At 68.2% G+C, this 56,750-nt stretch carries 52 protein-coding genes and 1 tRNA gene (2 of these 53 running past the window's edge); 15 read left to right on the top strand and 38 right to left on the bottom strand.

Annotated elements, in window-relative coordinates; translation table 11 throughout:
• Together AC3WJT_RS08840 and AC3WJT_RS08835 are read left to right on the top strand one after the other, a co-directional pair.
• Positions 1-125 carry the final stretch of a DUF938 domain-containing protein gene (locus AC3WJT_RS08840; protein ID WP_492342740.1) on the top strand. It extends 472 nt beyond the left edge of the window, so 125 of the gene's 597 nt are visible here — the last part of the coding sequence; its start codon lies beyond the left edge, outside the window; its stop codon occupies positions 123-125.
• Between the two features lie 153 nt (positions 126-278).
• Positions 279-713: an acyl-CoA thioesterase gene (locus AC3WJT_RS08835; protein WP_492342739.1), complete on the top strand. Its 435-nt coding sequence runs from the start codon at positions 279-281 to the stop codon at positions 711-713.
• An 88-nt stretch (positions 714-801) separates the two neighbouring features.
• Here the strand turns inward: AC3WJT_RS08835 and AC3WJT_RS08830 are convergent, their stop codons facing one another.
• Positions 802-1,242: an SRPBCC family protein gene (locus AC3WJT_RS08830; protein ID WP_492342738.1), complete on the bottom strand. Its 441-nt coding sequence runs from the start codon at positions 1,240-1,242 to the stop codon at positions 802-804.
• Between the two features lie 62 nt (positions 1,243-1,304).
• Between AC3WJT_RS08830 and AC3WJT_RS08825 the strand changes: the two genes are divergently transcribed.
• Positions 1,305-2,249 (top strand): RNA polymerase factor sigma-32, encoded by a 945-nt coding sequence (locus AC3WJT_RS08825; protein ID WP_492342737.1) that lies wholly within the window; start codon positions 1,305-1,307, stop codon positions 2,247-2,249.
• On the opposite strand, the gene AC3WJT_RS08820 is transcribed toward AC3WJT_RS08825, so the two are convergent.
• The 3 genes from AC3WJT_RS08820 to AC3WJT_RS08810 form a co-directional block, all read right to left on the bottom strand.
• Entirely contained in the window at positions 2,246-3,409 is a 1,164-nt protein-coding gene (locus AC3WJT_RS08820; protein ID WP_492342736.1) for a glutathione S-transferase family protein, read from the bottom strand. The genes AC3WJT_RS08825 and AC3WJT_RS08820 overlap by 4 nt on opposite strands.
• Entirely contained in the window at positions 3,406-5,616 is a 2,211-nt protein-coding gene (locus AC3WJT_RS08815; RefSeq protein WP_492342735.1) for an arylsulfatase, read from the bottom strand. The genes AC3WJT_RS08820 and AC3WJT_RS08815 overlap by 4 nt, the downstream gene beginning before the upstream one ends.
• Before the next feature lie 90 nt (positions 5,617-5,706).
• Positions 5,707-7,008, bottom strand: a complete 1,302-nt coding sequence (locus AC3WJT_RS08810; protein WP_492343340.1) for a dicarboxylate/amino acid:cation symporter — start codon at positions 7,006-7,008, stop codon at positions 5,707-5,709.
• 76 nt (positions 7,009-7,084) lie between these two features.
• Here AC3WJT_RS08810 and AC3WJT_RS08805 point away from each other — a divergent pair.
• A tRNA-Arg gene (locus tag AC3WJT_RS08805) sits at positions 7,085-7,161 on the top strand.
• Between the two features lie 49 nt (positions 7,162-7,210).
• Here AC3WJT_RS08805 and AC3WJT_RS08800 read toward each other — a convergent pair.
• The 11 genes from AC3WJT_RS08800 to AC3WJT_RS08750 all read right to left on the bottom strand — a co-directional run bounded on the left by AC3WJT_RS08800 (position 7,211) and on the right by AC3WJT_RS08750 (position 23,638).
• Complete coding sequence (locus AC3WJT_RS08800) at positions 7,211-8,929, bottom strand: gamma-glutamyltransferase family protein (RefSeq protein WP_492342734.1); 1,719 nt, start codon at positions 8,927-8,929, stop codon at positions 7,211-7,213.
• Positions 8,926-10,659: a gamma-glutamyltransferase gene (gene ggt / locus AC3WJT_RS08795; RefSeq protein ID WP_492342733.1), complete on the bottom strand. Its 1,734-nt coding sequence runs from the start codon at positions 10,657-10,659 to the stop codon at positions 8,926-8,928. Before ggt ends, AC3WJT_RS08800 begins: the two co-directional genes overlap by 4 nt.
• 3 nt (positions 10,660-10,662) lie before the next feature.
• Entirely contained in the window at positions 10,663-11,958 is a 1,296-nt protein-coding gene (locus AC3WJT_RS08790) for a dicarboxylate/amino acid:cation symporter (RefSeq protein ID WP_492342732.1), read from the bottom strand.
• Between the two features lie 131 nt (positions 11,959-12,089).
• Positions 12,090-15,092 (bottom strand): TonB-dependent receptor domain-containing protein, encoded by a 3,003-nt coding sequence (locus tag AC3WJT_RS08785; RefSeq protein ID WP_492342731.1) that lies wholly within the window; start codon positions 15,090-15,092, stop codon positions 12,090-12,092.
• Positions 15,093-15,236: 144 nt separating this feature from the next.
• The gene (gene dgcA / locus AC3WJT_RS08780; protein ID WP_492342730.1) at positions 15,237-16,223 is read right to left on the bottom strand and encodes an N-acetyl-D-Glu racemase DgcA; all 987 of its coding nucleotides are present in this window, start codon (positions 16,221-16,223) and stop codon (positions 15,237-15,239) included.
• Entirely contained in the window at positions 16,208-17,218 is a 1,011-nt protein-coding gene (gene dgcN, locus AC3WJT_RS08775) for an N-acetyltransferase DgcN (RefSeq protein ID WP_492342729.1), read from the bottom strand. The genes dgcA and dgcN overlap by 16 nt, the downstream gene beginning before the upstream one ends.
• 104 nt (positions 17,219-17,322) lie before the next feature.
• Positions 17,323-18,222: a LysR family transcriptional regulator gene (locus AC3WJT_RS08770; protein WP_492342728.1), complete on the bottom strand. Its 900-nt coding sequence runs from the start codon at positions 18,220-18,222 to the stop codon at positions 17,323-17,325.
• A 310-nt stretch (positions 18,223-18,532) separates the two neighbouring features.
• The gene (locus AC3WJT_RS08765) at positions 18,533-19,762 is read right to left on the bottom strand and encodes a thiolase family protein (RefSeq protein WP_492342727.1); all 1,230 of its coding nucleotides are present in this window, start codon (positions 19,760-19,762) and stop codon (positions 18,533-18,535) included.
• A gap of 9 nt (positions 19,763-19,771) precedes the next feature.
• Positions 19,772-20,422, bottom strand: coding sequence for a nuclear transport factor 2 family protein (locus AC3WJT_RS08760; protein WP_492342726.1), 651 nt, complete (start codon positions 20,420-20,422; stop codon positions 19,772-19,774).
• A 19-nt stretch (positions 20,423-20,441) separates the two neighbouring features.
• Entirely contained in the window at positions 20,442-21,401 is a 960-nt protein-coding gene (locus tag AC3WJT_RS08755) for a fumarylacetoacetate hydrolase family protein (protein ID WP_492342725.1), read from the bottom strand.
• Between the two features lie 8 nt (positions 21,402-21,409).
• Positions 21,410-23,638: a TonB-dependent receptor gene (locus AC3WJT_RS08750; RefSeq protein ID WP_492342724.1), complete on the bottom strand. Its 2,229-nt coding sequence runs from the start codon at positions 23,636-23,638 to the stop codon at positions 21,410-21,412.
• Positions 23,639-23,659: 21 nt separating this feature from the next.
• Between AC3WJT_RS08750 and AC3WJT_RS08745 the strand changes: the two genes are divergently transcribed.
• Positions 23,660-24,571: an alpha/beta hydrolase fold domain-containing protein gene (locus AC3WJT_RS08745; RefSeq protein WP_492342723.1), complete on the top strand. Its 912-nt coding sequence runs from the start codon at positions 23,660-23,662 to the stop codon at positions 24,569-24,571.
• Positions 24,572-24,574: 3 nt separating this feature from the next.
• On the opposite strand, the gene AC3WJT_RS08740 is transcribed toward AC3WJT_RS08745, so the two are convergent.
• Positions 24,575-25,183: a TetR/AcrR family transcriptional regulator gene (locus tag AC3WJT_RS08740; RefSeq protein ID WP_492342722.1), complete on the bottom strand. Its 609-nt coding sequence runs from the start codon at positions 25,181-25,183 to the stop codon at positions 24,575-24,577.
• 111 nt (positions 25,184-25,294) lie between these two features.
• On the opposite strand from AC3WJT_RS08740, the gene AC3WJT_RS08735 reads away from it, so the two are divergent.
• Both AC3WJT_RS08735 and AC3WJT_RS08730 read left to right on the top strand, forming a co-directional pair.
• Positions 25,295-26,824 carry a class I adenylate-forming enzyme family protein gene (locus AC3WJT_RS08735; RefSeq protein ID WP_492342721.1) on the top strand — a complete coding sequence of 510 codons (1,530 nt, stop codon included), beginning with the start codon at positions 25,295-25,297 and terminating at the stop codon, positions 26,822-26,824.
• A complete protein-coding gene (locus AC3WJT_RS08730; RefSeq protein ID WP_492342720.1) occupies positions 26,821-28,074 on the top strand; it encodes a spinster family MFS transporter in 1,254 nt (417 codons plus the stop codon). The genes AC3WJT_RS08735 and AC3WJT_RS08730 overlap by 4 nt, the downstream gene beginning before the upstream one ends.
• A 381-nt stretch (positions 28,075-28,455) precedes the next feature.
• Here AC3WJT_RS08730 and AC3WJT_RS08725 read toward each other — a convergent pair whose 3' ends face one another.
• From AC3WJT_RS08725 to AC3WJT_RS08685, 9 genes are all read right to left on the bottom strand, one after another.
• On the bottom strand, positions 28,456-29,136 hold the full coding sequence (locus AC3WJT_RS08725) for an ABC transporter ATP-binding protein (RefSeq protein ID WP_492342719.1): 681 nt from the start codon (positions 29,134-29,136) through the stop codon (positions 28,456-28,458).
• Positions 29,133-30,338: an ABC transporter permease gene (locus AC3WJT_RS08720; RefSeq protein WP_492342718.1), complete on the bottom strand. Its 1,206-nt coding sequence runs from the start codon at positions 30,336-30,338 to the stop codon at positions 29,133-29,135. Before AC3WJT_RS08720 ends, AC3WJT_RS08725 begins: the two co-directional genes overlap by 4 nt.
• Before the next feature lie 4 nt (positions 30,339-30,342).
• On the bottom strand, positions 30,343-31,458 hold the full coding sequence (locus AC3WJT_RS08715; RefSeq protein WP_492342717.1) for an efflux RND transporter periplasmic adaptor subunit: 1,116 nt from the start codon (positions 31,456-31,458) through the stop codon (positions 30,343-30,345).
• A gap of 433 nt (positions 31,459-31,891) precedes the next feature.
• Positions 31,892-33,226: an MFS transporter gene (locus AC3WJT_RS08710; RefSeq protein WP_492342716.1), complete on the bottom strand. Its 1,335-nt coding sequence runs from the start codon at positions 33,224-33,226 to the stop codon at positions 31,892-31,894.
• Complete coding sequence (locus AC3WJT_RS08705; protein ID WP_492342715.1) at positions 33,223-34,359, bottom strand: acyl-CoA dehydrogenase family protein; 1,137 nt, start codon at positions 34,357-34,359, stop codon at positions 33,223-33,225. Before AC3WJT_RS08705 ends, AC3WJT_RS08710 begins: the two co-directional genes overlap by 4 nt.
• Before the next feature lie 12 nt (positions 34,360-34,371).
• Positions 34,372-35,571, bottom strand: coding sequence for an acyl-CoA dehydrogenase family protein (locus tag AC3WJT_RS08700; protein ID WP_492342714.1), 1,200 nt, complete (start codon positions 35,569-35,571; stop codon positions 34,372-34,374).
• Between the two features lie 77 nt (positions 35,572-35,648).
• Entirely contained in the window at positions 35,649-37,235 is a 1,587-nt protein-coding gene (locus AC3WJT_RS08695; protein WP_492342713.1) for an AMP-binding protein, read from the bottom strand.
• A gap of 248 nt (positions 37,236-37,483) precedes the next feature.
• The gene (locus AC3WJT_RS08690) at positions 37,484-38,437 is read right to left on the bottom strand and encodes an alpha/beta hydrolase (RefSeq protein WP_492342712.1); all 954 of its coding nucleotides are present in this window, start codon (positions 38,435-38,437) and stop codon (positions 37,484-37,486) included.
• Between the two features lie 141 nt (positions 38,438-38,578).
• On the bottom strand, positions 38,579-40,207 hold the full coding sequence (locus AC3WJT_RS08685) for an ABC-F family ATP-binding cassette domain-containing protein (protein WP_492342711.1): 1,629 nt from the start codon (positions 40,205-40,207) through the stop codon (positions 38,579-38,581).
• 148 nt (positions 40,208-40,355) lie between these two features.
• Between AC3WJT_RS08685 and AC3WJT_RS08680 the strand changes: the two genes are divergently transcribed.
• Positions 40,356-40,859, top strand: a complete 504-nt coding sequence (locus tag AC3WJT_RS08680; RefSeq protein ID WP_492342710.1) for a DoxX family protein — start codon at positions 40,356-40,358, stop codon at positions 40,857-40,859.
• 108 nt (positions 40,860-40,967) lie between these two features.
• Entirely contained in the window at positions 40,968-41,642 is a 675-nt protein-coding gene (locus AC3WJT_RS08675; protein WP_492342709.1) for a nitroreductase, read from the top strand.
• Between the two features lie 36 nt (positions 41,643-41,678).
• On the opposite strand, the gene AC3WJT_RS08670 is transcribed toward AC3WJT_RS08675, so the two are convergent.
• The 6 genes from AC3WJT_RS08670 to AC3WJT_RS08645 all read right to left on the bottom strand — a co-directional run bounded on the left by AC3WJT_RS08670 (position 41,679) and on the right by AC3WJT_RS08645 (position 45,144).
• On the bottom strand, positions 41,679-41,813 hold the full coding sequence (locus tag AC3WJT_RS08670; protein ID WP_492342708.1) for a hypothetical protein: 135 nt from the start codon (positions 41,811-41,813) through the stop codon (positions 41,679-41,681).
• The gene (locus AC3WJT_RS08665; RefSeq protein ID WP_492342707.1) at positions 41,801-41,941 is read right to left on the bottom strand and encodes a hypothetical protein; all 141 of its coding nucleotides are present in this window, start codon (positions 41,939-41,941) and stop codon (positions 41,801-41,803) included. The genes AC3WJT_RS08670 and AC3WJT_RS08665 overlap by 13 nt, the downstream gene beginning before the upstream one ends.
• A gap of 162 nt (positions 41,942-42,103) precedes the next feature.
• Complete coding sequence (locus AC3WJT_RS08660) at positions 42,104-42,367, bottom strand: hypothetical protein (RefSeq protein WP_492342706.1); 264 nt, start codon at positions 42,365-42,367, stop codon at positions 42,104-42,106.
• Positions 42,368-42,434: 67 nt separating this feature from the next.
• Entirely contained in the window at positions 42,435-43,406 is a 972-nt protein-coding gene (locus tag AC3WJT_RS08655) for a helix-turn-helix transcriptional regulator (protein WP_492342705.1), read from the bottom strand.
• Positions 43,407-43,526: 120 nt separating this feature from the next.
• On the bottom strand, positions 43,527-44,291 hold the full coding sequence (locus tag AC3WJT_RS08650) for an SDR family oxidoreductase (protein WP_492342704.1): 765 nt from the start codon (positions 44,289-44,291) through the stop codon (positions 43,527-43,529).
• A gap of 52 nt (positions 44,292-44,343) precedes the next feature.
• The gene (locus AC3WJT_RS08645; protein ID WP_492342703.1) at positions 44,344-45,144 is read right to left on the bottom strand and encodes an enoyl-CoA hydratase-related protein; all 801 of its coding nucleotides are present in this window, start codon (positions 45,142-45,144) and stop codon (positions 44,344-44,346) included.
• Between the two features lie 197 nt (positions 45,145-45,341).
• Between AC3WJT_RS08645 and AC3WJT_RS08640 the strand changes: the two genes are divergently transcribed.
• Positions 45,342-46,604: an acyl-CoA dehydrogenase family protein gene (locus AC3WJT_RS08640; RefSeq protein ID WP_492342702.1), complete on the top strand. Its 1,263-nt coding sequence runs from the start codon at positions 45,342-45,344 to the stop codon at positions 46,602-46,604.
• 41 nt (positions 46,605-46,645) lie between these two features.
• Here AC3WJT_RS08640 and AC3WJT_RS08635 read toward each other — a convergent pair whose 3' ends face one another.
• The 6 genes from AC3WJT_RS08635 to AC3WJT_RS08610 form a co-directional block, all read right to left on the bottom strand.
• On the bottom strand, positions 46,646-47,518 hold the full coding sequence (locus AC3WJT_RS08635) for an SDR family NAD(P)-dependent oxidoreductase (protein ID WP_492342701.1): 873 nt from the start codon (positions 47,516-47,518) through the stop codon (positions 46,646-46,648).
• A 55-nt stretch (positions 47,519-47,573) separates the two neighbouring features.
• Positions 47,574-48,698 carry an NAD(P)/FAD-dependent oxidoreductase gene (locus tag AC3WJT_RS08630; protein ID WP_492342700.1) on the bottom strand — a complete coding sequence of 375 codons (1,125 nt, stop codon included), beginning with the start codon at positions 48,696-48,698 and terminating at the stop codon, positions 47,574-47,576.
• On the bottom strand, positions 48,698-49,534 hold the full coding sequence (locus AC3WJT_RS08625; protein WP_492342699.1) for a Rieske (2Fe-2S) protein: 837 nt from the start codon (positions 49,532-49,534) through the stop codon (positions 48,698-48,700). The genes AC3WJT_RS08630 and AC3WJT_RS08625 overlap by 1 nt, the downstream gene beginning before the upstream one ends.
• A 10-nt stretch (positions 49,535-49,544) precedes the next feature.
• A complete protein-coding gene (locus AC3WJT_RS08620; protein ID WP_492342698.1) occupies positions 49,545-50,339 on the bottom strand; it encodes a DUF1499 domain-containing protein in 795 nt (264 codons plus the stop codon).
• Positions 50,340-50,443: 104 nt separating this feature from the next.
• Positions 50,444-51,865: a dihydrolipoyl dehydrogenase family protein gene (locus AC3WJT_RS08615; RefSeq protein WP_492342697.1), complete on the bottom strand. Its 1,422-nt coding sequence runs from the start codon at positions 51,863-51,865 to the stop codon at positions 50,444-50,446.
• Complete coding sequence (locus tag AC3WJT_RS08610; RefSeq protein ID WP_492342696.1) at positions 51,862-52,572, bottom strand: TVP38/TMEM64 family protein; 711 nt, start codon at positions 52,570-52,572, stop codon at positions 51,862-51,864. The genes AC3WJT_RS08615 and AC3WJT_RS08610 overlap by 4 nt, the downstream gene beginning before the upstream one ends.
• A gap of 144 nt (positions 52,573-52,716) precedes the next feature.
• Here AC3WJT_RS08610 and AC3WJT_RS08605 point away from each other — a divergent pair, with 144 nt between their 5' ends.
• Genes AC3WJT_RS08605 through AC3WJT_RS08585 form a run of 5 tightly spaced genes read left to right on the top strand, consistent with a single transcriptional unit; the run spans position 52,717 to position 56,496 of the window.
• Complete coding sequence (locus AC3WJT_RS08605; protein ID WP_492342695.1) at positions 52,717-53,727, top strand: radical SAM protein; 1,011 nt, start codon at positions 52,717-52,719, stop codon at positions 53,725-53,727.
• Positions 53,724-54,404 carry a TIGR04283 family arsenosugar biosynthesis glycosyltransferase gene (locus tag AC3WJT_RS08600; RefSeq protein ID WP_492342694.1) on the top strand — a complete coding sequence of 227 codons (681 nt, stop codon included), beginning with the start codon at positions 53,724-53,726 and terminating at the stop codon, positions 54,402-54,404. Before AC3WJT_RS08605 ends, AC3WJT_RS08600 begins: the two co-directional genes overlap by 4 nt.
• The gene (locus tag AC3WJT_RS08595; RefSeq protein ID WP_492342693.1) at positions 54,394-54,999 is read left to right on the top strand and encodes a TIGR04282 family arsenosugar biosynthesis glycosyltransferase; all 606 of its coding nucleotides are present in this window, start codon (positions 54,394-54,396) and stop codon (positions 54,997-54,999) included. Before AC3WJT_RS08600 ends, AC3WJT_RS08595 begins: the two co-directional genes overlap by 11 nt.
• Before the next feature lie 33 nt (positions 55,000-55,032).
• A complete protein-coding gene (trhO, locus tag AC3WJT_RS08590; protein ID WP_492342692.1) occupies positions 55,033-56,010 on the top strand; it encodes an oxygen-dependent tRNA uridine(34) hydroxylase TrhO in 978 nt (325 codons plus the stop codon).
• A 15-nt stretch (positions 56,011-56,025) separates the two neighbouring features.
• A complete protein-coding gene (locus tag AC3WJT_RS08585) occupies positions 56,026-56,496 on the top strand; it encodes a tRNA (cytidine(34)-2'-O)-methyltransferase (RefSeq protein WP_492343339.1) in 471 nt (156 codons plus the stop codon).
• 22 nt (positions 56,497-56,518) lie between these two features.
• On the opposite strand, the gene AC3WJT_RS08580 is transcribed toward AC3WJT_RS08585, so the two are convergent.
• Positions 56,519-56,750, bottom strand: the 3' end of a protein-coding gene (locus AC3WJT_RS08580; protein WP_492342691.1) for a DUF885 domain-containing protein. 1,514 nt of this gene lie beyond the right edge of the window; only the last 232 of its 1,746 coding nucleotides appear in the window; the start codon falls outside the window, past its right edge; its stop codon occupies positions 56,519-56,521.

Below are 56,750 nucleotides of genomic sequence, written 5' to 3'. Positions count from 1 at the left end.
GTGATCCGGCGTGGGGCCTGCGGGATCTGGCCGACGTCACGGCCCTCGCCGCCGGACACGGCCTGACCCTTGCCGAGCGCGTCGCCATGCCGGCCAACAATCTCTGCCTGCTGTTCCGGCGCTAGCCACGCCGAAGGGGACATGTACCGCAGGTACGTGTCCCCCAATCGAGCGGCTACGGGTTTAGGGGACACGTACCTTCGGTACATGTCCCCTACGCTCGACTCCCCCAGCGTCAGCCGTCGCAGTGTCGTCGTCTGAACCAACGGAACCCGCCGATGAAACCGCCCGCCTGGCGCCAGGACGCCGCCCTCTATCCGCACAGCGTCCGGGTGCAGACCCGCTATCACGACGAGGACCGGCTGGGGCACGTCAACAATATCGCCGTGGCGGCCTACTACGACGAGGCGCGGTCGCAGCTGATGCGGCGGACCTTCGAACTGACGAACGGCCTGACCGGGGTGCGCATCGTCACCGCCGACGTGCGGGTCAGCTACCAGGGCGAGGTGTTCCACCCGGGCGATGTGGAGGTGTTCTCCGGCATCCTGCGGATCGGCAATTCGTCGTGGGAGATCGGCCAGACCATGTACCAGGCGGGCCGTTGCGTCGGGGTCGCCACCACGGTGCTGGTGCAGGCCTCGTCGGAGGGATCGAGCACTATCCTCCCGGCGCTGCGTGCAGCGCTTGAGCAGTTGATGGTCGTTGCGCCCTAAGGGACACGGGGACATGTACCGAAGGTACGTGTCCCCCAAATCGAGCGGCCGGGGTTAGGGGACACGTACCTGCGGTACATGTCCCCTTCTACCCCAGCGCCGCCACGCGCTTCGCCAGCGCCTGGTTGACCGCCACGTAGTGAGGGCGGAAGTCGCGCTCCAGCTTTTCGGCCGTGAAGGTCATCGCGATCAGGCCGCCCATATCCTCGCCATGCAGAAGTCGCGTGCCCTCGGCGACGGGCTCCAGCGTGAAGTGGTGCGTGCCGTGGAACAGCAGCGGCACCACGCCTGACCATGCGAGGGCGCTGTAGGGCTCGAACCGGGTCAGCCGGACCGTCTGGGTCACGGTCGCGCCGGGGCGGCCGGCGGGGTTCAGGAAGGTCGTGCGGATCTTGCCGCCGGCCCGCGCTTCACCCTCGGCGGCGATGTTGAGCGGGTTCCACTCGTGATAGCGCGCAAAGTCGGTCAGCACGGCCCAGACCTTGGCCGGGGCGGCGGAAATGACGGCTTCGGTACGGATCTGTTTCATGGATCGAGCCTGCCGGAGCAGAGCCGGCGGATCAACCGTTCGGCGGACATCCCCTGAAGTGCATGTCCCCGCGCATCCTATGTGATCCATGTTCAGATCGCCCGCGTATTGCCTTCAAAGGGAGACGCTCCATGGCGACCGCATCCGAGGCAGGGCCTGTTGAAAGACGCTTCATGCGTGAAGCCATGCGGGCGCCGTTGCTCGATCTGGACCGGGAGCAGTCGCTGGCCCGCCGCTGGCGCGATGACGCCGACGACGAGGCGCTGCAGGAGCTGACCGGCGCCTACATGCGGCTGGTCATCGCCATGGCCGCGAAGTTCCGTCGCTTCGGCCTGCCGATGGCCGATCTGGTCCAGGAGGGCGCGGTCGGCCTGATGCAGGCCGCCGACCGGTTCGATCCGGACCGCGGTGTGCGGTTCTCGACCTACGCCGGCTGGTGGGTGCGGGCGGCGATGCAGGACTTCGTGCTGCGCAACTGGTCGATCGTGCGGACCGGAACCACGGCCTCGGGCAAGAGCCTGTTCTTCAAGCTGCGCGGACTGCGCGCGCGACTGGGCGACCTGGAAGGCCGGCTGACCAACGAGGCGCGGACCAAGATCGCCGAGGAACTGGGCGTCGAGGAGGGCGAGGTCGAGGCCATGGCCGCCCGCATGGGCGGTCCCGACCGGTCGCTCGACGCGCCGATCACCGGCGATGGCGAGGAGGACTGGCTGGGCCTGCTGCCCGACGAGCGCGACCGGCCCGACCAGGTGGTCGAGGCGACCCTCGACGGCGAACGGCGCCATGGCCTGATCGGCCGCTCGATGGCCAAACTCACGCCCCGCGAACGCTCCGTGATCGAGGCCAGGCGACTGGCCGATGACCCGGTCACGCTCGAGGCGCTGGGCGTCCAGATGGGCGTATCGAAGGAACGGGTGCGCCAGATCGAGCAGGCCGCGCTGGCCAAGATGCGCGCCAGTATCGAGCGCGAGGTCGGCGATCCGGTCGCGGCCGGTCTGGTCGGCTAGCGCGCGGCGCCGTCGTGGACCGGGCGCCGCCGCCCGGGCGCGAATGCCGGCGCCCAGGCGGTCTCCGGCGTCAGGAACGGTAGACGCCCTTCCGGGTCGAAGCCGATGTCGGGCGGCGTGACACGCCACAAGGGCGCCCAGGCTCCCGCCGCTTCCAGCCTGGCCCGGACCGTCGCCGCGGCATCGGCCGGCAGCGTCGCGAACGCCGTCTGAAGCGCCTTCAGACAGTGCACCCGGTTGAGATTGACCGGCAGCCGCCAGTCGACGCCCTGCAGGGTCACTGCGAACATGGTCTGCCCCGCCGCCCTGGCCTCGGCGTTGGCGGCCAGACTGGGCAGATAGCCGGTCGCCGCCTCCGCGAGGAAGGGCTCCCAGTCGTCCGGGACGGCGTCCAGCAGCGTGCCGTCCGCAAAGGCCGAGGCCCTGGCGTTCCACATCCGCGCCACCCATTCGAACACCGCCGGGGCCGTATCGCGCATGATCCGCGCCGGCGTCGGGTCGAGGCTGAAATGGCGGAACATGGAGCCCATGAAGCCGAAGTCGGCGAGGCTGGGGCGATCGCCGAGCAGGAAGGGCCGCTTGACGAGGATCGCCTCGAGCGCGGCCAGGCTGCGGTGGTAGAGCGCCTCGACCGCACCCCGTGTCGCCGGGGTGATCCCGTCGCCGCGGACATATTTGCGCTGCTGCCGGGCAATGATCACCGCCGTCCGCAAGGCGAGCGGCACGGGAACGTCGCGCAGCATTTCCGCGGCGATGCGGCGGCCCATCAGCGCGGTGTCCGGCTGGAAGCTCCAGCGGTAGTGAAGCGCCGGCCGCCACAGCCATTCGTCGGCGTAGTCTTCCAGCAGCAGGCTGAAGAAGCGTAGCGCCGGATCCCGGGGCGTAACGGCGGGGCCCGCCCGGCGCGCCTCGATCCAGCCGATGATCGCCGTGGTGTCGGTCATCCAGCGGCCGTCGGACAGTTCGATGGCCGGCATCTGGGCCATGCCGGTCGCCCGGGCGGCACGGCGCAGGCCGGCCGTGTCCATGTCTGCAAAGTCGAACGGCAGCTCGCAGTAGCGCAGATAGGCCTGCAGTTTGCCGGTGAAGTAGGACAGATCCAGCCCGTGAACCCGCATCCCGGCCAGGGCGGCCAGATCCGGATGCGCGGGCGGGCTCACTTCGCCCTGTCTCCCATCACCCGCAGCCCCAGTCCGACGATCACGATCAGCACCGCCTCGATGACCATCGGCGGAACCAGCACCGCGCCGCCGCCGGTGACCAGCAGGTTGATCACCCGGCCCGTCAGGGCGATCGCCAGCAGCAGCAGCACCGGGACCAGCCACCGGCGCTCGTTGCGCACCGCCGCTGTCAGCGACAGCACGCCCGCCGCGCCGAAGAAGCCGGCCATGTCGGCCCGCAGCGTGCCCAGCCCCGCCGCGCCGTCCGGCAACAGGCCCATCGTCGCGCCGATCTTGTCCGGCGTGATCCAGAAGCGGCTGGCGATCAGCAGCGCGAGCAGGCCGACGAGCCCGAGCAGGCCCCGCATGAAGGTGCGTCCCATGGTCTCTTCCCCGTTTGTCTTGTCCCGGCGCCACCGGAGGACCCGGTAGACGGCGTATGAAAGGGCGCCGGCCAGTACGATCAGGCCGGCCGTCAGCGGCAGCGCGAACGCCTCGGCGATCCGCAGGAAGATGTTCTTGGCAACCTCCCTGTCGGGCGCGTAGCCCGGCGGGATCTCCGCCACGCCGACCCGCGCCGCCCAGGCGCGGTAGTCGGCCAGCAGTTCGGCGGCCTTGCCGGGCATGGCCGCGCTGAGATCCCTGGTCTCGCCCGGATCGTTGGCGATGTCGTAGAGCCGCCATGTCGGGCTGCCGAGGGCGCCGGCGTTGCGCGTCAGCTTCAGGTCGCCCTTGAACAGCGCCGCATCGCCCGCCGCTTCCAGGCCGACCGGCGTATCGGCGTCATAGGCGGCCTCCGCCTCGCCGGTCAGGACCGGCCTGAGACTGCGCCCCGACAGCGGCGCGGCCGGCGCAGGGGCCGGCGCGACGCCGGCATAGTCGAGCACGGTCGGCGTGATGTCGCTGATGATCGAGAAGGCGCGGTTGGTCGCACCGGGGCGCACGCCCGGCCCCGCCACGATCAACGGCACCCGCGTGCCGCCCTCCGACGCGTAGAACTTGAACAGGGCGCCCGGCGCGGCGGCGGCGCTGGCCCAGCCCGGACCGATCGCAGCGTAGGTTCCCTTGCCGCCCAGTCCCTGCGCGCCCCAGCGGTAGCCGACGCTCTTCATCCACAGCTGGAACACCGGCTCGACCGTCGGGTCGCCGGCCTCCGGGCCGTTGTCCGAGAGCACCACGAACAGGGTGTTGTCGTACTGGCCAGTCGACTTGAGGTGGGCGACCAGTCGACCGAGCTCATGGTCCATCGCCTCCAGCATGCCGGCGTTGACCGCCATGCGTTTGGCGGCCAGCTGCTGCTCGGCCGCCGAAAGCCTGTTCCAGTCCTTCACATTGGCCGGCATCGGCCCCATCGGCGTGCCGGCGGGGATCAGGCCGGCGCGGACCGCGCCCGCATAGCGGCGCTGGCGCTGGGCCTGCCAGCCGTCGGCGTAGCGGCCCTCGTACTTCGCGACGTATTCCGCCGGCACCTGGATCGGGATGTGGATCGCCAGGAACGGCAGATAGGCGAAGAACGGCCGGCCATCGTCGGGCTTGTCCTTGATGTAGCCGATCATGCGATCGACGAGGAATTTCGACGAATAGTAGTCGCCCGGCAGGGTCGCCCGCTTGCCGTCCTCGAGCCAGTCGGCCTGGCGATAGATCGGGAAATAGGGCCGCTGCTCCCAGTTGTCCGCGCCGGTGGCGTCCAGCGCGAACGAACGGTCAAAGCCGCGGGCGCCGGGCAGATCGCCGGGTTCGTGCCCCAGGTGCCACTTGCCGGCCATCCAGGTGTGGTAGCCGCCCGCCTGCAGCCGGCTGGCCAGCGTCACGACGTTGGCCGCCAGCCGGCCCTGGTAGGCGGGGTCGTCGCGATGCTCGGGCGGGGTCGATTCCGGCAGGTTGGCGACGCCCGCCGTGTGGCTGTCGACGCCGGTCAGCAGCATCGCGCGCGAGGGCGCGCACATCGGCGTGGCGTGGAAGTTGGCGAACCGCGTGCCGCGCGCGGCCAGGGCGTCGATCGTCGGGGTGGCGATCTCGCCGCCATAGGCGCCGAAGTCGGTGTAGCCGGCGTCATCGACGAGGATGATCACGATATTGGGCGCCCGGGACGGAACCGGCGCCGCGGCGCTGGGCCCGAACGCCAGCGCCAGCAGGCCCAGCAGCGCCAATGCGGCGGCCCGCAGTGCGCGGTGCGAGACGGTGTTGACCCGGATTACGCCGCTCATCACCGCCTCGCCCGTCGACCGCCACGCCCCCCGTGGGAAGGTGATGATAGCAGGTCGCAGATGAGTTACCAGTGGGTAACGGCGAGCGCGTCAGTCCGCCTCGGCGTCCCTCGCCAGCCCTTCCGCCAGGGGATGGGCCTCCACCGCCGCAGGCCCGCGCGCCAGCTCCAGCGCCAGCCGGTCCTGGTCCAGTTCGCCCTCCCAGCGGGCGATCACCAGAGTCGCCACCCCGTTGCCGACAAGGTTGGTCAGGGCGCGGCATTCGCTCATGAAACGGTCGATGCCGACGATCAGCGCCAGGGCGGCGATCGGGATGTCGGGCACGACCGCCAGCGTCGCCGCCAGGGTGATGAAGCCCGCGCCGGTCACCCCGCTGGCGCCCTTGGAAGTCAGCATGGCCACACCGAGGATGGTCGCCAGCTGCCAGAAATCCAGATGGGTGTTGGTCGCCTGGGCCAGGAACAGCGTGGCCAGGGTCATGTAGATGTTGGTGCCGTCGAGATTGAAGCTGTAGCCCGTGGGAATGACCAGGCCGGTCACCGACCGCGACGCCCCGAGGCGCTGGAGCTTCAGCATCATCTGCGGCAGCACCGATTCCGAGGAGCTGGTCCCCAGCACGATCAGCAGTTCCTCGCGGATGTAGGCGATGAATCTGAAGATCGAGAAGCCGGCCATTCGCGCGATCAGGCCGAGCACCACGATCACGAACAGCAGGCTGGTGACGTAGAAGACGCCGATCAGGACGGCCAGGTTGCCGAGCGCCTCGACCCCGTATTTGCCGATGGTGAAGCCCATCGCCCCGAAGGCGCCCAGCGGGGCGAACCGCACGACGATGTGGATGATGCCGAAGAACACCTTGCCGATCTGGTCGAGGGAGTCGGCCACCTTGTCGCCGAAGTCCCCCAGCCGCGCGCAGGCGAACCCGGTCAGGATCGCGATCAGCAGCACCTGCAGCAGGTTGCCCGTGGCGAGCGCGCTGAAGAAGGTCTCCGGGATCAGGCCCAGCAGCCAGGCGACCAGCCCCTTGTCGTCCGCCGCCTTCGCCGCATACTCGGCGGCGACGGACGGATCGAGGGTCGCCGGATCGACGTTGAAGCCCGCGCCCGGCCGGATCACCAGCCCGACCACCAGACCGATCAGCAGCGCCAGGGTCGAGACCACCTCGAAGTAGACCAGGGTCTTGGCGCCGACCCGGCCGAAGGCCTTCAGATCGCTCATTCGGGCGATGCCGCCGGCCACCGTGACGAAGATCACCGGCGCGATGACCAGCTTGATCAGCTTGATGAACCCGTCGGCCAGCGGCTTCATCGCCACCCCGACCGACGGCCAGATCGCCCCGACCGCGACGCCCAGGGCGATCGCGATCAGCACCTGGACATAGAGCAGCTTCAGATACCGCATGCGCCCCCCGGCAGGCTTGCGCCGGGGTTCCGTTGACCGCCCCCGCACGCTATGACCGCCCTCACGCGGTCCAGTAGCTCAGCAGGATAGAGCAGCGCTTTCCTAAAGCGAAGGTCGGGGGTTCGAGTCCCTCCTGGACCGCCAGACAGTCGGAGCGACCAGACTCAATCCGCGCCTGCAGCAGGGTCGCCCTTTATGGGGTGAGGCGCCTCGCCTGGCCCTCGCGGCGGGAATCCGCGCCGCCCTGGAGCTGGCCGTCGATCAGCATCACGGCATGGACTCCACTCTCCTCGCCGCTTCCGGGCCTGACGTCGACGCCCAGGGCGCGAAGCTCCTCGAGCAGGCCTGGCCTGAACTTCCCGGCCTCGCCATTGAAGCTGGCGCCCCGCGCGACGAGGTTCGGAAGATCGATCGCCGCCTGGATGTCCAGACCCCAGTCCAGAACGCCGACCAGGGTCTTGGCGACATAGGCCGGAATGGCGTTCCCGCCGGGCGAGCCCACGGCGCCGACCCAACGCCCCTGACGATCGAGAATGATCACCGGCGTCATCGACGAGCGGGGCCGTTTTCCGCCCGCCAGGGCGTTCGCCGCCGGCGCCCCGTCCGGAGTGACCGGCAGAAACGAGAAGTCGGTCAGCTGGTTGTTGAGGAAGAACCCGCCGACCACGCGACCCGAGCCGAAGTAGGATTCCACGGTCGTCGTCATCGACACGACATTGCCGGCGCTGTCGACAATCACGAAATGCGTCGTGCCGCCGGGTTCGAGGGTCGCGTCAACGCCGGCCGCTCGCGCCCGCGCCGGGCGCCCCGCCACCGGCGCAGGCTGCGCCGTCTCTCCGATGAGCCGCGCCCGCGCATCGAGATAACCGCCGTCCAGCAGACCCTCGACCGGCACATCAACAAAGTCCGGATCGCCGACATAGAGATCGCGGTCCGCGTACATCAACCGGCTGGCCTGGGCGAACTGGAACCAGGCCAGAGCGTCGTCAGGGCCCCGCGTCGCAATGTCGGTGCGTTCCAGCAGACCCATCAGCTCCAGAAGGCCCACGCCGCTGGCCGGCGGCGCCGGCGCGCAGAGGATCCACAACCGGTAGGGGCGGCAGAGCGCCGGGACCTGTTGCGGCCGATAGCGCGCCAGATCCGCTTCCGTCATGGACCCGGGATACGGCGCGGCGCGGGTGCGATCGACGATCTGCCGCGCGATCTCGCCGCTGTAGAGGGCGCCGACGCCCTCGTCGGCGATCCGCCGCAGAGTCCTGGCGTAGTCGCCATTGATGAACAGGTCGCCCGCCTGAAGCGGCGTTCCGTCGGCGCGCGCGAACAGGGTCCGGGCGTCGGGCGACAGGTCCGACAAGGCATGGCGCGCGATCTGGTCGGCCAGGCGGGGGGTAACGACAAAGCCATGTTCGGCTGCCGAGATCGTCGTGTCGAAGAGGGTGTTCCACGGAAGCCGTCCGTGGACGCGGTGCACCTCGGCCAGCATCGCCATCACACCCGGCACGCCGGTCGCACGCCCGCTGTGAATGGCGACCGGTCGCGCCAGCGGCTTTCCGGCGTCGTCGAGAAACTGGGTCGGCGAGGCGGCCATAGGCGCGGCCTCGCGCCCGTTCCAGGCCGTCACCTGGTCGGACGCGCGGTGGTAGTACATCAGGAAGGCGCCGCCCCCGATGCCGCTGCTCTGGGGCTCGACGAGACCGAGCATCGCCTGGATGGCGACCGCCGCGTCAGCCGCGTCACCCCCTCGCCGCAGCACCTCCAGGCCCGCCTCGACGGCCATCGGGTTGGCGGCCGCGACGAGAGCCGTGGACGGCGCCGGGACCGGCGCGGTTGCGACAGCGGTCGCCGCAGGTCCGGCGATCAGGACCGCCGCGATCGCCAGCCCTGCAGCCAGCCGGCGCACGGTCCGGTTCACGGCGCGACCGCCAGGGCGCCGGGACGGCGCGGGTCCGCGGCCCCCAGGAACAGGCCCTTCTCGATCATGATCGACTGGGCGCTGCCCATGGTCTCGGCGACCTTGACCGGATGCCCCTTCGCCCGCAGCGCCGCGACCGTGTCGCCATTGAAGTTCGGCTCCACCTCCAGCGTTTCACTGGCGTTCTGGAAGATCCGCGGCTGGTGGACGGCCTCGGCGACGTTCAGCCTGAAGTCGATGACATTGACGATGATCTGCAGGACCGTGTCGATGATCGTGCTGCCGCCCGGCGACCCGGTGATCAGCCAGGGCTTCCCGTCCCGAAAGACCATGGTGGGCACCATCGTCGAAAGCATCCGCTTGCCGGGCGCCAGGGCGTTCGGCGGCGGCGGAGCCCCCCGCGCCGCGGCCAGATAGGCCTGCCGATGGGCGAAGTTGTTCATCTGGTTGTTGAGAACGAAGCCGCCCCCCTCGACCATCACGCCGGAGCCGAAATCCGCCCCGAGCGTGTAGGTGGTCGACACGACGTTGCCGGCGCTGTCGGCGACCGAATAGTGCGTCGTGTTCGGACTCTCGAACTTCCACGGATCGCCCGCGACGATTTCCGAGTCCGGCAGGGACCGATCGGGACTGATCAGACTCGCGCGCGAAGCCGCATAGGCCTTGGATATGAAGCCCGCCAACGGCACGCGGGCGAAGTCGGTGTCGCCCAGAAACACGTAGCGATCCGCATACGACAGCTTCATGGTCTCGGCCATCAGGTGCAGTGCGCCGGACGATCCCGCGCCGCCGGCGGCGGAAAGATCAAACCGTTCCAGGATATTGAGCATCTGCAGAAGCGTGGCGCCGCCCGAGCTGGCCGGAGGGGTCGTGGCCACCACGTTGCCGCGATAGGTTCCCATCAGAGGTTCCCGAACGACCGGCTTGTAGGCGGCCAGGTCCTCGAGCGTGATCAGCCCGCCGTGCGCGGCCATGTCCGCGGCGAACTTCCGGGCGATCTCGCCACGATAGAACGCGTCGGCGCCGTGATCGGCGATCTGCTGCAACGACCATGCGAGGTCGGGCTGCTTCAGCGTCTCGCCGGCCTGGTAGAGCGATCCGTCGGGCTTGTAGAAGGCCCGGCGCCCGGCAGGGCTTTCCCCCAAACGATCCTTCGCCCAGCTGAAGACGAAGGCTTCGTCGGCGCTGAGCGTGACGCCGTCGCGGGCCAGACGGATCGCGGGAGCGACCACGGTCTTCCAGGGCAACTTGCCGTACCGGCCATGGGCCAGGTAGAGCCCCGCAACCGTGCCCGGCACTGCCGGCGCCCGATAGCCCCGGGAGGCCAGCTCGCGCTCGCGCCCTTCCTTGTCGATATACATGTCGAGCGTCGCGCCCTGCGGCGCAACCGACCGGAAATCAATGACAACCGGCTTGGGCGTTCCGGCCATGTAGACCATCATGAACCCGTCCCCGCCGATATTGCCCGCCCGCGGCAGGGTCACGGCGAGGGCGAAGCCCACAGCAACCGCCGCATCAACGGCGTTCCCGCCGGCCCGGAGCATCTCCGCCCCCACCGCGCTGGCGATCTCGTTCTGCGTGACCACCATGCCGGTGGTCGCAACGACCGGGTGATGGATCGAGGGGTATTCGAGCAGCTGCTTGCGCGGGGTCTGGGCAAGCGCCGCCGGCGAGGCGACCAGCGACAGCGCGACAAGGACGCAAACCAGTGACCGTAAAAGCGTGCGCATGGCTCAGATGTCCCTGGCTGACTTGTAGATTTCGATGTCGATCTCGTTTTCCCACCGCGCCACGACGGTCGCCACCGCCAGATCGCTGGTGTTGTTCGGAATGGTCCGGATCATGTCGAGCGGCCGGTCGAACGGCAGGATGAAGCCGACCAGGATGGCGGTTTGCTCGGGGGTGACGCCGAATGTGGTCAAGACCCCGGCCAGCATGAACAGGGACGCGGACGGGACCGGTGCGGTTCCGACCGCCACCATGATCGTCGTCACCCCGATCAGCAGAAATTGCGGCATCCCCAGCGGAATACCGAAGGCCTGGGCCGCGAACGTCGCGAGGATCGCGATGTAGAGCGCCGTTCCGTCCATGCTGACCGTGGCCCCCAGAGGCAGCGCGGTCGACACCACGGCTTCACCAATGCCGAGGTTCTCCTCGGCCACGCGCATGGCCACGGGGAGAGTGGCCGAGCTGGAGGACGTCGAGAAGGCGACAAGCACCGCGTCGGTAATGCCGCGGAAAAACGGAAGCACCGGAAGGCCGGCCGCCAGCTTGACCAGAAGGCCGTGGACGATGACGCTCTGGACGAGCGACCCGACCGCCACGCACGCCGCCAGCACACCGATGCTGCGGAAGGTCTCAAGGCCGCTGGTCCCCGCCACGGTCGCGATCAGCGCGAAGACGCCGAACGGCGCCAGCTCCATGATGATGCCGACCAGCCGCAGCATGACCTCTGAGGCCGACTCGAAGACGACGGCGACCGGCCGCCCGGCCTCGGCCGCGAGCAGGATCGACGAGCCGAGCAGAACCGAGAACAGGATCACCGGCAGGAGGGCGCCGTCGGCCAGCGCCTTGAAGATGTTGGCCGGGACGACGTCAGACAGCTGCAGCCCGACCGATCCGCCGGCCGTGAGGGCCTGGGGCGTAGCCGCCGAGAAATCAGCACCGGCGCCCGGCTGGGCCAGGACGCCGATCGTGAGGCCGATACCGACGGCGATCGCGGTGGTGAACAGATACAGACCCAGCGTCCTGACGCCGATCGACCCCAGCCGCCGGGGATCGGCGAGCGCGGCGACCCCGGAAACGATCGTCACAAAGACCAGCGGAATAACCGCCATCCTGATGAGCAGGACGAAGAGATCGCCGATCCAGCGGATCGACGCCGCGCCGGGCCCCCAGATCGCACCGACGACGGCGCCGGCCACAAGCGCGCCGATGATTCTCTGCCAGAGGGGCCGGCCGAACCACAGCGCCGCCAGCTGTCGACCGGGTCCCCGCGATGGTCTCGCCAAGCCCTGTTTTTCAGTCATGTCGGGCGGTTCCGATCGTTAGACACCGGCGATCATCCGCCGCGATTGTGGGCCTTGGCATCAAGGGCGACCGATCGCTCCCCGCCGCACGTGCGGGGAGCGTCGATCTGACCACCGGAAGCCCGTCGCGCCTAGAACCGCTTGGTGAAGGTCCCGTAGAAATAGCGGCCCGTGGCGTTGTGCAGGGCGCCCGTATAGCCGACGTTGCTGGCGGCCAGGGGCGGGTCCTTGTCCGCGACGTTGCGGACGCCGAAGCGGATCGTCGAACCGTCCATCGGTCCGTCCGAGAACCTGTACTGTCCGTAGAGGCTGACGGTGGTCCAGGAGTCGACGGTGAAGTACTTGCCGGCCACCTGCGCCGGGCCGGTGTCGTACACCTCGCCGATGTAGTTGACGAAGGCCCCAGCGCCCCAGCCGTCCTTGCGCCAGGTGAACGAGGCCGTCGCCCGCCACTCGGGGAAGGTGTCGATCTTGATCTGGTTGCCGGCCGAGGCGACCGTGATGCCCGGCAGTGTTCCGGCGGCGATCGCCGTCAGCAGGGTTTGCTCCACGGCGCCGGGCGACTGGTCGAACTTGAGCAGCTTGGCGACGTTGATGTCGACGCCGAAGTCGCCGAACGAGGTTTCGTCCAGATCGTAGCTGACGGCGAAATCGGCGCCCTGCACGATACGCGGACGGAGGTTCTCGTAGAGGTCGTCAATGTACAGGATCGGCCCGACAATCGCTGGGTTGGTGGTGTCGCGAACGACCTGCGGATTGGAGCTGCCCTGCAGGCGCAGATAGTAGTCGTAGGCGATCTGGTTCGCCCCGCCGAGGATGCCGATGACGTTCTTTTCGCGGATGGACCAGAAGTCGGCCATCAGGGTCAGGCGGCCGAGGGACTCCGGAATGAAGGTCGGCTTGTAGATGACGCCCGCGGTGGCGTTGTCCGCCGTCTCCGGCTCCAGATCCTGATTGCCGCTGCGGACCTCGAGCGTGCTGACGCCCGTGCAGGTCGTTCCGTTGATGCGGCAGGCGGCGAAGTCGGTGCGGGTGTTCGCGACGGTCGTGCCGTCGCTGTAGAACTGCGGGAGGTTCGGCGCCCGGAAGCCCTGCGAGACAGAGCCGCGCAGGGAGAGGCCCCATCCCACCGTCCAGAGTACGGCGAGCTTCGGCTTCAGGACGTTCCCGAAGTCCGAATAATACTCATCGCGCGCCGCCAGTTGCAGGTTCAGCGACTCCATCAGCGGGATGTTCATCTCCGGGGACACGACCGGGATGGCCAGTTCCACGAAGGCGGAGGTGATCGAGCGATCCGCCTCGACGTCCGGAGAGGGGCTCGCGCCCATCACGTCGGTGTCATAGGTCAGACCCGTCACGCTGTTGGTGTAGCGGATCGTCCCGTCGAGACGTTTGTCGCGGTCGTCCTCATAGGTCTCCTGGCGCCACTCAACGCCGAAAGCCACGCCGACATCGCCGCCGGGAAGGGTGAAGAGGTCGTTGCGCGACGCCTTCAGGTCGATGAGCGCCAGCGAGGTCTCGCTGATGCGATAGACGTTGACCAGGAACGAGTTGATGACCGCCGGGCTGTTCGGCGTGCCGTCTCCCAGCGAGTAGGCGCCCTGCGTGCCGCCGTTGAACGGATTGTAGGCGTCAGGCGTGGTCCGCGACAGCGCAGCCTGGAACAGCTGCAGGCTGATGGCGTTACGCGTCATGTCCTTGGTCCGGGCGGACGACAGAACGAGCGCCGATTCCCAGTCAAAACCACGGAACTCGCCGCGCACCCCGGCCAGGGCGCGAATGCTGTCGTCGGTAACCGTGTAGGTCCTGGGACCGGTGTCCACCGGCCGGTAGTTTGCGATGTTCATCGCCAGACCGCCGACGGGGACGTTCACCAGTCCGGCAAGCCGGTTCGGGTTCGCGAGCCCGTTGAGGGTCGTGGGGCCAAACGGGTTCCAGTAGTTGTTCGCCGGAACGGACATCGGGCCCGACGAGATCGGCGCGGACTGCTCACGGCTGCCGGTGAACAGGGCGTGATAGTAGCCAAGCTCACTGAAGAACTCGATCCCGTCGGTCAGATCCCCCTCAGCGGTGCTGAACAGGCTGGTGCGCTCGACGCCGCCCCTCAGCGTGCGGTCAGGGTTCTCGTCGTACCGCAACGCCCGCTGGTTGGCGCCTGTGACGCCGCCCGTCTTGATACAGATGTCGGCGGCCGTCCCGAAGGCGCTGCTGCCGCAGCTGGTGACCGTATTCGAGGTCGGCTCGATGTGGAAAGCGCCCGACGCCGTCAGCGCCGTCGCGCCCTGCCGGACGATTCCCGGCGCACCGATGACCGTGAAAGACCCCCATGGGCTTGAGGTCGACCGCAGGTCGAAGGAGGTGTTGCCGTCCCAGGGCGTGCCGGCGACCGCCGGGCGGTGGTCCTCGCTCGCCGCATAGTCCCGCTCACTGGCGTTCAGACGGCTGCGTCCGGTGTAGTTCCCGAAGAAGGTGATCCGGACGCCGTTCGGGAGCCGGGTTCCGGCCTTCACGCTGAACAGCCCTTCGCGATAGCCGGTGCCTTCCGAACCGCCGATCTGGCCTTCCATGCGAAGACCGGTGAACCGGGTATCGAGGACGGTGTTGACGACGCCGGCGACCGCGTCGGCGCCGTAGATCGCCGCGGCGCCGTCGCGCAGGACCTCCACGCGCTTCACGCCGCTGACCGGGATCGCGTTGGCGTTCGGGGTCTGGACGGGCACGAAGTTCTCGGTCTGGGTGCCGGGGGCGAGCACCGAGCGACGGCCGTTCAGCAGCATCAGCGTATTGCCGGTGCCCAGACTGCGCAGGTTCAGCGACGCGATATCGCCCCGCGCGTCGTTGAGATTGCCGGTGGTGCGGGACTCTTCAAACTGCACGCTGCCGGCCTGCGGTATCGACCGGAACAGTTCATCACCGGAGACGGCCGCGGTCGCGAGGATCTGCTCCTCGCCGACGACGGTGACCGGCAGAGCGCTGTCGACCTTCGCCCCCTTGATCTGGGAGCCGACGATGGTGACGGCTTCGACTTCCGTGGCCGGAGCGGCGTCCTGGGCCCAGGCCGCCGTCGCGGACATCGCCGACGCGCTCGCCAGCAACGCAAACTTCAGACCCCGGATTACTTTCGTGTGGACCATGCCCCTACCCCCTTCAGCCGGCTTGCGCGGACTCTCCGCCCAATCCCGACCGTCCCAGATGATCGCCAATCACTGACGGTGCGCCAATAACGAGACCCCTTCGTTCGTTTGCGACATCCATAACCTGCGGTTATGGATTTCCGCCTATCCGCCCCAGAATTCCGGGGTGGGCGGGCGCATCCAGCCGTTCTCCATCGCGACACCGTCGGCCCAGTCACGCGAGAGCCACCACGGCCCGTCGAGGTCAGCCAGATCAGAGGCTCCGGCGAGCAGAAGCGCGGGCGCGATCCCCAGCGACGAGCACACCATGCAGCCGGTCATGACCCCGAGCCCGAGCTCTCGCGCGGCCCGCAACAGGGCCGCCGCCTCCGTCAGGCCGCCGGCCTTGTCGAGCTTGATGTTCACGGCCTGGTACCGATCCCCGAGCGTCGCCAGCCCTTCGCACGTGTGCACCGACTCGTCCGCGCAGAGGGGAGCGACCGCCCTGAAGCCTGCAAGCCCGTAGTCGGCGGCGGCGGGCAGCGGCTGTTCGATCAGGGCGACCCTGAACCGGGCCAGAAACGGCTGTAGATCCCTGAGCAGTTCAAGGCTCCAACTCTCGTTGGGATCAAGGATCAACCGGGCTTCGGGCGCGGCCTCTCCAACCGCCCGGATCCGCGCCTCGACCTCGCGGTCGTCCAGCTTGACCTTGAGAATCGGCGACGCTGCGACCGCACGGGCAGCGGCGGCCATGGCCTCCGGCTCGTCGAGACTGATCGTCACGGCGCAGGCCAGTCGCGACGGGACCTGCAGCCCGATCAGGGCGGCAACCGATTGACCGGCCTCCCGCGCCCGCAGATCCCAGAGCGCGCAGTCCAGGGCGTTGCGCGCCGCGCCGGCATCCAGGCGCGCAAGCAGCGCCGCGTCCGGCTCGCCCCGGGCGAAGGCCGGCGCTAGATCCGCCAACTCGCCGAGGACCTGATCGACCCCCTCGCCATAGCGCGCGTAGGGCGTGCCCTCGCCGCGCCCGACGAACCCGCCGCGCCGCAACTCGACCCGCACCGTCTCGGCCTCGGTCTTGACGCCGCGGGAAATGCGGAACGGCGCCCTCAACGGCCAGGCGTCCCTGGCGACGGTCAGTTCGGGAAGCATGACAACAGATGGTCCACGATTTGATCGACGCCGTCGCGCACGGGATCCTGACAGGGCAAGCCAAGTTCGGCCGATGTCTCGGCGCAGAGCCGCGCCGCCGCGGTCGCCTCGAGTGAAACGGTGTTCAGCGCGACGCCGGCGACCTGCACGGCCGGGTTGGTGACGGCGGCGGCCTCCAGATTGCGCGCGATGGTGTCCGACAAGGACGGCGTCGGACGATCGGGGAGCCCGCGCATGTGCGGACGAAAGGGCTCGTGGCAGACCACCAGGGCGTCCGGCTGGCTGCCATGGAGGAGGCCGAGCGAAACGCCGGCGTAGGACGGATGGAAGAGAGACCCCTGCCCTTCGATCACATCCCACCCGTCATCGGTTCTGGCCGGTGAAACCCGTTCGGCGCCCCCCGAAATGAAGTCGGCCACCACCGCGTCGATCGGCACGCCGGCCCCCGCAATGAGAATGCCGGTCTGCCCGGTCGCGCGAAAGTCCGCCGCCATGCCCCTCGCGCGCAGCGCCCGCTCAAGAGCCAGGGCGGTGTACATCTTGCCCATCGAACAGTCGGCGCCGATGGTCAGCAGCCTCCGGCCCGGCCGGGGCCGGCCATTGCCCACCACCAGATCGGCCGGGGGTGAGCGAACATCGAAGAGCGATCGGCCGGCGTTGAGGGCGGCCCGCCGGATCTCGTCGATATCACCCAGTCGCTGGTGCAGGCCGCTCGCAACATCCAGGCCGAGCTCAAGCGCCAGGAGGATGTCCGGGATGAGCGCCGCCGGAAGCACACCGCCCGCGTTCGCCTCGCCGATGACCATGGTGCGCGCGCCCAGATGCACGGCCTGCTCAACAGACATCTCCGGCAGCCCGAGAGACACGGTGCAGGCGGGCAGCTTGCGCTCACCGAGGCAGGCCTCGGGTCGCCATTGCGCGAGGCCGCGCGCAGTCTTCACAGACAGGGGATCGGTGGCCCCGCCAAGGTGGAGCAGAAAAGGAGCTGAAATCATTGGACAAACGCCGCTTCGAAGTGGCGCTCATCTTCTCTGCCAGGGTGCGGCCGCGCCAATTCCATTGGCGAGCGATACCCCAAACAAAAGTTATGGCTGCTGGATCAGGGCCGCGCCTGTGCGCCCTCCTGAAGCACCTCAGCCATCGTCTTCACAAACGTCTCCGACAGCAGGGACAGCGGGCGGTCCTCCAGATGCATGCAGTAGACGCCAAATCCCAGCGAGGGCGACAGGGGGCGGAAGTCGACGCTTTCGGATGCTTCGGCCCGGGCCGTGAACTCATCGACGACCGCGACGCCCACCCCGTTTCGGACCAGGCGGGCCGCCATGTAGAAGGTTGAGCAGGTGATCGGCTCATTGATCTTCAGGCCCTGCGTCTCGATTGCGGCGTTGAAGATCTCGCTGACCGGGCCGGTGGCCCCGGAGCCGACATACTCACGCGATTCGAGAACCGTCAGCGGCAGGGGGCCGGGCGTGTCGCTGAACTCGCCCCGGGGGAACATCAGCATCAGTTCGCCACGACCGATCTCGAAACTGACAATCCGCGGATGGGGAATGGCGTCATAGGCCAGCGCCATGTCGACCTCATGCTCATAGAGCCCGCGCAGCACTTCCTCGTAGTGCAGGGTGCGGAAGTCGAACGTCACGTTCGGGTGTTTGGCCCTGAATCGCGCCACCGCTTCCGGCGCCACGCCGAGACCCAGCGCCGGCAGAATGGCGGCGCGAATGTGCCCCGCCTCGCGAAGCCTAAGATTTCGCGACGCTTGCCGAAGCGAGTCCAGGCGTTCGAACACGTCCTTCACTTCGCGGAACAGGGCATGCGCCTCGTCCGTTGGGGCGAGCCGGCCCTTTACCCGGTGAAACAGGGAAAAGCCCAGCCGGTCCTCGGCATGCCGCAGGACCTTGCTGACGGACGGCTGGGATACATTGAGAGCGCGCGCCGCCGTCGAGATCGAGCCGTGAGCGTAGACCGCGTGAAATACTTCGATGTGTCTCAGTCGCATGCGTTCGGATATGCGCGAACGCGCCGCCAGGAGGCAAGCCTGCGCCGGTCTCACGACGCCCCCTGCCCGACCAGTCGCTCCGGCGTCCTTCCTCAAGAGGGCTCCGCAGCAGACCTCGATGGAGGCTGGCTGCTGCAGGATGGCCGCCCCCGGGTCTGTCGGAGACGGAGCCTGGCCGAGGTCTGAAGGGACGGAGGACAGTCGACCTAAAACCTCGCCCACCGCCAGACAGTCGCTGCAGCCTGTCTCTTCGCGGGGTTGTCAGGGGGCAGGGTCGGCGAACCCGCGGCCTCCACGGGCCAATCCAGCGCTAGGTCGAGAGGATTGTGACGACGCAGGCGGCTTCTTCCACGCCCCAAAGCCCGCCACCGTTTTCAGCGATCGCCAGCCTTGCGCCGTCGACCTGTCGCGCGCCCGCCTCTCCGCGCAGCTGCTGGACCAGCTCGAAGATCTGCCCAAGGCCGGTCGCACCGATGGGGTGACCCTTGCTTTCCAGGCCGCCGGAAGGATTCACAGGAATTCGGCCGCCGAGCGCGGTCTCTCCCCGCAGGGCAGCGGCTCCACCCTCTCCGAACGGGACAAGGCCCAGGTTTTCGACCTGGATCACCTCGCCAACCGCGGTCGCGTCATGCACCTCTGCGACACAGACATCCTCCGGACCCGCGGCCGCGGCCTCATAGGCCTTGAGGGCAGTGATGCGGCCGAGATGCCGTTGCAGGTCATCGGGCTCCCGATTGACCGACGATCCGAGGACACAGGCCCTGACACGGACGGCGGTTGACGCCGCCGCCAGCCGTCGCAGTCCCCGCTTCGTGCAGACTACCGTCGCAGCCGCGCCGTCGGAGATCGGCGCACACATCGGAAGGGTCAGCGGCCATACGATTCCGCGAGACGCCAACACCTCGTCGACCGTGAACGCCCGCCGGAACTGGGAGCGGGGATTGGAGACCGAGTGCCCGTGGTTCTTGGCCGATACGGCCGCAAACTCGAGGTCTGTCGACCCGTACAGCCGCATATGCTGGCGTGCGAAGGCCGCATAGACGTCCATGAACACGCTGCGCCGCTCGGCCGGGAGCGGTAGCGCCGCCTCATTCATTCCACCGAGCTCAAGCAGGCGCTGCCTGCTCTCGGCTACGGCCGCGACGTCCCAGCCCGCATCGAAAAGGGCGAAGGAACGCGTGCGGTCCGTCTGGATCATCTTCTCGGCGCCGACCGCCAGAACGATATCCGCGCCCCCCGCACGAAGATGATTGATCGCCCCGTGCAAGGCGGTAGACGCGCTGGCGCAGGCGTTTTCGACATTCACGATCGGAACGCCCTCAAACCCCAGGGGTCTGAGGGCGACCTGACCACGGATCATGTGCTGACCTTCAAGGGCGCCCTGGCCGGTGTTCGCGAACCAGACCCCCTCGATGGATGAGATGGCGCAATCTGCGTGGGCCAGAGCGTCCGTGATCGCCGCGGCGGCGAGATCACGGACGCTCTTGCCCGGATGCTCGCCGAAGACGGTCATCCCGACGCCGGCAATGAACACATCCATGGCGGAGGCCTAAAGCACCTTGTCGAGGGCGTAAAAGGCCGCCCAAAGGTCCGGCACCGGATCGCGGGTCTCAACGGAGCCGAGGAGATTGAAGCCGACGTAGACCGGGTCGTTCGGATGACGTGCGCCGCGTCCGGACTGGTTGGCGGCGTCGCGTGCCTCCACGCCAGAGAACTGGTCCATGATGGCGCGCATGTCCTTGGTGCGGACAAGGCGATCCATGTCGGAGGCAATGGTCCGACAGAGGATTTTCCACACGCCGTCGCGCTTTTCGAAGATGTCGATGTAACGGCCCTGGTGCCAGTAATCGAGAAACCCGTCGCCGTCCGGCTGGCGCAGCCGGTGCACGACCGACCACTGGGATTCGCAGAAGGCCTGGGAGCCCTTCAGATCGATGATGGTGTTGGTGATCGCGTGGATGCTGGCCTCGATCTGCCGCAGGACCGGGATCACATAGTCGCAGAAGGCATGCGCATTGCCGCTGAAGAAGCCGTGATCATCGTGACCATCAGGCCAGTAGCAGGCCTTGAAGGCGTCCAGATCGCAACGGTCAGCAGCGCGGCAGTAGCGATGGATCACGTCCCGGATGGCATCCTTGTCGCGCAGGACGCCCAGCTCAGATTCGAGGATCGCGAGACGATCTTCCGTGGTGGTGGCCATTCTCTTTTTCCCCGATCAACTAGGATTTGCGCGCCGAAAAGACGCGGTTCTTCAGAATTCCGATGCCTTCGATCTCGAGCTCGACCGTGTCGCCGTCCTGCAGCATGCGCCCCTGCTCGAGCCCGCAGCCGCCGCCGACGGTCCCCGATCCCAGGATCTCGCCGGGATGCAGCGTCTCCGAAGTGCTGATGAAGGCGATCAGATCCTCGAAACTGTAGGTCATCGTGCTGCTGGATCCCTCGGACTGAACCTCGCCGTTGATCCTCACGATCATGCGGGCCGAGTAGGGATCGAACTCGTCGGCCGTGACGATCCAGGGGCCCATGGCGTTGGCGTTGTCGAAGTCCTTCGACTTGGACGGCCCCAATGAACTCAGCATCTCCTGGCCCTGGGTGTCCCGGGCGCTGAAGTCGTTGAAAATGGTGAAGCCGAAAATGTAGTCGCGAGCCTCCGACACAGGGATATCCCGACCTCGCCGGCCAAGGACGCACCCCATTTCCAGCTCGTAGTCCATGACCTGGGAATAGGCCGGCCAGACCACGTCGGTATCGGTGCCGGTCACCGCGAACCGATTGGCCTTGTAGTAGATCGGGCGCTGATAGAAGGCATCCCGCATCGCCTGGTGACGCGCGCTCGGCTCATTGGCCCCGCTCATGCGCATGCTGGCGTCGATCGACCCGAGAAGATGCCCCTCGAAACACATGCAGTCACGGACCTGGACCGGCACCGGCAAAGGGGCGAGAAGGCGGACGTCGTCGAGCGGGACGAGATGGGTCGTTGCGGCGGCCAGGTCCTTGACCAGGTCCAGACCAGCCTGCCCGCTCTCGATGAGAGCCTGCATGGAGGCCAGCTCCGGGCTGTGACCGCCACCGCGCCCGGCATGGGCCGCGGCAAGGTCGACCAGCGCCCCACCGGTGGCGGCCAGCACCCCAATTCTGGGCGCTCCGCCGGCCACCGGGACAAACGTCGCAAGTTTCACGAGCTCTCCTATTCCCCAAAGCTGTAGGTCAGGCGAAGCCCCACGGTGCGGGGTTCGGCCCAGATCTCGCGCTGCGAATTGCCAGTCGAGTTCAGGACCTGGCGACGATAGCGCTCATCGGAGAGGTTGCGCCCCCAGAGAGAGACGGCCCACCTGTCGCCCGTGATGCCCGCCGACATGTCGACCAGACCCAGCGCGCCCTCGCTCGACTCCGGGTCGATCACGTTGTTGTCGGCCTCAAAGTAGATCTCGTCCCGCCACGCATAGCCCAGTCGGGCGTCGAAACGTCCCCAGGCGGTCGGACGGGTGTAGTTTGCGGCGATACTGAACGTGGTCTTGGGAGACCGGGGCATCTGGTTGCCGCTGAAATCGAAGGTCGCATTGAACACGTAGTTGTCGAAGGTCGCGTCGAGGTAGCCGTAGTTCAGATCGAACGACCAGTTTTCCGAAGCCACCCACTTGGCGTCGACCTCAAGGCCCTGGATGGTGCTCGAAGCCGCGTTGCTGATTACGATCCGGGTTACGCCGCCGCCGATCGGAACAAGCCGCAATTGCTGAAGATCTTTGTAGTCCATGTTGAACATGGCGACATTGAATCGCAGGCGGTCGTCGAACAGCGTTGATTTGAGTCCTATCTCAATGGACTCCACGTCTTCCGGGTTGGCGACCTGGTTGGCGGAAAGGGCGTCAATCGCGATGAACTGGAAGGCGCCCGACTTGTAGCCTGTGGCCCAGGACGCGTAGAGCATCACGTCGTCAGAGAATTTGTAGTTCAGCGCGATAGACGGATCGAATGATTTCCACGAACGGTCGACTGCGGCGCTGTACGGGCTGATGACAAGACCCGGAACGGTGGTGGTGGTGTCGAAGACCACATCCTTCTTGTCCTTGCTGTAGCGACCTCCCAGGCTAACGGAGAGCGCGTCAGTCATTTGCCACTGAAGCTGACCGAACGCGGCCATCGAGGTGGACTCGAGGTCGAAGCCGAAGCCCCATCCAAGCGGGGCAGGCGCGACCAGGAACGACAGTAGCGAGGCCGGGCCGAAGTCAATGAACTCAGTGCGGGTGACGTTCTCCCGCGCGTAGTAGAGGCCGAAGACCCAATTGAACGCATCGGCCTGATGGGCGACGCGGAACTCCTGGGAGACCTGATCGGAATCCTCTTCAGCGCGATAGACCTGGAACGGCAGAACAGTTCCATCGAGATCGTCGCGTTCGTCCAGCGCCATGCCGCGCGCCGCCGTGATCGACGTGAAGTCGAGCTCGCCTCTGGACCAGTCGAGTTGGGCTGAAACGCCGTAGGTCTTCTTCACGATCCCCTGATCATTCTCATCACTTGACGGATGATAGGGGTCGGACGGCTCCGCCTGAGCCACGTAGCCCGGAGCGAGGGCGCCAGGTGCGGTCGCAGCGCCCCCCAGTGTATTGGGGACCAGGACGAGGGGCGGTCCATCCGAACGCGCGTAGTCGCCCGAAAGCCTCAGCTTCGCGTCGCCGCCGAGTTCAAACAGCGTCTTGCCGCGGATCGCCCAGGAGTCCTCGCTGCCGCCACGAACATCCGTGCCGGTCACAGGCTGGAAGCCGTCGCGGGTCCGTCGCGAGACGCTCAGAGAGCCGTACGCCCCGTCCTGCGAGATCGGCCCTGACACCGATGCCGTCAGGCCGAAGAGGTTGTCCCCTGACGTTTCGCTCGCGCCCATCTCGCCGGACACCTTGCCGGTGAAGGTGGTGGAGGGGTCCCTGGTCACCACCGAAATGGCGCCGCCAATCGTATTTCGGCCGTAGAGCGTGCCCTGCGGCCCCTTAAGAACCTCGACGCGTTCAACGTCCATCAGATCCAGGTCGAGGGCGCCGAAGCGGCCCAGGTAGACACCGTCCACGAACACTCCGACCGAGGGGTCGCTGCCGGCATCATAGCCACGGGTCCCGATGCCCCGGATGAAGATCAGAGGCTTGGATCGATCAGCCGCTTCGAAGAAGACGTTGCTCGTAAGACGGCTGAGGTCGTTGAGCTCTGTGTAGCCCGCGTCCTCAAGGGCCTCGCCCCCAATAGCCGAAATCGACATCGGCACGTCCTGCAGGCGCTCCTCGCGCTTGCGGGCCGTCACGATGACCTCGCCAACACTGACGGCAGGCGATTCAGACTGAGCCCGCGCCGTCATGGGCAGGGCCACGATGGCAGAGCTGCCCAGGAGCGCGATGAGCGCGGCCTTCCTGTGCTTAGCGATGGTGTTCATGTTGATACCCTCCCCGGTTTCATGGCCCACATTTGTCGTTCGTTTTCTTTGTGGTACGATTATCGGTACATTGGTACCATCAAGAGGTCAAGCATGCCGAGTTCCGAGATTCTCGCCTTCAATCAGGACGCCCGAACCCGGAAGTCGGTTCTGTCCAGCGCCTATGATCCGGCGGCAATGCGACAGGCCCTGTTGGGTGATGACGGCGCAGGCGACGCGCCTCGTCTTGAGCGACGGGGAAATCCAGACGCGGAGCGACTTGTCCTGGCGGTCGCCGGCGGCGGGTTCTTTCTGCCCCCGGGAGAACAGCATCGGGCGCTTCTGGACCGACTCTGCGAGCGACTGGGCGCCCAGGCGGCGATCCTTCATCATCGCCTTTCACCCGAGCATCCCTTCCCGGCGGCCTATGACGACGTGGTCTCAGGAGTGGCTTCGGCGTTCGCGTTCGAAGGGGTCAGGCGGGTAGACGTCGTGGCGGATTCCTCTGGCGCCGCGCTGGCCCTGAGCGCCCTGCTGGCGCGGCGAGATCTTGGTCTGCCCTTGCCGACCAGCTGCGTGCTGATCTCCGCGCTTACAGACATGGCCATGACGGGGCTTTCGCACGTCGCCAACAGCGAGGCTGATCCGATGTTCGGGCCCGGGGCGATCATTCACAAGGCATGGCACTATCTTCAGGGCGCAAACCCGACCGACCCCCGGGCTTCACCCTACTGGGGAGACCTGGCCGGGCTTCCCCGGATGCTGATGTTCGTCGGAAGCACCGAGATCATGCTCGACGACACCCTGCGCTTCGCAAGGAAGGTCGAGGCGGCCGGCGGGACGGCAAGAACCGAGGTCTACGAAGACGCGCCGCACGATTTTCCGCTGATCCCGCACTTCCCCGAGGCTCAGGCCGCTCTGGAAGAAATGATCCACTTCCTCAGCGAGGATTAGCGATCAGGGCGCCGGATGCTCGACGATGCCGTGCAGAATGAGCTGGAAGAGTTCGGCAAAGGCTTCACTCAGACTGATCTGAGGGGCCTGAAGGACGGCGATTTCGTTGATGCGCCCGACAGCAGCCAGGAACACTTCGGCCACCAGTTGGGAATGGAATCCTCTAAACCGCCCCCGTCGGATGCCATCGTCGAGGATTTCGCGAAGGATGTTTGTGCGCTCACGCTGGTGGGCCTCAAGCAAGGCCAGCGCAGGCCTGAACGTCTGCACGTCTTCCATGAACTGACGGCTGGCCTGACGGGACTCACTCACGCCGGGGCTCAGATACGCGCCGATACGCTTGACCGGATCATCGAACTCGAGCGCGCCCACCCATCCCAGGTGCCGGATGCGCTCTAGCCATCGCTCCATGACCAGAAGGGCGAGTTCCTGCTTGCTGGGTGCGATCTCGTAAAGCGTCCGCTTGGAGCACTTCAGTCGCATCGAGAGGTCATTGATCGTGCGCTTGCGGAAGCCCTCCTCAAGGAAGATCGCCTCCAGATCGGCGATGATCTTTTCGTGCCGTTCGCCAAGGCGAACGTGCGTCAGGCTGTTGGACGGCGCCGCGATCATCACCCTCGGATAGCGACAATCGCGGCGGCCTTCAACATCAGCAATTGATATTGAAGGGTACTTTTGTACCCTCTATGGTACCTTCTCGAATAGCAGTCCCCGAGAAGGCTTATGACCAACGGCCGCCACACCCTTTGCCTCTCCGACGTCCTGGCGTCAGCCTTAGCCAGACACGGCGACAGGACTGCCATCAAGACCGACGACCGTCAGGTGAGCTACGCCGAGCTGGACCGGGCATCGGATGCCCTTGCCGCATCCCTTCAGCGACATGGCATCGGCAGGGGTGACCGGGTGGCCCTCCACCTGCGGAACTGCATCGAATATGTCGTCGCCGAATTCGCGATCCTGAAGCTCTGCGCGGTCAAGGTGCCGCTGAACGAATTGATGGCGCCAAGCGAGATCACCTACTGCCTCGACCATGCCCAGGCCAGGGCCCTCATCCGCCACGCTTCGCTGCCGGAGGCCAGTGAGCCGGTCAACTCCATCCAGGTGACCCTGTGCGCGCCTGAAGACGAGTTCGAGCCGCAGGGCCGGGAATGGCTCGCAAGCCTGGCCGCCTACACGGGAGGCTTTGTGCGCAACGCGCCCCACGCCGATGACATGGCCGTGCTGGCCTACACGGGTGGGACGACCGGTCGCCCCAAGGGCGTCGTCCACATTCAGTCGACGCTGGCGATCAATCTCTTCGCCCACGTCGTCAGCGGAGACATCCGGTCCGATGAGGTGATGCTGCTGACGACGCCGCTGCCCCACTCGGCCGGCTTTCATCTCCTCGCCTGCCTGCTGCAGGGGGGGCAGGCGGTGATCGCAAGACGATTTGAGCCCGAATCCTTTGTCCGCCTGACCCTGGAGCACGGCGCCACCTGGACCTTTGCGGTGCCGACGATGATCTACCGCCTGCTGGACCATCTCAAAGCCAACCCAGCCGACCTGCCCAGCCTCAGGACCTTCGTTTACGGCGCCGCGCCTATGAGTCTCGAACGCCTACAGGAAGGACTCGCCGTCTTCGGGCCTGTGTTCCTGCAGATCTATGGCCAGACCGAGTGCCCGAACTTCGTCACGACGCTGACCAAGCGTGATCACCTCGACCAGACTCTTCTCACATCCTGCGGCCGCCCTGTCCCCTTCCTGACAATCGACCTGATCGGGCCGGAAGGCAGGCAGACGCCGAACGGATCGGTCGGTGAGATCCAAATTCGGTCTCCCTACAATCTGGTCGAATACTACCGCGATCCAACCGCCACAGCCGACGCGCTCGTCGAGGGCGGGCTGCGAACCGGGGATCTCGCCGTCAGGGATGAGCGCGGCTATCTCTTCCTCGTTGATCGCGCCAAGGACATGATCATCACCGGCGGCATGAACGTCTATTCCGTCGAGGTCGAGCGGGCGCTGCGGGATCACCCCGACATCAGGGAAGCGGCCGTTGTCGGCCTTCCCGATCCGGACTGGGGGGAGAAGGTCACGGCGGCTGTCACCGCGAATGAGCCCCTGGATATCGCCGCAGTTCAGGCCTTCGTCCGGGCGCGCCTCTCCGCCTACAAGTCACCGAAGTCCATCGTAGAGATCGGCGCCATGCCGCTCACACCCTATGGCAAGATCGACAAGAAGGCGCTCCGGACAATCCTTGCGGCTCTGCCGTGACCGGTCCGCGCTCGAAGGCGCCTACAAGCACCGCTGTCACCCTCGCGGTCCTTTTCGCCGTCAACATCTTCAGCGTGATGGATCGAACGATTTTCTCGATCACAGCGCCGTCGATCGCAGCAGAACTCGATCTGTCGGACTCCCAGATCGGCGCGCTTGCCGGGCTGCTGTTTTCGGTCTTCTACGCCGTATGCGGCATCCCGATCGCCCGCCTGGCTGACAAGGGCAATCGCGGTCTCGTCGTGTCCCTGTCCCTGCTGGCGTGGAGCGCAGTCACGGTCCTGACCGGATTCGCCCAGTCGTTTCTGCAATTGGCCTTCGCGCGCATCGGCGTGGCCGTGGGCGAGGCCGGCGCCACACCCGCTGCACATTCGATCCTGGCCGAGCGGTTTCCCCTTGGACGGCGAGCGGCCGCGATGGCCATCCATAGCGCCGGCGCGCCCGTTGGGGCGTTCCTGGGATTGGCCATCGGCGGCTTCCTGGCGTCGGAGGTGGGCTGGCGGTGGACCTTTGTCATCCTGGGGGCTCCCGGCGCCCTGCTCGCCGCGGGCGCATGGCTGCTGCTGGACGAATCACGCCGCCCCCGCCCCGCGGCGGCTTCATCGCACTCGCTGAAGTCCGACCTCGGCGAACTGTTCGGAATTCCGGCCTACCGCTGGCTCCTCTGCGGCTTTGCCGTCGGTGCCTTCATCATCAGCGGCCTCACCCAGTGGTTGCCTTCCCACTTCATCCGCACCTTCGAAGCGTCACCGCGAGAAGTCGGGGCAGCCTTTGGCCTCGCCTACGGACTGGGTTCTGCGACGGGCATGCTGGTCGGCGGCTGGCTGACCTTTCACCTCGTCAAAAGGACGCCGCGCTGGACGATGTGGATGGCGAGCCTGTCCTACCTCGTGGCGGCCCCGCTTGGCGCGATGGCCTTGATGGCGAGCAATTCACAGGCTGCCTACATCAGCATCGGTCTGATGAGCGCCGCTTCGACCGTGGCCTACGGACCGGTGTTCGCCCTGATACAGGAATTGGCGCCGGCAAGACTGCGTTCGCTCGCATCGGCGACCGCGCTGTTCTGCGCCTCTTTCCTTGGCGCCGGACTTGGCCCTCTCGCTGTTGGGATGCTCAGCGATACCCTTGGCGGCCTGGATGCCGAACGGCTGAGGGTCTCTCTGCTTGTCTTGCTGAGCTTCTCCCCGATCCCGGCGCTGCTGTACCTCCTGTCAGCCCGATCGATGAAGATTGCTGCTCGAGGGAGCTGACTCGCTCTGGTTCCAACGGCTGCGCTCTCATCCGCCGAAGCGGTCGGGGCCGTGAGAGCCGATGACACTTGAAGGCGTGCCCATCCAGCGCCCGCTCACCAAGTCCCTTCAGACCTGAACCTTGAAACAGTTTGGCGCCGGCCTGCCCCCTTCAGCCAGACACCTGAATCGAACCTTTGGTCCCCTGACAGTCGCGACCAGAAATCCACCGGACTGTTCCCGGAGGACCCGAACCGCCGACCTCGGTCGAGGATGCACGATCCTGGCGACAAGTCTGTCCTGGGACCCCGCACAATCGGGCGCTCGCCGCAGATCGCCCGGCATGCCGTGAGGATGACGAAATCAGCCCACCTCGCTTCCCGCCAACAGCGGCCTGTGCGCCTATTGCCCGACGATCCTCCCGTCCTGCAGAGTGACCCGTCGGGTGCAACGCGCAGCGACATGCTCGTCGTGGGTGCAGATCAGGAAGGTGGCTCCGTCTTCGCGGTTCACCTCCTTCATCAGGTCCAGCACCTGATCGGCAGACTCCCGGTCAAGCGCGCCGGTCGGCTCATCGGCCAGAATTAGGTCAGGCCGGTTCATCAGCGCGCGCGCGATCGCAACCCTCTGTTTCTGGCCGCCGGACAGGCGGGTCGCCCGAAAATCCATGCGGTCCTCCAGGCCGACGCGCGCCAGCAGGTCCCGCGCCCGACGGCGCATGGTGTCCGACACGCCCCCGGCCGGCGCAGCCGCCGGGAAGGCGACGTTTTCGGTGGCCGTGAAGTCGGGCAACAGGTGATGAGACTGGAAGACAAAGCCGAGACGACGGCTGCGAAACAGTGTGCGTCGCGCATCCGACAGGGCCTCGACGCGCTCACCGGCGATTTCAAGCGTCCCCGCGGTCGGCCGCAGCAACAGCCCCATGATCGAGAGCAGGGTCGACTTGCCGGAGCCGGAGGCGCCCAGCAGGGCGGTCAGTTCCCCCGTGCCAAGTTGAAGGTCGACATCCCGGAGCACTGACGTCTGTTCATCGCCATTGCGAAAGGTCATGCCGATGCCGCACGCCGCGAGAAGCAGCGTCATTGCTGAATGGCCTCGAGCGGATCGAGGCGCGCCGCCGATCTTGCCGGGGCGACCGAGGCCAGCACCGCGCCGAGCGTCGTCAGGATCATCGCGGCCAGATAACCGCCCTGCTCCGGCGCGATCGGAAGCATCGGCGTTCCGTCAGGTCGGGTCAGACCCGCCAGCAGCCGACAGACGCCGTAGCCGACGCCGCAGCCGGCGAGCCCGCCGATCAGACCGATCATAAGACCCTGGAGGATGAAGACGGTGGAGACAAAGCCCCCGGAGACGCCGAAGGCCCGCATGATGCCGATCTCGCTTCGCCGTCGATAGGTGGACAGCACCAGCGCGCTGGCGATGCCGATGATGATCGAGACGAGGGAAAACCCCTGGATCAACGAGCCGGTCTGGGCCTGCGCCGTCAGCGCGTCGTTCAGGCTCAGATTCTTGTCCTGCCAGGGCGTCGCCCTCAGACCGGTCGCCCCTTGCAGAAAGGCCGCCACGGGGCGCGCCTGTTGCGGATCGACGAGCTTGATCTCGATGTCTGTGACCCCCTCCGGCAGCAGGAACAGGGGGCGCGCGAGAGATAGCGACAGGTAGGCGATCCGCTCATCGACGGCCTGCACTCCAGTGCTGAAGACCCCCTGGACCGTGAGCAGTCGCTCGACCCCGCGATCGGTCCGCAGCAGCACCGGCTGTCCCGGGGACAGGCCCAGGTCGCCGGCCAGACGATCGCCGATCAGGATCCCGCCCGCTTCGAGATTGGCGTCGCCCCCGACCAGCATGGTGCTGATCGGCGTGATCGCGTCGAGTTCCTGCGGTTCGACACCCGTGACCGAAACCGGGGCGGCGGATTCGCCCTTCGACAGGAAGGCGTTTCCCATGATCTGCGGACTGACGGTCGAGACGGACGGTTGCTGCTTCGCAAGCGCCACCGTCGAGGACCATTCGCGGATCTGTCGCCGCTGGAAGGTCGAGACAAGCGCGACGGCCTCGGTGTCGACACCCGGCCCGCCCAGCACCCGGGCGACCCGCGTGGCCGGTTCGAGCGTCACATGGGCGCTGTTCGCCGTAACCTGGGCGGTCAGGAGGATCGCGAGCCCCTGGATGAGCGCCGTGATGAACACGAAGATCGTCACGCCCAGCGCGACACCGGAGACCAGCAGGGCTGTCTGAAGGGGATTGGACAGGAGATAGCGGCGCGCAACCGTGAAGGCGAACAAGCCGTCACCCGCCGGTTTTCTTGGCGGCGCCCGTCAGCGGCCGTACGTGATCGCCAGGCCGGAGCTTGCCCGGACTCACGATGATCCGGTCGCCCGGCGACAGCCCGCTTTCCACAATGGCGTTGAGCGATGGCCAGCGCAGAATGGTGACGCCGCGAAGGCGGGCGATATCGTCCGCGTCGACCACATAGACCTTCGGGGCGGTTGAGGCGTCGATCACCGCCGTTCTGGGAATGACCAGGCGGTTCGCGCGGCGGTCCACGACAATGCTGACATCGATCGAGCGGCCGGGCGCGAGCGCCGGACCATCCATGGCGACCAGCTTGATCAGGCGGCCGCCGGTCGCGCTGTCGACCTGCGGCGACACTTCGGTGACCCGCGCCGCAAACGGCGCATCGGATCCTGTCGGAACGGCCCTGGCCGACAGGCCGGGACGCAAGGCGTCGGCGTAACTTTCGTCGACCTGGACCTGGATCTCCGTCCCCTGGAGAGAGCCAAGCACGAACAGGGTCGTCGTCGGCAGGACGACCTGGCCGTTGTCGATCGGACGCAGAAGCACAAGGCCCGCCATGGGCGCGCGGACCGTGAATTGTCCGGCCAGTTCGGCTGCGGCCGCCATCGTCGCGGTCGCGGCGTCGAGGTTCGCTTCGGCCGACTGCAGCGTGGCGCGCGCTTCGTCGAGCGCCGCCCGGGTCGCGAAGCCCTTTTCCATCAGGATACGGGTGCGATTGAACACCAGTTGCGCGCGCTGACGTTCAGCGCGGGCCGCCCGGACCTGCGCTTCGCCGACCGCCGTCTGCGCCTCTTCGACCGTGGCCTTTATGATGGCCAGAGGCTCGCCCCGGGCGACGCGATCTCCATCGTCATGCAGCAGGCGGATGACCTGGCCCGGATTCGGCGAGCGGACATCCAGCAGGTCGGCTGGTCGCGCGCGGCCGACAACGGCCAACACGCGCTCCACGGTCGAGAACCTGACGACAAGAACGTCGACCGTCGGCGGCCGGGTGACCCGCCAGACGATTCCCACCGTCAGGGCCGCTGACGCGAACAGGGCCAGACCGATCCAGAGGTTGCGGATTCGCCGCGCGACCGGCGGCGGAGACGGATGTGATGGCGTCACAGGCGATTGGGCGTCGACGGCGGAAAGGAGTGTCTTCGGAGGGGTCAGCGACCTGCTCCCCACGCGATCGACGGTGGCGTTGTCCTGCTGCGCTTGCCTCCCGGGAGGTGTTGCGTCGCCACTTCAGGCCTGAAGCCGTCGGGTCGGCGCAACGCCGACGCGACTGGATTTCGGGAGTGCGACCAAGGTGTAGGCTCGTGGCATGGCCAGACGAACGCGTGGACGGTCATTCCGTTGCGTCGGGGCGGCAAACCGAACTGCGCCGCCGGTCACCTGCGGGAGACCGGTCAACCCCCGACCGACCCCACCGCCAGACAGGCGGGGCGACCCGGCGCCATGCAGGGGTGTCCAGACCCCCCGGGGACACAGCCGTGGTTCGGCCGGCTGACGCGCCCTCGTTTGGACGCGCCCGCGAGACCATCGCCGGCCCGGCTCAGGCCCGCTTCCGGCGCGGATCGCGCACGGCGACGACAAGGGTCAGCAGGGCCGCCGTGAGCAGGCCCAGAGAGGCCCCGAAGACGACATTGTAGCCGAGCAGGTCCGCCACCGTCCCGCCGATCAGCGGGCCGAGGGTGGCGGTGACCCCTTCAGCGGTCGCCGAGATGCCGATCCGCATCGGCAGGTCGTCCCTGTGGCCGAACTCCAGGATCATGGTCTGCGAGGCCATGCCGTAGCCCGCCTGTGCGGCGCCCAGGATGAAGAAGGCGAAGAAGATCGCCATCGGCGCGCCCTGGGTCATCAGCAGCACGGTCGCGGCGATCCAGCCGATCATCGCCAGCAGGAGTACGATCCGAAAGCCGGACCGGTCGCCGAGGTAGCCCCAGGCGATGTTGGACACGGTGTCCGCGCCGAGGAAGGCCAGGGACAGAAGGCCCAGCGTGGCCCCGTCCAGGTGCATCGTGGCGCCCACATGCAGGATGTAGAACGGCGTCGCGATCCGGGCTGAGGTGGCCAGCATCTGGACCACCAGGAACCAGCGATAGGCAGGGTCGGCGGCGATCAGCCCTGGAATATCGCGCATGCGATCCCGCATGCGGGCGGGCTCGCGGATCGTCGGCGGGACCGGTTCGCGGATCTGGTATTGCAGGAACCACAGCCCGGCGCTGGTCAGGAAGAAGGCCAGGATAAAGGTGGTCGAATAGCCGTTGCCCAGGACATTGGCCTCGATCAGGTATTTGCCCGAGACATAGGCCAGGACAGCGGCGATCAGCCCCCCTATGGCGTTGCGCCAGGCCTGCAGGCGACCTCGCAGACTGACCGGAATGACCTTGGACATCAGCAGGGTGAAGGCCACCCGCTGGGCGCCCATGAACACCCCGAACAGGAACAGGAACATCAGCAGGGTGACGACCTGCGCCCGGTCCTTCAGGAACCAGCCGGACAGGGCCATGCCAAGGATCGCCAGTCGCCCCAGGCTGCCCAGGACGATGGCCGCCGGCATGATCTTCAGCCGGTGCTCCATCTTCGCCCCGGCCACCAGCGGCGAGACGATCGAGCCGACCTGCTGCAGCGCCAGGCCCAGACCGACGATGGTGTTCGAGCCCGAGATCAGGTGCAGGTAGGCCGGCATGAAGGTCGGCGCGTTGATCAGCCGAAAGCCCGTCATGCCGAGCATGCCGTGCACGAAGTTGCCGATGTAGTTGCGCCGCAGATTGTCCCAGATGAACGTCTGGAACGCGGCCTCCCGCACGGCCATGTCCTCCGACACGGCCGCGGGAGCTTCGGGCTCTAGAGCCGCTGCAACGGGATCATCCGTCTCGCTGGTCAATACCCCTGCATCCTGCCCCAGCGGTCGCGGTGCCAGGCGGCGGTTCCGAACAGGGCCTCCACGGCCCGCGCGCGCTTGAGATAGAGGCCGGCGTCATGGGCGTCGGTCATGCCGATGCCGCCGTGCATCTGGACCATCTCGCGCGAGATCAGGTTCAGGGTGTCGCCGGCCACAGCCTTGGCAAGGGCGGCCTGCTGCGGCAGGTCATCGGCGTCCTGGTCGATGGCCGAGAGGGCCGCCTCGACGCAGGACCGGGCCAGCTCCAGTTCGCTGAACATCTTCGCCGCCCGGTGCTGCAGCGCCTGGAAGCTGCCGATAGTCTGGCCGAACTGCACCCGGGTCTTGAGGTACTCGAGCGTGGTGTCGAAGGCCTGGGCCGACATGCCGAGCATTTCCGCCGACACCGCGATGCGGGCGACATCAAGCGTGCGCTCCAGCAGGGCGTAACCGCCACCGACCTCGCCCAGCACCGCGTCGGCGCCGAGCTGGATGCCGTCCAGGGTCAGGGCCGCATGGTCGCGGCTGTCTGCCGTATGACGGGCGCTCCTGGTCAGGCCCTCGGCGTCAGCGGGTACGAGGAACAGGGTGATCCCCGCTTCATCGCCGGGCGCGCCCGCGGTGCGGGCCGACACGAGGTAGAGGGACGCGGCCATGCCTTCGGCGACAAAGGTCTTGGTCCCGGACAGGCGATAGCCGCCCCCGACGGCCTCGGCCTTCAGGGCCGTGCGGACGGGGTCATGGCGCGGGCCTTCGTCCACGGCCAGGGCGGCCACCGTCTCGCCCGAGGCGATCTTCGGCAGCCAGGCGGCCTTCTGGACTTCGGTCCCGGCGCGGACCAGGGCGCTGGTCACGGCCATAGACGACACGCCCAGCGGGGACGCCGCCAGGGTCCGGCCCAGCTCCTCGAGCACCAGCCCGAGACTCAGGTAGCCGAACTCCGACCCGCCATGGGCTTCGGGGACAACCACGCCGGCCCAGCCCATCCCGGCCATTTCGGCGAAAGCCTCTGGCGCGTAGCCCAGCAGGCTGCCGCTGTCGCGCGCCTTGCGCAGCGCCGCCACCGGAGCCTTTTCCTGCACCCAGGCCCTGGCGGCGTCGCGCAGCATCGATTGTTCTTCGGTCAGAACGGCCATGTCGCGCGCCCCCTACTGGTGATCAAGAAGGCCAAGGATACGCTTGGCGATGATGTTGTTCTGGATCTCGGCGGAGCCGCCGTAGATCGTGGTCGCCTTGCCGCCCAGCCAGTTACGGGTCTGCTCCAGCTCCTTGTCGGTGAAGCCTTCGCCCTCCCAGCCGAGGCCCTGGGAGCCCATGATCTCGATGGCCAGTTCAGCGCGTTCCTGGCCAACCTTGGAACCGACGTTCTTCATGATCGAGGTGGCCGCCGACGGTCCGCCGCCACCCTTGCTCTCCGCCTGGGCGCGCATCAGAGTCAGCATGAAGGCCTTCGCCTCCATCTGGTGCCGGATCAGCCGCGCGCGCAGGTCCGGATCGGCGATCCGGCCGGTTTCGTCCACGCCGATGTAGTCCCTGGCCAGCTTGTCCAGCGGTGTTCCGGCCGCGAACCGACCGGCCGATCCTCCGCCGCCCGAGAGGCTGTTGCGCTCGTGGATGAGCAGCCGCTTTCCAATGGTCCAACCCTTGTTCAGCTCGCCGACCAGGTTCTCCTTGGGCACCTTCACGTCGGTCAGGAAGGTCTCGCAGAAGGGCGAATTGCCGCTGATCAGCTTGATCGGCCGCACCTCGACGCCCGGTGTCTTCATGTCGAAAAGGATGAAGCTGATGCCCTCGTGCTTGGTGGTGAAATCGGTCCGCACCAGGCAGAAGCACCAGTCGGCGTACTGGGCGCCGGACGTCCAGACCTTCTGGCCGTTGACCAGGAAGTGGTCGCCCTTGTCCTCGCAGCGCGTCTGAAGCGCCGCCAGGTCGGAGCCCGCGCCCGGCTCGGAATAGCCCTGGCACCAGCGGATCTCGCCCTTGCAGATGGACGGGATGTGCCGCTGCTTCTGCTCCTCGCTTCCGTATTCCAGCAGGGTCGGGCCGAACATCATGATGCCCATGCCGCCGATCGGGTTGCGGGCGCCGATGCGGTTCATCTCCTGCTGCAGCACGCGGGCCTCGGCCGACGACAGGCCGCCGCCGCCGTACGCCTTGGGCCAGGTCGGCGTGCCCCAGCCCTTCTCGCCCATGCGCTGTTTCCACAGCAGGGCGTCGCCCTCGACCGGGCCGTAGGCGTTGGCCATGGCCACGTCCACGCCGGCGAGAGACGGCGGGAAGTTGGCCCCGAGCCAGGCCTTCACGTCTGCGCGGAAGGCCTCCGTGTCGGCGCCGCCAAAATCGGCCATGTCGTTCCTCCTGGTGGTCGTCTTGTTCTTGTGGGTCGTGTTGTTCGTCGTGGGTCGTCGGGCGGCGTTGACGCCGATCAAATCTGTCGGGCGCGGCCTTCCCAATAGGGCGCGCGCACCTTGTTGCGTTGAATCTTGCCGGCTTCGGACCTTGGCAGTTCGGTCACGAAGTCGAGGCTTTTGGGCACCTTGAAGCTGGCCAGATTCGCCCTCGCGAAGGCCAGGATTTCCTCGGCCAGCGCCGGGCTGGGCTCATGGCCCGGGTTCAGCAGGATGACCGCCTTGACCTGCTCGCCCCACTCGTCGTGCGGCGCGCCAATGGTCGCCGAGTCCGCCACGGCGGCGTGCTTGACCAGTTCGTTGTCGATCTCCTGCGGATAGATGTTCACGCCGCCGGAGATGATCGTCTCGGCGTTGCGGCCGGTGAGGAACAGGTAGTCGTCCTCGTCGAAATAGCCGACGTCGCCCATGGTGAAGAAGTCGTCGACCCGCGACGCCCGGGTCTTGGTCTCGTCCTTGTAGTAGGTGAACCCGCCGCCGGGCGGCATCTGCTGGTAGATGCCGCCGGCCTGGCCGTTGGGCAGATCATTGCCCGCCTCGTCGAGGATCCGGACCTGCAACAGGGCGGGCCGCTTGCCCACGCTGCCCGGCTTGCTCAGCCACTCGTGAGAGTCGATCAGGAACCCGGCCCCGCCCTCGGAGCCGGCGTAGTATTCGGTCAGCACCGGGCCGAACCAGTCGATCATCGCCCGCTTGACCTCCGGTGGGCAGGGCGCGGCGCCGTGGATGATGAAGGTCACATGGTCGACCGGGTACTTCGCCTTCACCGCGTCCGGCAGGGCCAGCAGCCGCTGGAACATGATCGGGACGAGATGGAAGTGGGTGACCTTCCGTTCACTGATGGTCCGCAGCACGCCTTCGCTGTCCCACCGGTCGATGAACACCAGCGGGACCCCGCCGGCCATGGCCGCCCGTACATCGAAGGCCAGCGGCGCGGCGTGATAGGCGGGGCCGGCGCACATCTGCACCGAGGTCGCCGGGTCATAGCCGCGCATCAGATAGGTGGCGTAGGGCGTCACGGCCGGCACGGGCCGGTGCACCCCCTTGGGCCGGCCGGTGGTGCCGGAGGTGTACATCATGCCGTTGCCGAGCACGGGATCGGGGATGTCGGTTCCGTCGAACGGGGCGATGGCCGACTCGTAGGGTTCGAACCCCTCGATCTGCCCGCCGATCGCCAGCTTCAGCAGTGGGCCCGGACAGGCCGCAGCAGCTTCGGTAAGGGTCGCCACACGCGCCTCGCCGATCAGGGCCTTCGCCTCGCAATCGCGGATGATGTAGGCGATCTCGTCCGCCGACAGGTGCCAGTTCACCGGCGTCAGCCGAAGGCCGCAGCGCAGGGTGGCCGCCAGCACCTCGACGAATTCAACCCGATTGGAGCAGACGAGGGCCACGGCGTCGCCCGGGACCAGGCCCGGGTCCCGGAACAGCCGCACCAGCCGGTTGGCCCTGGCGTTGGTTTTGCTGAAGCTGTGCGCCGTTCCGTCGGGGTCGTAGACCGCGATCCGATCCGGCTGCAGGTCGGCCCACACCGCGAGCGTCATGCCTTGCAGCGCGGCCTCATCCAGGCGTTGGACCCGTGCAGGGTCAATGTCGGCGAAATCCATCCACGCCTCCGCAAGGCGCGACAGCGACCTCGCCTCAAGTCTGGTCTATTCGGACGGGATTCCGCAATCCGGCTTTCGAGGGTGCTGACGAGGCGACCCTGGCGCGCCTCGCCGAAATCGCCCGCCGGTCGCCCTCGCTGAGTGGCGAACGGTCATGGGCCAAGGCCCGGTCTGGATCGGGAATTGCGCCCGACCGGAGACGGATTGCCGTTAGACTCCCCCCCAGCCCGACCGATTTCACGCCGCAGCTAGGCCAGCGCCCTGGCGAGGGCGTCGGTGCTGTCGCGGCGGGCCATGGCGGCGATCGTGACGCCAGGCGCGACGTTGAAGGCGTGGAAGCCGCCCGGATAGACATGCAGCTCCACCGGCACGCCGGCGCGCAGCAGGCGGCGGGCGTATTCCAGGTCCTCCTCGAGGAACAGATCGAGAGAGCCGGTCGAGATGAAGGTCGGCGGCAGGCCGGACAGGTCTTCCGCCCGGGCGGGCGCCGCGTACGGCGAGACCCCCTCGATCCCCGGGGCGTGGCCCAGCAGGCTCGACCAGCCGAAATGGTTGTTGTGGGCGGTCCAGATGTACTCGCCGACGAACGGATGCGGATCGGCGGCCACGCAGGTCCGGTCGTCCAGCATCGGATAGATCAGATGCTGGAAGGTCAGGCGGTACTGGCCGCGATCCCGCACCAGCAGCGCCAGCGCCGCGGCGAGGCCGCCGCCGGCGCTCTCGCCCATGACCCCCACCCGTGCGGGATCGATCTGCAAATCGGCGGCGTTGGCGAACAGCCAGGCCAGCGCCGCGTAGCAGTCCTCGACCGGGCCAGGATGGGGCGTCTCCGGCGCCAGGCGGTAGTTCACCGAGACGATGCAGCAGCCGAGGCTGGCGGCCAGCGGGCGATGCCCGCCCTCGTTCTGGGCCGCGTCGCCGGCGACATAGCCGCCGCCGTGGATATGGAAGATGCAGGGCAGCGGACCGACGGCGTCGCGCGGCCGGTAGATCCAGACCTCGACTTCCGGCGCGCCGTCGGGACCGGGAACCTTGCGGACCGTCAGGTCGGTGCGGGCGATGTCGTCAGGACTGACCGGAAACCATGGCGGCCGGGCGCGCATCGCCGGCAGCATCCCGGCCGTGATCGCTACGGTCGGGAACGCCTCCAGCATCGGCAGGAGCTGCGGGTCGACGAGGTGGCGGCTGTCGGGCTGGGTCACGATCACAAACCTGCTGCTGAAAAGAGACGCGCCGCAACGGCCGGGATCGGTGCGGTGACGACGAGACGGGCGTCCTGACTTCCGGATGTCCGGCCGGTCGTCAAGACCGCATCCCTTCGGGAGGGCGCCTGCCCGGGGGCTCTAGCCGCCCGGATGCAGGCCCGGCGCTTCCTGGCCGGTGCGGGCGACATACTCGGTGTAGCCGCCGCCGTACTGATGGGCGCCGTCGGGGGTCAGTTCCAGCACACGGTTCGACAGGGCCCCCAGGAAATGGCGGTCGTGCGAGACAAAGAGCATCGTGCCCTCGAAGTCCGCGAGGGCCGCGACCAGCATCTCCTTGGTCGCCATGTCGAGGTGGTTGGTCGGCTCGTCGAGCACCAGGAGGTTCGGCGGATCGAACAGCATGCCGGCCATGACCAGTCGCGCCTTCTCGCCGCCGGACAGGACGCGGCAGGGCTTTTCGACATCGTCTCCGGAGAAGCCGAAGCAGCCCGCGAGGGTGCGCAGCGCGCCCTGCCCCGCCCGCGGGAAGGAGCTTTCCAGAGATTCGAAGATCGTTTCTTCGCCGTCCAGCAGATCCATCGAGTGCTGGGCGAAGTAGCCCATCCGCACGCTGGCGCCGATGTTGACCACGCCCTGGTCGGGCGTGATGGCGCCCGCGACCAGCTTCAGCAGCGTCGACTTGCCCGCGCCGTTGGCGCCGAGGACACACCAGCGTTCCTTGCGGCGGACGAGGAAATCGAAGTCCTCGTAGATCGGCTGGTCGCCGTAACCCTTGTGGACGCCCCGCAGGTTGATCACGTCGTCACCCGACCGCGGCGGGCTCCGGAACTCGAACTGGACCGACTGGCGACGACGCGGCGCCTCGACGCGGTCGATCTTGTCGAGCTTCTTCACCCGGCTCTGGACCTGGGCGGCGTGCGAGGCGCGCGCCTTGAACTTCTCGATGAACTTGATTTCCTTGGCCAGCATCGCCTGCTGGCGCTCGTACTGCGCCTGGCGCTGCTGTTCGCTGAGCGCGCGCTGCTGGTCGTAGAAGTCGAGATCGCCCGAATAGGTGATCAGCGAGCCGGCATCGATCTCGACCACCTTGCCGATGATGCGGTTCATGAAGGCGCGGTCGTGCGAGGTCATCAGCAGCGCGCCGTCGTAGTTCTTCAGGAACGCCTCGAGCCAGATCAGGCTTTCCAGGTCCAGGTGGTTGCTGGGCTCGTCCAGCAGCATGCCATCGGGCCGCATCAGCAGGATGCGGGCGAGCGCCACGCGCATCTTCCAGCCGCCGGACAGCAGCCCCACATCGCCGTCCATGCGCTCCTGGCTGAAGCTCAGGCCGGCCAGCACCTCGCGCGCCCGGGCTTCCAGCGCATAGCCGTCCAGTTCCTGGAAGCGCTCCAGCACCTCGCCGTACCGCTCCATGACGGCGTCCAGCTGGTCGGCCTGGTCGGGATCGACCATGGCCGCTTCGAGCGCCGACATCTCGGCGGCCAGCGCGCTGACGGGGCCGACGCCGTCCATCACCGCTGCGACCGCGCTCTGACCGGACATCTCGCCGACGTCCTGGCTGAAGTAGCCGATCGTCATGCCCGGATCGATCACCACCAGCCCGTCGTCGGGCTGCTCCTGGCCGGTGATCATCCGGAACAGGGTGGTCTTGCCGGCGCCGTTGGGGCCGACCAGCCCGACCTTTTCGCCCTTCTGGACCCCCATTGAGGCTTCGATGAACAGGATCTGGTGGCCGTTCTGCTTGGAGATGTTGTCGAGGCGGATCATGGGGCGGTCTGCTAGCGCGGGAGCGGGGCGAACGCCAGCCTTCGAGGCAGGCCAGGGCGTGACGCCTTCCCTGCCGACGGGCGGAAGGTTCAAGTTCAACTCGGCGCCCGGCGCGGTGTAGGGTCGCCTCAGCCTTGGGGGGAACGACATGACTGAACTGCTGACGCCGGCCGCGGTCGTCCTGGGCCCCGTGTTGCTGGTGGCGCTGGTGAGCCTGATCCGGCGCTCCGTGCGGTTCCGGTGGGCCAACGTCTTCAAGCTGTATCTGACGCTGCTGTTCGGGTTCTTCGGCCTCTACGGCCACATCCTGCAGCCCCAGTCGGTGGTCGACCTGATCCCGCCGTTCTTTCCGCTGCGGCTTGAGTCCAGCTACGCCAGCGGCGTGCTGGAACTGGCGTTCGCGGTCCTGATCTGGACGCGCTGGGCGCGGATCACCGGCTGGGCGATCATCGCCTGGCTGGTCCTGATCCTGCCGTTCAACATCTATGGCTGGACCGTCGCGACCAACGTGCCGAGCTACGCCAATTCGCCCTGGTATCTGTGGATGCGCATCCCGCTGCAGGCGGTGTTCATCGCCTTCGCCTGGTTCGGGACCCGGGAGGAGGCGCGGGACAGCCCAGCGCCGGAGCCCCACGCCGCCCCGGCGGGCTGAGGTCGCGACCCGGGGGTCGGTCTTGCCGCCGGGTCATTTTCCGCTGGACTGACGGCGCGTCACAGGCGCCAGACAGCCGCATTCGATTGCACCAATCCGGGGTCACACATGCAGTTCGACGACGTCATCCGCGGCCGCCGCAGCATCCGGGGCTACAAGCCCGATCCCGTTCCCAGGGCGCTGATCGAGGAGATCCTCGCCCTGGCGATGCGCGCACCGTCGTCGATGAACACCCAGCCGTGGAACTTCTACGTCGTCACCGGCGAGCCGCTGAACCGGATCCGCGCCGGCAACACCGAACGCACGCTGGCCGGCGTTCCGCAGTCGCGCGAGTTCCGCACCGGTCAGGCCTTCGCCGGCCAGCACCGTGACCGACAGGTCGGCGTCGCCAAGCAGCTGTTCTCCGCCATGGGCATCGCCCGCGACGATGCGGAGATGCGCCAGGACTGGGTGCTGCGGGGCTTTCGCCAGTTCGACGCGCCGGTCTGCGTGATCGTGACCTATGACCGCGTGCTGGACGGCAGCGACGACACGCCGTTCGATTGCGGCGCCGTGGCGACGGCCCTCGTCAATGCCGCCTGGTCCCGCGGCCTGGGCGCGGTGATCAACAGCCAGGGCATCATGCAGTCCCCCGTGGTGCGTGAGCACGCCGGGATCGCCGAGGACCAGGTGATCATGAAGAGCATCGCGCTGGGCTGGCCGGACGAGACCTTCCCGGCCAACGCCGTGGTGTCCGAACGCAAGTCGGTCGATGAGGCCGCGGTGTTCGTCGGCTTCGACTAGACCGCCCCGGGGCTGATCGAGGGTCTGTCCTGCGCGTCAGTCCGTATGCAGCCGCTCGGCCTCCTCAAAACCGTCGCCGTGACCGACGCTCCAGCCCAGCAGATAGCCGACGATGAGGCCCGCCAGCAGCCCGCCCAGTCCACAGGCGATCAGGGCGATCAATCCGGGCATTGGCAGAAGCTCTCCGGCATGCCGCAGCCGTCACAGGTGCGCTCCGGTCTGAAGACAAGCAGCCAGACCAGGCCGCCGATCAGCAGCAGGCCGATCCCGGCCAGGATGGCAAAGGCCAGCGGGCTCATGCGCCGCCCTCCCCTTTGCCGGATCCGGTCCCACGCGCCCTTCCGGGCCTGACCCTGCGGGTCCCACCTTGTGTCATGCCACCCTCGCTGACGCCCCCACGGCGCCGTCGAGGGTAGACTAGGACGCCCACACGTCAGGATTGGTCGCCCTGCCCCTGCGCGCTAGGGGTGCCCGGCCTGGAGGTCCGGCTTCGGACAGTCGCGATAGGCCGCCAGCGCGCCGCGACGGTCGACGCACAGCCAGACGCCCCACATCAGGAGCGCCGCGACATAGCCCGCGCCGGTCAGGAGGATCTGCGCGAGCCGGAAGACCAGGACCGCCGCGCCCGCCGCCGACCTCAAGACCAGCAGGGCCAGCCCCAGCAGGGGTGGTCCGAACAGGATCGCCAGTAAGCCGAGGGCGATGAACAGGATGGCTGGGGTCATGGCGGTCTCCGATCCCCATCGTTCTGACCCGTCGGAACGTCAGGATTGGTCGCACATTCCCGAGCAATCAGCCGCGGAAGCGCGCCAGTTCGTCCGCCATCATCACCTTCAGCGTTTCCGGGCCGAGGATCTCGATCTCGCCGCGCCAGGTGAACAGGTGCCAGCACAGTTCCAGCAGGCCGCCGGCGCGGAGGCGCACGATCAGGCCGCCGTCCGCCTCCGGCTCCAGCGTCTGGCTGGGGTGGAAGCGGTAGCTGGCGGCCCGTTCGGCGGCGGCCGGCGCGACGCGCAGGACGATGTCCTCGACCGGTTCCTGGAACACGCCGAACGAGCGGTCGGCGAAGGCGGTGAGGTCGAAACCCTCCGGCACATCGCTGACGTCATCGAGCACTTCGACAGCCTCCATCCGGTCCAGCCGCCAGAGCACCGGCTGCGGCGTTCCAATGCGGCGGGCCACGAGATAGTAGACCGAGCCGAACAGCAGGCCGCAGGGATCGACCGTGCGCGTCGCGGGCGCGCCGCCGCCGGACGGGCGGTAGGAGAACCGCACCTGCTTCATCGCCAGAAGCGCCGCCCGCAGGGTTCGCAGGATCGCCGGATCACAGGCCGGCCGCGGCCCGGGGCTCAGCGCGATGCGCTCGGCCAGCGCCAGAGCCTCGACATCGGCGGCGTAGCGCACGCGCAGCCCCGGCTTGATCCGCGCCTCGACCTTGCCGGCCAGACTGCGCAGGCTGTCGGCCCGGGCGGTCAGGCCGTCGTTCTGCGCGCCCTCCGCCGCCAGCGCCAGATCGGCCAGTTCCTCGACCGTCGGGACCTCGAAGAAGGCGTCCAGCCCGCCGCGGATCAGGAACCGCTTGGTCCGCCCGTCGCGGACCTCTTCCATCTGCGGAAACAGGTCGCGGACAGCGTCACGCATCCGCTCGGCCGTGCGCCGGTCGACCTCGAACTCCGCGGCGATCTCGTCGATCGACAACCCCTCGGCGGAGCTCGCGAGGCGGCGGGAGAGGCGCAGGATGGCGGCGGCTTTGTCGAGGCGCATTCAGCGGTCCGGAAAACCTCAGGATGTGAACGACTTTCGCGCTCCCGGACGATGAAGTGCAAGCCGCCAGGCGGCTGCCGCGACCGCCCTACGTCCGTATTTGACGTTTCAAGCCGCCGGTCAGCCTTCGTAGCGGCGGTTCAGCTTGCGCATGCCGCCGATCCAGCGGCCGTAGTCGGCGGTCTTGTTGCGCATGTAGTCCAGCACCTGGGGGTGCGGCAGGATGAGGAACTCTTCCTTCGCGATCGACTGGACGACCATCTCGGCCAGCGGCTCTGGCTCCATCATGCCGTCGACGCTGGCCACGCCGTCGGGGTTTCCGGCGGTCATCGCCGTGCGCACGGCCTGCGGGCAGAGGACCGAGACCTTGATGCCCTGGTCGCCGTGGGTGATGGCCAGCCATTCGGCGAGGCCGACGGCGGCGTGCTTGGTCACCGCATAGGGGGCCGAGCCGATCTGGGTCAGCAGACCGGCGGCGGAGGCGGTGTTGAGCAGGTAGCCGCCGCCACGCGCGGCCATCAGCGGCACCAGATGCCGGGCGGCCCAGACATGGGCCATGACGTTGATGTCCCAGATGCGCTGCCAGTCCTCATTCGGCGCCTCGGCCCCGCCGCCGACGCCGATACCGGCGTTGGAGCAGAACAGGTCGATCGGGCCGTGGTCACGCTCGACCGTCTCGATCAGGCCCTGGATCTCGGCCTCGCGGCTGACGTCGACCTTGAAGGCGACGCCGCCGATGCTCTCGGCCGTCGCCTTCGCGCCCGGCTCGTCACGGTCGACGCAGACGACCAGCTTCGGTCCTTCGGCGGCAAAGCGCTGGGCCATGGCCCGGCCGATGCCGCTGGCGGCGCCGGTGATGACGATGATGCGGTCCTTGAGGTCCATGGCGCAGGCGCTCCCCGTTCGGGTTTGATCTGTTGAAGGGCGTCGAGGGCCTTTAGCGACCGCGGAACACCGGCGGGCGCTTCTCGACGAAGGCCAGGGACGCAGCCTTGTGATCCTCGGTCTGCATGGTGCGGACCATGTGGATCGCCTCGGAGTCCATCGTCTCGGACAACGTGCCGTGTTCGGCGATGGCGAGGTTCTTCTTCATGTAGCCGATGGCCACGGTCGGCAGGTCCGCGAGGCGGCGGGCCAGGGCGGCGGCTTCAGCGGCGAGCTCGGCGGCAGGCACGGCGCGGTTGACCACGCCCAGGCGGGCCGCTTCGGCGCCGCTGATCACGTCGGCGGTGAAGTAGAGCTCCCGCGCCTTGGCCGGACCGACCAGCTTGGACAGAAAGTAGCTGCCGCCGTAGTCGCCCGAGGCGCCGATCTTGGAGAAGGCCGTCGTCATCTTGGCGTCTTCGGAAGCGATGCGGAAATCACAGGCCAGGGCGATCGACAGGCCGGCGCCCGCCGCCGCGCCGGGGATGACCGCCAGCGTCGGCTTGGGCATCTCGTGCAGCCAGCGGCTGAAGTCCATGCCGTTGCGCAGGCTGTGGACCCGCTGGTCGAAGGTCGGCCCCTCGCCCGCCGGACCCTTGTCGGCGACGAAGCCCTTCACATCGCCGCCGGCGCAGAAGGCGCCGCCCGCGCCGGTGATGACGACGACGCGGACCTTCGGGTCCATCGCCAGCCGGGGCGCCGCGGCGGACAGGGCGGCCAGCAGCTCGCCGGTCAGGGCGTTGCGCGCCTGCGGACGGTTCATCGTCAGGGTGGCGATGCCGTCTTCGAAGGTCTCGATCAGCTGGTCGGTCATGGCGTCGTCGTCCTTGTTCGGAGGCGCGGGCGTCTGGGTCGGTCGCCAGCCTAGATCAGGGGCCGGAGGCGGGCCAACGCGAGATTTGCATTGACCCAACGGCGCCCCCCTTCCAGGGTGACAGTCAAACAACTGTTTGACGCAGAGTCGGGCGCACCGCAATCGCGGTTTTCCCCGACCGATCCGGGGAGACCGCCATGAACAAGATCGTCGATATCCGTCCCGCCGACGCCGAGGCCGAGCTCAACAACCTGGCCATGTCGGAGTCGGCCAAGCCGCTGATGGAGGCGGTCAAGCGCCACATCGCCGAGAACGTCGAGCCGATCACCGAGGAGTTCTTCCGGCTGGGTGAGACCCGCACCGACCGCTGGAGCTGGGCGCCCGGCCAGCTGGAACTGCTGCAGACCGCCAAGGACAAGGCCAAGGCCTCGGGCCTGTGGAACTTCTTCCTGCCCGAGAGCGAGATCGGCCGGGGCCTGACCAATCTCGACTACGCCTATATCGCCGTGGAGCTGGGCAAGAGCCCGCTGGCGTCCGAGAGCCTCAACTGTTCAGCGCCCGACACCGGCAACATGGAAGTGCTGGAGCGGGTCGGCACGCCGGAGCAGAAGGAGCGCTGGCTCAAGCCGCTGCTGAACGGCGATATCCGCTCCTGCTACGCCATGACCGAGCCCGGCGTCGCCTCGTCGGACGCCAAGAACATCGCCACCCGCGCCGAACTGGTCGGCGACGAATGGCTGATCAACGGTGAGAAATACTACATCTCCGGCGCCGGCGATCCGCGCTGCAAGATCATGATCTGCATGGTCAAAACCAGCCCCGACGCCGCGTCGCAGTACCAGCAGTCACAGATCCTGATCCCGATGGACACGCCCGGCGTGGAGATCATCGGCCCGATGCACGTGTTCGGCCACGATCACGCCCCGCGTGGCCACATGCACCTGAAGCTGAACAACGTCCGGGTGCCGAAGGAGAACATCCTGCTCGGCGAAGGCCGCGGCTTCGAGATCAGCCAGGTGCGCCTCGGCCCGGGCCGCATCCACCACTGCATGCGCTCGATCGGCAAGGCCGAGCGGGCGCTGGACCTGATGGTCAAGCGGGCGACCACCCGCGTCGCGTTCGGCAAGCCGCTGATCCAGCTGGGCAAGAACCTGGAACTGGTCAGCCGCGCGCGGATCGAGATCGAGGCCATGCGCCTGATGGTGCTGAAGGCCGCCAAGGCCATGGACGTGCTCGGCAACCGCGAAGCGCGCATCTGGGTCAGCATGGTCAAGGCCATGGTGCCGGAGAAGGTCTGCGAGATCATCGACCAGGCGATCCAGATCCACGGCGCCACCGGCCTGTCGGAATGGACCCCGCTGGCCGAGCTCTACACCGACGTCCGCCACCTGCGCTTCGCCGACGGCCCGGACGAGGTGCACCACATGGTCGTCGGCCGGGCGGAACTGACCCGGCACTGAGACCTGGCCTCCGCCCTTCCCCGTCGGGAAGGGCGGGATGGTCAGTCGCGCGGGGCCATGCCGCCGACCGGGAACACCGGCTCCTCCAGCCCCTGCAGCGCGGGGCTGGCGTCGGCCTGGTCGAAGCCGGTCATGATGCGGGCGAAGCGGTCCTGAACCGCTGCGCGCATGCCCGGATGGGTGAAGATGTAGCGCTCGTCGTTACGGATCGCTTCGAGCACCCGGCCGCCGACGCGAGCCGGGTCGATGCCGCCCTGGACGAACTCGGACGCGACCAGGTTTTCCGGGGCGTCCGGACCGCCGAAGCGGTCAGGCCGGTTGCGGCGCGACTGGTCGATCCTGGTCTTCACGAAGCCAGGGCAGAGGACGCCCACGCCGATGTTCTCCGGCGCCAGCTGCGCGCCCCAGCCTTCCGACAGGGCGACCACGGCGTACTTGCTGGCGCAGTAGGGCTCCATGCCCGGCGGCGAAATCAGACCGGCCATCGAGGCGGTGTTGACGACGTAGCCGCCCTCGCCGTGGGCGCGCAGGTGCGGCAGGAAGGTCTCCATGCCGTAGACCACGCCCATCAGGTTCACTTCCATCACCCAGTCCCAGTCGGCCGCCGCGACCTCGCCGACAGGGCCGCCGGCGCCGACGCCGGCGTTGTTGCAGACCACGTGGACCTTGCCGAAGGTCTCGAGCGTCTTCTCCGCAGCGGCCTGCAGCGCCGCGCGGTGGGCGACATCGCAGAGCACGCCGGCGGCGCGGATCTGGCGCTCTTCAAGGCCACGGACCGCCTCGGCCAGCGCCGCTTCCTCGATGTCGGCCAGCATGACCGACATGCCCGCCGCTCCAAAGGCCTGCGCCATGGCCAGGCCAATGCCGCTGGCCCCGCCGGTGATGAAGGCTGTCTTGCCGGTGACGTCGCGCATGAGCTTTCCCTTCAGGGGTTCTATCGACGTCGGCCGCTTTGGCCGCCGCGAATCCCTACCCGGGTGATTTACCACCGACAGGGGGCGGGGCGCCCATCCGCCGGATGAAATCCAGGTCGATCCTGCGCTTGAGGAGAAGCGACACGCCGCCCAGCCACCACCAGCGACCGCGCTGCGCCAGCCCGGTCCCGTCGCCCAGATCCATGATCGACAGCCAGCGCGCCTGGGGCCGGAACCGCTTCAAACGACGCTGGCGCGCCATGGCCGCGAGATTGTGAACCAGCACCGGCGTCGCCCTGACGCCGAACACCCCGACGCAAGGGCGCGGGGCGGAGGCGATGACCGCACAGTCGCCCGTCGCGAAGACGCGGTCATCGCCGGTAGTCTGCAGGGTGTCCCGGGTCAGCAGGCGACCGCTCCGATCGGTCGCAAGACCCAGCCGCCCGACCAGTTCGGCCGCGATCAGGCCCGTGGCGAGAACCAGCATGCCACAGGCCAGCGCCTGGCCCGAGGCCAGTCGACAGACATCCGGTCCGCGTCCCGCGACAGCGCCGTCCACAAACACGATGCCACGCCGCTCGAGGGTCCGGCGCAAGGCGCGGTCCGCGGCCGACGCCTTGCATGCGCCGAACGCGGGCCCGACCAGCGTGATGTGCGGCGTCACGCGGCGGCGCTCGCAAAGACCCGCGAGCGCGGCGGCGGCTTCCAGTCCGGCCTGACCGGCGCCCGCGATGACGACGCCCGGGCAGACGCCGGTCCGGGCGATCTCCGCTTCGAGACGCGCCCGCAGGTCCAGCAGGCGCGACAGCGGCTTCACCGGCCAGACGGCGGGCTGGGCCGCGAGGTCCGACGGATCGGCGGTCCGGCTTCCGATGTTCAGCGACAGGACGTCATAGGCCAGGGTCGCGCCGTCCAGCAGGGTCACCCGCCCGCGGTCGCGATCGATGGCGGTCACCTCGGTCGGATGGAACGCGACGCCGAAGGCCTCGGCCAGGCCGGCCACGTCGATCTCGCCCGCCGCCGGTTCAAGCGCGCCGGACAGCACGCCCGTGGCCAGCCCCGAGTAGCGAAACAGCGGCGGACTGATCAGGCAAAGCTCGACGCCCTCGCCACGCAGCCGGGCGGCCTCGCGCACGACGCCCAGATGCGCATGTCCGGCGCCGACCAGCAGCACCCGCACTATGGGACCGCCGGCGGCGCCGAGAGGATCACATCACCCTGGTCGACGCTCACCTGTGGGGCGCGGGCGAGGGTCAGCCCCCGTCCATCGGCGCTGGCGCCGGTGCGGATGTCGAACCGGTAGTCGTGCCAGGGACAGCGGATGCAGCCGTCCTCGACCGGCGCGTCGTCCAGCGGTCCAAGCCAGTGCGGACAGGTCGCGGCGTGGGCGATCACCTGGCCCTCCAGGGCCAGCAAGCGGAACCGCTCCCCGCCGAACTCGACCAGGCGTGGAAGGGTCGTCAGCAAGGCCGACAAAGGCCCGAGGTTCAGCGGCTCGACAGACGCCGCGGAGGGGCGCCGGCGATTGGCCAGCGCCCGCTCGCGGTGGACCATCATCGCCTCGTCCTCATCCCACAGGCCGGTGTAGACCTCGACATAGCGCGCGCCGATCCTCGACAGGCGCTCCGGGCGGTCTTCGGCGACGTGGAAGGTGACCGCGACAGCCGTCCGGTCCGCCGACAGGGGCGTCAGGGTTGTCCAGATCTCGCTGCCGGCGCCAGGCCCTTCGAGCGTGGCGGAGCAGTAGCGACCAGCGTCCCGGTCGATCCGGACCTCGATCACCTGGGCCCGCGCGACGTCTCCGGGCTGGTTCACGACGGACGCGCGCCAGCCCCAGGGGCCGCTGTCGAGCAGGTCGATGCTGTGGAACTGGCCGTGATGCAGGGCCGGGAGGTGCTCCCAGTCGAGAACATTCTCCCAGACCCGCCCGATGCCGGCAGCGACCTCGCGGTCGTAGCGCCCGGCGAGGTTCAGGCGCGGGTCCACGGCGCGCGCAGTGTCGGCTCGTTCGCCCATTGGCCGAGCCCTACTTGCCCGCCGGCGCCCTGGCCTTGATCTCCGCCAGCAGGGCGCGGACGCGCTTGGCGTTGGCGCCGAGGTCGCTGAGGCCCACGCGGGACGTGGAGCGAACATCGACGACCGAAGCGCCGGCCGCACCGGGCCGGACCCGGATCGCGACGTCGTCCTTGAAGCCGAACCAGAAGGACTCGGCGATCGCCTCGACCGCGCCGCCGGCGGCGTCGACCTTTGTCACCTTCAGGCCTTGCGCCTTGGCCGCGTCGGCCGCCAGCTGCGTGGCGGCGGCGACGGGCATGGCGAGCGTCAGCGCCTCGATGTCCGGATTGGCGGCCTTGCCGACCTCTCCGACCGACTTGCCCTTCAGCATCGCGACCGGCTCGGTCATCGAGGTGACGGGGTTGCCGCCGCCGATCGCGGCGCGGGCGTCGATCACCGCCGGCGAAAACTGCGGCGGGTCCTGGATGTTGGTCGCGATGTCGTGGATCGGCGGGATGGTCTTGGCCTTGCCCATGACGCTGACCACGAAGCCGAGCGCCAGTGCCGGAACCAGCAAAGCGCCCAGCGCACGGCCCCAGCCGCGGCGCGGCTTGACCAGCACCGACAGGAGCAGGCCGATGAAAGCGATCCCGAACACGCCGAACAGCACCAGCGCGCCGAGCTTGAACACCAGCAGGCCGAAGCCGATCCGCCAGTCGAACAGGCCGAACTTGGTGCCAAGGGCCGCGGCCACGAAATAGACCGGCAGCAGCAGCGCCAGGATCAGCGCCACGCGCACCCAGCCGTCACGGAATTTCGACATCATTTCTTCCCCCCGGTGATCCGCCCTCACAGGGGCGGACGCCTCAGACTGTTGTCGGCCAGCATGCGCCCGAAGCGGGACGCTTCGCCAGCCTGTGAATCTATCGCCTATCCAAGCCGCTTCAGGACCGAAACCAGCCGTCGCGTGGCCGGTGAGAACAGTGCGCCGGTGTACCACTGACCCGCCAGCCGCTTGTTGATCTCGCCGCGCGTCGGATAGGGCGCGATCATGCCGGTCAGCTGGCTGAGCTTGAGGCCGGTAGTCATGGTCAGGACCCACAGCGGCAGGTGGTCGCCGGCATGGGCGCCCACCAGCGTGACCCCGAGGATCTTGCCGCGCGGGGTGGCGACCAGCTTGGCGAAGCCGCGGATGTCGCCCTCGGCCTGGGCGCGGTCGTTGTCGGCGAAGGGCTGGACCAGCACCCGGACGTCATCGCCGTGCGCCGCCCGCGCCTGGGCCTCGGTCAGACCGACCGCCGCCAGTTCCGGGCTGGAATAGGTGATCCGCGGCACGACCAGGGCGTCGGCGTTGATCGGCGCCGCGAACAGCGCCTTGCGCACGAACAGGCCCGCGTGGGCGCCGGCGAGGTGCGTGAACTGGCCTCGTCCGGCTGCGTCGCCGATGGCGAAGACCCGCGGATTGCTGGTGCGCAGGCTCTTGTCGGTCTTCACGCCCGTGCGGTCGAAGACCACGCCGGCCGCTTCGAGATTCAGACCGTCGAGGCTCGGCTTGCGGCCCACGGCGATGAGCAGGTGCGAGCCTGAAATTCGCCGTTCACCCTCCGGCCCGGCGACAACGACCACCGGCCCCGGCTCGACCCGTACGGCCTTGTGCCCCGGCAGCAGGGTGACGCCGTCGGCGGCCAGCTGGTCGGTGACCACTGTGGCGGCGGCGGGGTCCTCGCGGCCGAGAATCGCGTCGGCCTCGATGATCGTGACCTGCGCGCCCAGGCGCCGGAACGCCTGGCCGAGCTCGACGCCGATGGGCCCGCCCCCGAGGACGATGAGGTGCTCGGGACGGGCCTTGAGCTCGAAGATGCCTTCGTTGGTCAGGAAGGGGACGGCGTCGAGGCCGGGTATCGGCGGCACGGCGGCGCTGGATCCGGTCGCGATGACGACCTTGCGCGCCGTGACGCGGACACTGTCGCTCTCCACCACCCGCCGGTCCCGGAATCGCGCGGCCTCGCGCACCACACGGACGCCGAGGCCCTCGAAACGCTCCTGGCTGTCGATCGGCGCGATCTCGGCGATGACATGATGGACGCGGGCCATGACGGCGGCGAAGTCGACGCTGACCGTCGGGGCGCTGACGCCCAACGCGGTGCTGTGGCCGGCGGCATGGGCGGCGTTTGCGGCGGCGATCAGGGCCTTGGAGGGCACGCAGCCGTAGTTCAGGCAGTCGCCGCCCATCTCGCCCTTTTCAAACAGCACGACCTTGAGGCCGAGCTGCGCGGCGCCGGCGGCGACGGACAGACCGCCCGATCCCGCGCCGATGATCGCCAGATCGGCGCGGATGCGTTCCTGTTTCACGATCCGGTCCCCTTCCGCGCGCGCAGGCGCTGGAACAGCGTCGTGCCGAGCGACAGCAGGCCCAGCGCGACCAGCGGGCCGATGACATAGGGCTCGAAGATGATCTTCAGGTTGGGCTCTCCGCCCCTGGCCAGCACCTGGCCGATGCCGGCGCCGACGCTGGAATAGATGAAGGTCGCCGGCATGATCCCGATCAGGGTCGCCAGGGCGTAGGCGCGCAGGGGCGCATTGGCCAGCGCCGAGGCGACATTGACCAGCCAGAACGGCGCCAGCGGGATCAGCCGCAAGGTCAGGATGTAGCCGAACGCCCCGTCGCGGACGCCGTCCATCACCGCCTTGAGCCGCCCGCCGGACGCCTCGGCCCGCTCGCGCAGGGAGGCGCCCAGCGAGGTCCGCACGATGGCGAACACGAGGATCGCGCCGATGGTCGCGCCGACCACGGTCGCCGAGCCGCCCAGCCAGGTTCCGAACAGAAAGCCGCCGGCCAGGGTCAGGAACAGCGCGCCCGGGATGCTCACCGCCGTCGCAGCGGCATAGACAGCGACGAAGACGAGCAGGCTGAGGACGAGGTTGCCGGAGACGAATCCGCGCAGCAGGGCCTCGTTGGCCTTGAGCGACTCGAGGCTGAGATAGCGCCCCGCCCCGCTGGCGAACACCGCCACGACCGCTGCAACCAGCAGCAGCAGCGGTCCATATCGTTTGAGCATCAGCCTCGTCCCCCCGCTGGACGAAATCGCCCGGCGCCCTATCTGCCCTGAAAATTGGTCTCGCGTCTCTCAAGTCAAGCTCTTGGCGGCCCCGGGGGCGCCATGTCACGGTTCCAACGACACACTTCGGGCGGGACGACGAGCTTGGATCAGCGAACAGATGAGCGCCCGGACGGGGCGGCAGACACCCTGGCCGTGTCGCCGTTCGTCTCCCCGCTGGCGCCCCGCATGGATCCGCTGAAGTTCCGCGACCCCTTCGTCACTCTCGACGGGTCACGCCGGGCCGGCGTGGCGCTGACGTCGCTGGAGACCCTGTGGTTCAACACCGGCACCCTGTGCAACATCGCCTGCCTGACCTGCTACATCGACAGTTCGCCGCGCAACGATGCGCTGGTCTATCTGTCCGCCCGTGAGGTCGCCGACTATCTGGCCGAGATCGAGGCGTCGGGGCTGGCCACGCGGGAGATCGGGTTCACCGGCGGCGAGCCGTTCATGAACGCCCAGATCATTCCGATGCTCGAGGCGGCGCTCGCGTCAGGTCGCCAGACCCTGGTCCTGACCAACGCCATGCGGCCGATGCGGCGGTTCGAACGCCAGCTGGTCGACCTGCGCGGCCGCTATGGCGACGCCCTGACGATGCGGGTCAGTCTGGATCACTACAGCCAGCCGATCCACGAGGCCGAGCGGGGCGCCGACACCTGGACGCCGGCGATCGCCGGGCTGGTCTGGCTGGCGCAGAACGGCTTCTCGCTGGCCATCGCCGGCCGCCGGCTGGGGGATGAATCGGAAGAGGCCGCCCGCGCCGGCTACGCCGAGCTGCTCGCCGGCCTGGGGATCGCGCTGGACGTCGACGACCCGTCGCGGCTGATCCTGTTCCCGGAGATGGACGCCACGCGCGATGCGCCGGAGATCACCGAGGCCTGCTGGGGCATTCTGAGCGTCGCGCCGGAATCGATGATGTGCGCCACCAGCCGCATGGTGGTGAAGCGCAAGGGCGCCCCGCGGCCGGTGGTCGTGGCCTGCACGCTCACGCCCTACGACCCGCAATTCGAGCTCGGCGAGACCCTCGCGGAGGCGGCAGGGACCGTACAGCTGAACCATCCGCACTGCGCGCGGTTCTGCGTGCTGGGCGGGGCCAGCTGCAGCGGGCGATGAACGGCCGGCCGCGACTGTCCGTCATCATCCCGACGCTGAATGCGGCCGGAGATCTGCCGGCGATCCTCGGCGTGCTCGACCCGGCCGACGAGGTGATCGTCGTTGACGGCGGATCGACCGATGGCGGGCCGGCGCTGGCGCGTTCGCTCGGCGCCGGGGTTCTGGAGTCGCCGCCGGGACGCGGCGCCCAGCTGGCCAACGGCGCGGCCGCGGCGACAGCGGACTGGCTGCTGTTCCTGCATGCCGACAGCGTTCCGGCGGCCGGCTGGCGCGAGGCTGTCGATCACCACACGCGGTCGGCCAACGGAGCCGGCAAGGCCGCCTTCTTCCGCTTCAGACTGGACGATCCGTCACGACAGGCCCGCCGGCTGGAGCGGCTCGTCGCCGCGCGCGTGCGCCTGTTCAGCCTGCCCTACGGCGACCAGGGACTGCTCATCCATCGGGACCTCTACCGACAGGTCGGCGGCTATCGCCCCCTCCCCCTGATGGAGGACGTCGATCTGGTCTGGCGGCTTGGCCGGCGGCGGCTGATCGGGCTGGACGTCGACGCGGTCACCTCGGCGCGGCGCTGGCGCAAGGACGGCTGGCTCGGGCGCAGCGCGCGCAACCTGCTCTGTCTCACTCTCTTCCGGCTCGGGACGCCAGTTTCCCTGATCGCGCGGCTCTATGGACGCTGAGCGCCGCCATCTGGTGATCTTCGCACGGACCCCGGCGTTCGGCGTCGGCAAGCGTCGGCTCGCGGCCGGCGCGGGCGAGCTGGCGACGTTGCGCTTCCAGCGCTTCATGGTCGCCGACCTGCGACGAAGGCTGGGCCGGGACCGGCGCTGGCGCACCTGGCTGGCGGTGACACCGGATCGCGACGCCCTGGGGCGCGGCGACGCCCTGGCCCAGGGCGGCGGCGATCTGGGAGCCCGGCTGCGGCGGCTGCTGAAGACCCTGCCGCCGGGACCGGTGGTCATCATCGGATCGGACACGCCGGGCGTCACGCCGGCCGACATCGCGCGGGCCTTCCATACGCTCGGCGCGGCCGATGCCGTGTTCGGTCCCGCGCGCGACGGCGGCTACTGGCTGATCGGCCTGAAGCGGGCGCCGCGGCGCCGCGACCCGTTCGACGGCGTGCGCTGGTCGACGTCCCACGCCCTCGCCGACACCCTGGCCAATCTCGACGGACGACCGGTCGCCCGCCTGCGCACCCTGGAAGACATCGACGACGTCGACAGCCTCCAACGGGCCATGAAGGGCGGCCGCTGCATCCGCCGAGAATTCAGTTGATCCGCAGGCGGGTCGGCACCATCACCCTGCCGCATGACTGATCATCGCCCGCCGATCCGGGTCGCGGCCCTCTATCGCTTCGCGCCGTTCAGCGACTGCGCGGGCCTGCGCGCCGGCCTTGAGGCCCTCTGCGCCGATGCGGGAGTGAAGGGCACGCTGCTGCTGGCGCCGGAGGGCGTCAACGGGACCATCGCCGGGACCGTGGAGGGCGTCGACAGGGTCCTCGCCCACCTTCGCGCCCTGCCCGGTTGCGACGCGCTCTCGGTCAAGCTGTCGGGCGCGGAGACGATGCCGTTCTACCGGATGAAGGTGCGGATCAAGCGCGAGATCGTCACCATGGGCCAGCCGGACATCGATCCGTTGAAGGACGTCGGCTGCTACGTGGCCGCCGAGGACTGGAATGCGCTGATCAGCGATCCGGACACCCTCCTGATCGACACGCGGAACGCCTACGAGGTCCGCGTCGGCACCTTCACGGGGGCGGTAGACCCGGGCACGGCCAGCTTCCGTGAGTTCCCCGACTGGTTCCGCGCGAACCGCGAACGCCTCCTCGCCGGCCGGCCGGCCGCGAAGGTCGCCATGTTCTGCACCGGCGGCATCCGCTGCGAGAAGGCCACGGCGTTCCTCAAGTCCGAAGGCCTGGACGCGGTCTATCACCTCGACGGCGGTATTCTGAAATACCTCGAGACCGTACCCGAGCCGGCCAGCCTGTGGCGGGGCGAGTGCTTCGTCTTCGACCAGAGGGTCGCCGTCGGCCACGGGCTGACGCAGGGCGACCATGTCCTCTGCCACGGCTGCCGCATGCCGGTGAGCCCGGAGGACCGGACCTCGGCGCTCTATGTCGAAGGCGTCAGCTGTCCCGCCTGCCACGACCGGCGCGATGAAAGCCAGCGGGCCGGCTACCTTGAGCGTCAGCGTCAGGTCGCGTTGGCCGCCGCGCGGGGTCAGGGTCATATCGGCGTGACGCCGCCGCCGAAGGCCGCGCGGACGGCGCCGTCAGGTCCCGCCTGAATGACGCGCCGCCCGATGCGCCTGGCCCTGTTCCAGCCGGTCATTCCGCAGAATGTCGGCGCCTGTATCCGCCTGTCCGCCTGTTTCGGCGTCGAACTGCACGTGATCGAGCCGGTCGGCTTTCGCTTCGACGACAGCGCCCTGAAGCGCGCGGCGCTCGACTACGGCCCGCTCGGCCACATGACCCGTCATTCGGACTGGGACGCCTTCCAGCGCGACCGGCCGCCGGGCCGGCTGGTGCTGTTCACGACGAAGGGCGCGACGCCGCTCGACGCCTTTGCGTTCCAGCCGGACGATATCCTGCTGTTCGGCAGCGAGACCGCCGGCGCGCCGCAGGCGGTGCATGACGCAGCCGACGCGCGGGTCGTCATTCCACTGCAGCCGGACGCCCGGTCGCTGAACCTCTCGGTGAGCGCGGGCATCGGCCTGTTCGAGGGGCTGCGGCAGACCGGCGGCCTGTACAGCCCCGATGCAACCTCGCTGTAGGGACGGCCGGGTGCTGTAGCGGCTACCGACGGGCGGCGACCCAGCCGTCCACCCTGCCCTGCAGCAGATCCATCGGCAGCGCGCCCGCGCCGAGCAGGAGATCGTGGAAGGCGCGCAGATCGAACCGCGAGCCCAGCGCCGTCTCGGCCTGGCTTCGCATGGCGCGGATGCGCAGTTCGCCGATCTTGTAGCCGAGCGCCTGGCCAGGCCAGCCGATGTATCGATCGACCTCGCCGTAGATCGTCTCCTGCGTC

This window comes from Caulobacter sp. FW305-C-30-S16 (genome assembly GCF_058783025.1).
This window is presented reverse-complemented; position numbering and strand designations above follow the sequence as displayed.

Coding starts and splice junctions, on each gene's coding strand:
- AC3WJT_RS08705 (WP_492342715.1), bottom strand. CDS start 34,359: ATGGCCGTTCTGACCGAAGAACAATCGATGCTGCGCGACGCCGCCAGG.
- AC3WJT_RS08815 (WP_492342735.1), bottom strand. CDS start 5,616: ATGAGCGGCGTAATCCGGGTCAACACCGTCTCGCACCGCGCACTGCGG.
- AC3WJT_RS08785 (WP_492342731.1), bottom strand. CDS start 15,092: ATGGTCCACACGAAAGTAATCCGGGGTCTGAAGTTTGCGTTGCTGGCG.
- AC3WJT_RS08635 (WP_492342701.1), bottom strand. CDS start 47,518: ATGCGCGACGTCACCGGCAAGACAGCCTTCATCACCGGCGGGGCCAGC.
- dgcN (WP_492342729.1), bottom strand. CDS start 17,218: ATGATTTCAGCTCCTTTTCTGCTCCACCTTGGCGGGGCCACCGATCCC.
- AC3WJT_RS08735 (WP_492342721.1), top strand. CDS start 25,295: ATGACCAACGGCCGCCACACCCTTTGCCTCTCCGACGTCCTGGCGTCA.
- AC3WJT_RS08670 (WP_492342708.1), bottom strand. CDS start 41,813: ATGCCCGGATTGATCGCCCTGATCGCCTGTGGACTGGGCGGGCTGCTG.
- AC3WJT_RS08645 (WP_492342703.1), bottom strand. CDS start 45,144: ATGACCGACCAGCTGATCGAGACCTTCGAAGACGGCATCGCCACCCTG.
- AC3WJT_RS08685 (WP_492342711.1), bottom strand. CDS start 40,207: ATGATCCGCCTCGACAACATCTCCAAGCAGAACGGCCACCAGATCCTG.
- AC3WJT_RS08835 (WP_492342739.1), top strand. CDS start 279: ATGAAACCGCCCGCCTGGCGCCAGGACGCCGCCCTCTATCCGCACAGC.
- AC3WJT_RS08700 (WP_492342714.1), bottom strand. CDS start 35,571: ATGGCCGATTTTGGCGGCGCCGACACGGAGGCCTTCCGCGCAGACGTG.
- AC3WJT_RS08725 (WP_492342719.1), bottom strand. CDS start 29,136: ATGACGCTGCTTCTCGCGGCGTGCGGCATCGGCATGACCTTTCGCAAT.
- AC3WJT_RS08620 (WP_492342698.1), bottom strand. CDS start 50,339: ATGATGTCGAAATTCCGTGACGGCTGGGTGCGCGTGGCGCTGATCCTG.
- AC3WJT_RS08740 (WP_492342722.1), bottom strand. CDS start 25,183: ATGATCGCGGCGCCGTCCAACAGCCTGACGCACGTTCGCCTTGGCGAA.
- AC3WJT_RS08660 (WP_492342706.1), bottom strand. CDS start 42,367: ATGACCCCAGCCATCCTGTTCATCGCCCTCGGCTTACTGGCGATCCTG.
- AC3WJT_RS08695 (WP_492342713.1), bottom strand. CDS start 37,235: ATGGATTTCGCCGACATTGACCCTGCACGGGTCCAACGCCTGGATGAG.
- AC3WJT_RS08760 (WP_492342726.1), bottom strand. CDS start 20,422: ATGGCCACCACCACGGAAGATCGTCTCGCGATCCTCGAATCTGAGCTG.
- AC3WJT_RS08640 (WP_492342702.1), top strand. CDS start 45,342: ATGAACAAGATCGTCGATATCCGTCCCGCCGACGCCGAGGCCGAGCTC.
- AC3WJT_RS08750 (WP_492342724.1), bottom strand. CDS start 23,638: ATGAACACCATCGCTAAGCACAGGAAGGCCGCGCTCATCGCGCTCCTG.
- AC3WJT_RS08745 (WP_492342723.1), top strand. CDS start 23,660: ATGGCCCACATTTGTCGTTCGTTTTCTTTGTGGTACGATTATCGGTAC.
- AC3WJT_RS08655 (WP_492342705.1), bottom strand. CDS start 43,406: ATGCGCCTCGACAAAGCCGCCGCCATCCTGCGCCTCTCCCGCCGCCTC.
- trhO (WP_492342692.1), top strand. CDS start 55,033: ATGACTGATCATCGCCCGCCGATCCGGGTCGCGGCCCTCTATCGCTTC.
- AC3WJT_RS08625 (WP_492342699.1), bottom strand. CDS start 49,534: ATGGGCGAACGAGCCGACACTGCGCGCGCCGTGGACCCGCGCCTGAAC.
- AC3WJT_RS08650 (WP_492342704.1), bottom strand. CDS start 44,291: ATGGACCTCAAGGACCGCATCATCGTCATCACCGGCGCCGCCAGCGGC.
- AC3WJT_RS08680 (WP_492342710.1), top strand. CDS start 40,356: ATGACTGAACTGCTGACGCCGGCCGCGGTCGTCCTGGGCCCCGTGTTG.
- AC3WJT_RS08665 (WP_492342707.1), bottom strand. CDS start 41,941: ATGAGCCCGCTGGCCTTTGCCATCCTGGCCGGGATCGGCCTGCTGCTG.
- AC3WJT_RS08600 (WP_492342694.1), top strand. CDS start 53,724: ATGAACGGCCGGCCGCGACTGTCCGTCATCATCCCGACGCTGAATGCG.
- dgcA (WP_492342730.1), bottom strand. CDS start 16,223: ATGCTTCCCGAACTGACCGTCGCCAGGGACGCCTGGCCGTTGAGGGCG.
- AC3WJT_RS08675 (WP_492342709.1), top strand. CDS start 40,968: ATGCAGTTCGACGACGTCATCCGCGGCCGCCGCAGCATCCGGGGCTAC.
- AC3WJT_RS08770 (WP_492342728.1), bottom strand. CDS start 18,222: ATGCGACTGAGACACATCGAAGTATTTCACGCGGTCTACGCTCACGGC.
- AC3WJT_RS08790 (WP_492342732.1), bottom strand. CDS start 11,958: ATGACTGAAAAACAGGGCTTGGCGAGACCATCGCGGGGACCCGGTCGA.
- AC3WJT_RS08765 (WP_492342727.1), bottom strand. CDS start 19,762: ATGGATGTGTTCATTGCCGGCGTCGGGATGACCGTCTTCGGCGAGCAT.
- AC3WJT_RS08830 (WP_492342738.1), bottom strand. CDS start 1,242: ATGAAACAGATCCGTACCGAAGCCGTCATTTCCGCCGCCCCGGCCAAG.
- AC3WJT_RS08585 (WP_492343339.1), top strand. CDS start 56,026: ATGCGCCTGGCCCTGTTCCAGCCGGTCATTCCGCAGAATGTCGGCGCC.
- ggt (WP_492342733.1), bottom strand. CDS start 10,659: ATGCGCACGCTTTTACGGTCACTGGTTTGCGTCCTTGTCGCGCTGTCG.
- AC3WJT_RS08825 (WP_492342737.1), top strand. CDS start 1,305: ATGTCCCCGCGCATCCTATGTGATCCATGTTCAGATCGCCCGCGTATT.
- AC3WJT_RS08595 (WP_492342693.1), top strand. CDS start 54,394: ATGGACGCTGAGCGCCGCCATCTGGTGATCTTCGCACGGACCCCGGCG.
- AC3WJT_RS08610 (WP_492342696.1), bottom strand. CDS start 52,572: ATGCTCAAACGATATGGACCGCTGCTGCTGCTGGTTGCAGCGGTCGTG.